Below are 54,615 nucleotides of genomic sequence, written 5' to 3'. Positions count from 1 at the left end.
TCTACACCAGCGGCACCACGGGCCGCAGCAAGGGCGCCATGCTCACGCACGGCAACCTGCTGTCCAACGCCCAGGTGCTCAAGGACTACTGGGGCTGGAAGAGCGGTGATGTCCTGATCCACGCGCTGCCCATCTTCCACGTGCACGGCCTGTTCGTGGCCATTCACGGCGCGCTGATCAACGGCAGCAAGATGATCTGGTTCAGCAAGTTCGACCCGAAGGCCGTGCTCGCCGCCATGCCGCGCGCATCCGTCTTCATGGGCGTTCCCACGCTGTATGTGCGCCTGCTGGCCGAAGCCGGGCTCAACAAGCAGACGGCGAAGAACATGCGCCTGTTCGTCGCGGGCTCTGCGCCGCTGCTGATCGAGACCTTCAACGAATGGCAGCAGCGCACGGGCCACACCATCCTGGAGCGCTACGGCATGAGCGAGACCATCATGCTCACCTCCAACCCCTACGCGGCCGATGCGCGCCATGCCGGCCAGACCGAGCGGCGCGGCGCCACCGTGGGCTTCCCCCTGCCAGGGGTGGGCCTGCGCGTGGTGGACGATGCGAACAAGCCGCTGCCCGTGGGCGAGATCGGCAGCATCCAGGTGCAGGGCCCCAACGTGTTCAAGGGCTACTGGCGCATGCCCGAGAAGACGGCCGAGGAGTTCACCCAGGACGGCTGGTTCAAGACCGGCGACGTGGGCAAGGTGGACGAGCGCGACTACGTGAGCATCGTCGGCCGCAGCAAGGACCTGATCATCAGCGGCGGCTACAACGTCTACCCCGCCGAGATCGAGGGCTACATCAACGACATGCCCGGCGTGGCCGAAAGTGCCCTGGTCGGCGTGCCGCACCCGGACTTCGGCGAAGTGGGCGTGGCCGTCGTGATCGCCAAGCCGGGCGCCAAGCTCGACGGCGAGGCCATCGTGGCGCAGCTCAAGTCGCAGCTGGCCAACTTCAAGATCCCCAAGCGCTGCTTCGTTGCCGACGAACTGCCCCGCAACACCATGGGCAAGGTGCAGAAGAACCTGCTGCGCGACCAGCACAAGGGGCTGTTCGCCTGAGCGGGGCCTGGGCGCGGCCACGCTGGGCCAACGCGTGCACGCGTGCCGTGCACGAGGTGCTGGTGGTGGGCGCCGGCAGGCTCTGAGGCTCAGCTCACTTGGCGGCCTGGAGCGCGCGCTTCAGGTACTCGGCCACATGCTTTGCCGCGATGTCCTGCACCGTGGCCAGCTTGATGTGGCGCCGGCCCTTGCCCTGGCCCTCCAGCACGCCATGCGGGTCGGGCAGGGCTGCGCCTTCGCTGAATTCCAGCGACACATGCTTGGTATACGAGAAGATGCCGCAAAACGGCCTGGCTGCACCGAACAGGATGCCGCCGTACTTCACCTCTTCGGTGATGGCGGCATTCTGGCCCAGCACGGTCTCGCGCAGGGTCTGGACAAGGGTGTAGCGGTCCGCATCGTGGGCGCGGACGTCCTCGAGCAGTTGGGCAACGCGGTCGGCGGCAGTGGCAGCAGGCATGGGGTGTCGCCAGGATGGAATGGGGTGGGATGGGTGCAGGCGCCTATCCTGCCACGGTTTGCAGCCGGCTGGCCAGCAGGATGCCGGCCCAGGCCACTCACTCAACAGGCACCACTGACCGAATCGCTGATCTTGGCCAGCAGCTGGATCCCAAGGTAGGTGATCGCCAGCAGGGCGATCCCTTCCAGATGGATCCGCAGCGCGAAGCCCGGCTTGTGCAGGCGCGTGGCCATGGTGTGCGCCATCTTGCACCATGGCAAGAGGGGGCTGAGTACCACCCCGATGTAGGCCTTCGCTTTCCAGCCCTTCAGCACGTAGCCCCATTCCTCTTTTTTGTTGCACTGGACGATGGCGCCGTGCACGGCCAGCTCCCTGTAATGCCAGAACGCCACGCCGACGATGACCACGGCCAGGGGCACCATGATGAACAGCCAGCACGCGACCCACTGGGCATCGTGCGGGTTCCAGGTGGTCTGGTCCCGGGCGGTCGGCTCGGTGGCACTCCCGTTCGCCGCCCGCGTGGGAGCGGGGGAGGGCGCGGTTCCGCGGGTGCGGATGACTTCATCGGCAGCGTCGGCCACCAGGTCCAGCCAGTACGGCCAGTCACGCACCCGGGGGCTTTCGCCCAGGGTCGCCAGGTAAACACATTCGCGGTCCACGCTCACCTGCCGGTGCGATGCGATGCGCTCTGCCGGCAGATGCCATTCGTCGGATGCCTCGGGCAGCCGGACCAGGAAGACCGTGGTGTTGTCGATGCCCTCGCTGAAAACGCCCACCGCGCTGTGCCGCAGCTCAATGGCCATCCATTCGTGGCCGCGGTGCGTGCTGCGCACGATCCACTCCGGCTTGGCGTTCACCAACTGCACCCGCTCCCACAGCGGGTTGTCAAACGATTCGAGCAGGCCCCAGGGCGGGGATTCCTTGACCGCCATGGTCAGAGCTTTTCCAGGTCGGCGTTGTCCTGGTCTTCGCGCTGCGCATGGACGAACACGGAAATTCCGATGAAGCCCGTGAACAACAGGTTCCATACCGTGGGCACGCCGAAAACGGCCAGCCCCAGCGCGACCAGGCCCAGCGCGATGGCCGCGCGCACGGGGCCCGGGGTGAACTTGAACACGGTGACGAGGACGACGCCTGCGATGGCCACCGCGAGTGGCCAGAAGAAGATGCTGTACAGCAGCAGGATGAAGAGCTCCTGGCCAGAGGACTTGCCCGCGATCCGGCTCCAGCCCCAGTTGACCCACTGCGTTCCGACGACGTAGGCAAGGGTGGTCCAGAGGTAGGGAAGGGGGGCGGAGCGGTCCGATGGGCGCATGCGGTGCAGTCGTGGGCGGCAGTGGTTGGCGGATGTCACCAGGGCTTGTAGGCCGCACTATGGCAGCAAGCGGGAGCATCGGTGGCTTTTTGCACGGCCCCGTGGTTTTCTTGCGCACGGCCGATCCACGGCTACCTGGGGTAGCGTGCCGTGATACGGCGGGGATTTCTGACCGGGAGCGCAGGCGCTGATGCACCGGGGCCCAGATCGGCAGATCCGGCCTGAAGGGGTTGGCCTGCTGAGGCGCCAAGGCCGCCCGCGGGCGCCGGGGGATGGGCCCTTGTCACAAGTTCTAGGGACATACAGAACCGCCGGCGCCCGATAGCATTCGTGGACTGCCATGAACACATTCCAGATCCTGCGGCGCCTGCTGCCCCGACTGCAACGACACCTCCTGGCGCTTTCGGGCGACGCGAGGCGCTTTTTGCTGCTCCTGTTGCTGTGGGCGCTGGCCATGGCGGCCTCCCTGGTGGCCGGGCCCGTGACCGCCTTGCAGGAGGGTGCGCTGCGCAGCCTCAGCCCGCCCGCGCATACCGCCCCGGCGCCAGCCCCACGTGGCGGCTGAAGGCGGTGCTGAAGGTGCTGGCCGAGCCGTAGCCCACGCGCTCGGCCACTTCGGCAATCGCCAGGTCCTGGTGGCGCAGCAGGTTCTTGGCCAGGGCCATGCGCCAGGCGAGCAGGTATTCCATGGGCGGCATGCCCACGGCGCGCGCAAAGCGTTCGTAGAAGGCCGAGCGCGACAGGGCCGCCGTCTGCGCCAGCTGGGCCATGGTCCAGGGGCGGGACGGGCTGGCATGCATGTGGCGCATGGCCTGGCCAATGCGCGCATCGGCCAGGCCGCGCAGCAGGCCCGGAGGCGCGTCATCGCCCGATGAGGTCGAGCGCAGGGACTCGATCAACAGCAGCTCCACCAGGCGTGAAAGCACCAGCTCGCGGCCCGGGCGCTCCGCGCCCGACTCCCGGTTCACCAGCTGTACCAGCACCTCGAGGTGCTCGACCCCACGCACATGCATCAGCGCCGGCAGCAGCGAGACCAGCAGCGCCGCGTCGGGCGAGCCGAAAACGAAGTAGCCGCCCAGCAGGCGCACGTCGGGCGGGCCGTCCTGCTCACCGTGGCGCAGCTCGGTGGTGGGCGCGGGCGCCGTCTTCGGGTCGATGTAGCGGGGTGCGGCTGGCTCTGCCCCCGCCATGGTGAAGCCCGGCGTGGCCGGCAGCAGCACGAAGTCGCCTGCGTCGAGGGTGATGGCGTCCTGCCCGTCCACCGCCAGCTGGCAACTGCCCTCCAGCACCACGCAAAAGCTCGGATGCCCGAAATCCGCATAGCGCACGGCCCAGCGGCCGGCGCCGCTGATGCCCTTGGAGAACACGGCACGGGGCTGCAAGAGGGCGATGACTTCGGCAAGGGGATCGTTCATGACCGGACGATTGCTAATGAAAACAGGACTTTTCATTGTGGATGGTCCGGCTATTGATCCCTATCGTTGAGGCCTTGTCAACCCACCCCTCTCCTCTTCTTCTTTTTTCTTCTTCTTCAAGGACATCACCATGACCCCAACCGTGCTCATCACCGGCTGCTCCTCGGGCTACGGCCTCGAAACCGCGCGCCATTTCCATGCCCAGGGCTGGAGCGTGATCGCCACCATGCGCAGCCCGCGGGCCGGCCTGCTGCCCGCTGGGGAGCGCATGCGCGTGCTGCCGCTCGACGTCACCCGCGCCGACGGCATTGCCGCCGTGCTGGCCGAGGCGGGGCCCGTCGACGTGCTGGTGAACAACGCCGGCATCGGCCTGTTCGGCGCGTTCGAGGCCACGCCCATGGCCACGACCCGCGAGGTGTTCGAGACCAACACCTTCGGCGCGATGGCCATGGCGCAGGCCGTGCTGCCGCAGATGCGTGCGCGCCGCGCGGGCACCATCGTCAACGTGACCTCCAGCGCCACCCTTGCGCCCATGCCCCTGGTGGCGGTGTACACCGCGAGCAAGACCGCCATCGAGGGCTTCACGGCGTCGCTGGCGTTCGAACTCGAAGCCTTCGACGTGCGCGTGAAGCTGGTGCAGCCGGGCTATGCGCCGTCCACCCGCTTCACCAGCAATGGCAGCGAGCGCATGCAGGGCCTGATCCCCGAGGCCTATGCGCCCTATGCGCAGAGCGTGTTCGCATCGTTCGCACAGATCGGTGCCGTGACCACCGAGGCCGATGTGGCCGAGGCCGTGTGGCGCGCCGCGACGGACGAGGGGGCGCAGTTGCGCTTTCCTGCAGGGGCCGACGCCGTGGCGCTGGCCCGCGCGCAGGCCCGGCAAGAGCGGTAGGCGATCCGCACGCAGCCCTCTGTGGCGTGGTTCCCTGGCCGTTTGTGGCACCATGCGCCGCGGGCCGGTAGGAGAGGATGGCGAGGCCGCCCGCGACCACAGACACAACGGGGGGGGTGAAGAAGATGGCAAAAATCAAACCAGCGCTGCAGGCCGCAATGTGCGCTGCGTCAGGTGCGGCGCACGCGTCGGACATGGGGGCCTTGGCCTACATGCTGGGCTTTCAGCTCATCTACCTGGCATGGCCGCTGCTGTTGCCGGCCTTCTTCATCCGCGGCTACCCGCCGGGTGCCTGGTCTTATGCCATTCTGGTGGGGCTGGTCTATGCCGTCATCGGTTTTGTGCGCCTGCCGTTTTCCATCGTGGGCATGGTGGCGCCCTGGCTGGAGGTTCCCTTCCTGGGCATGGTGCTGGTCTTTGGCGAGCAACTGGTGGCGCTGGTGCTGTCGGTGCTTGCCGTCCGCAAGTACGGCAAGGCGCTGGTCGGGGCCCTGTTGGCGCCCCGGGGAGTGGGCTGACACCTCGGCGGTTGCTGCTGTTTTTTGTGCTGCTCACCAGCCCCGGGCTTGTCGTCAGGGTGTAGCCAATCTACAGGCAAATGCCTGGGCCGCTACACCCTCGGGCGGACTCTGGATGCTATTCTTTGAGCCAGCATTTTCAGGAGCATTCCGTATGGCAGTAGAAAAAGTAGCCCTCGTCACCGCTGGTGGCAGCGGCATGGGCGCCGCTGCAGCGCGCAAGCTGGCGGCAGATGGTTACCGCGTGGGCATTCTGTCCTCGTCGGGCAAGGGCGAGGCGCTGGCGGCCGAACTGGGCGGCCTGGGCGTGACCGGCTCGAACCAGTCGGTGGAGGACCTGGGTCGATTGGTGGACCAGGCCGTGGCCCGCTGGGGCCGTGTGGACGTGCTGGTCAACAGCGCCGGCCATGGCCCGCGCGCGCCGGTGCTGGAGCTGACGGACGAGCAATGGCACACGGGCATGGACGTCTACCTGCTCAACGTGATCCGCCCGACGCGCCTGGTCGTGCCCCACATGCAAAAGCAGGGCGGGGGCAGCATCATCAACATCTCCACCGCCTGGGCCTTCGAGCCGAGCGCGATGTTCCCGACCTCGGCGGTGTTCCGCGCCGGGCTGGCCGCCTTTACCAAGCTGTTCACCGACAGCTACGCCAAGGACAACATCCGCATGAACAATGTGCTGCCCGGCTGGATCGACAGCCTGCCCGCCACGGAGGAGCGCCGCGAGACCGTGCCCCTGGGCCGCTATGGCAAGAGCGCGGAAATCGCCGCCACCATCGCCTTCCTGGCGTCGGAAGGCGGGGCGTACATCACGGGCCAGAACCTGCGCGTGGATGGCGGGCTGACGCGCTCGCTCTGATCGATCCCCGGCTCAGGCCGCTACGCCGCCACCTGCGGCGACCGCGCTCACCGCCGGTTGCTGCGCCTGTTGCTCCATGGGCGCATCCGGCAGCCAGCGGCACGCCAGCACGCCGAGCACGGCGACGGCTGCGGCTGCAGCCCACACGGCCTGCAGCGCATGCGGGCCGGCTTCGGCGATGGCCGCGGGGTGGCCGGCCACCAGCGCGTGCATCACCTCGGCGAACAGCGTGGTCAGCAAGGCCACGCCCACGGCGCCGCCCAGGCTGCGCAGCATGACCGGTACGGCGGTGGCGATGCCCATGAGCGGCAGGGGCGATGCACGCTGCGACACCATGGTGATGATGGGGAACAGCACGCCGATGCCCGCGCCCAGCGGCAGCAGGCACAGCGACAACACCAGCGGCTGGGCCGGGGCCCACTGCATGCCTGCGGCCAGCAGTGCAAAGCCCAGCACCACCAGCGCGCTGGCCAGCATGCCCATGCGGCGTGCCGGAATGCGGGCACGCAGCAGGCGACCGCTGGCAATGGCCGCGCCCGTGACCCCGGCCATCAGCGGCAGCAGGTGCCAGGCGGCCGCGGTGGGCGCCAGGTGCAGGGCCGTCTGCAGGTAGGCCGGCATGAAGACCACGGCGGCATACAGCGCCACCCCCGTCACCAGGCCGATGGCGGAGGCTGCTGCGTACACGGGCCGGCCGAACAGCGACAGCGGCACCAGCGGGTGCGCGGCGCGGCGCTGGCGCAGCAGGAAGGCGGCGGTGCAGACCGCGCACGCAGTGCCCAGCACGGCGGCTGACAGCCAGTCGGGCAGCTGCAGGCGCTGGTGCTGGGTCATGAGCAGGGCGCTGCACAGCGCGCCGGTGAGCAGCAGGGCCCCCAGGTGGTCGATGGGCGTGCGCGGCCCCGTCGGCTGGCGGCGCAGCGTGGCCGCGAGGATGCCGAAAGCCACCAGGGCCAGCGGCACGTTCAGGCCAAAGGCCCAGCGCCAGGACAGGTGCTCGGTGAGCCAGCCGCCCGTGAGCGGCCCGAACATGGTGGCCACGCCGTACACCGCACCCAGCAGCGACTGGTAGCGCCCGCGCGCTGCCTGCGGAAACATGGCGGCCACGGTCAGCATGGTCAGCGTCATCAGCCCGCCGCCGCCCGCACCCTGCAGGGCGCGCGCCAGCACCAGCTGCAGCATGCTCTGGCTGAGCGCGCAGGCCAGCGAGCCGCCCAGGAACAGCCCGATGGACACCAGCAGCATGGGCTTTTGGCCATGCACGTCGGCCAGGCGGCCGTACAGCGCGATCACCACGGTGGCCGCCAGCAGGTAGGCCGAGAAGGTCCAGGCCGGCGGCAGCGTGCCCGGCATGTCGCGCGCGATGGAGGGCAGGGCGGTGGAGAGGATGGTCTGGTCCAGCGCGGCCAGCACCAGCATGAGCATCAGGGCTGCCATCGTCAGCGCGATGCCGCGGCGGGTGGGGGAGGTGGTCGAAGTCGTGGTCGTCATGGCCAGCAGTGTCCTGGCTGGTGGCAGTTGTGTACAGTGCAATGATCTGAACATACAGTTGCACCGTATGAAAACCTATGACCTCAACCTGCTGGTCGCGCTCGACGCCCTGCTGGCTACCGGCAGCGTGACGGCGGCGGCAGAGCGCGTGCACCTCTCCACGCCGGCCATGAGCCATGCGCTGGCCCGCATCCGCGAGGCGTTCGGCGACGCCATCCTGGTGCGTGCGGGCCGCCAACTGGTGCCCACGCCGCGCGCCCTGGCGCTGGCCGAACCCGTGCGCCAGCTGCTGGCCCAGGCACGGGCGCTGCAGTCACCGGGCGAGGGGCCGGGCGGCCTGGCCCAGGTGCGCCGGCATTTCGTGGTGCGCGCGCCCGAGGGCATGGCGGTGGTCTACGGCGCTGCGCTGTCGCAGGCGCTCGCGCAGGAGATGCCGCTGGCCAGCCTGCAGTTCCTGGCCGAGAGCCACAGCGACCCCGCGGCCCTGCGCGAGGGCCGGGTGGACCTGGATGTGGGCGTGTTCCGCAGCCGCGACCCCGAGGTGGAGTGGCAGGAGCTGTCGCAGCAGCAACTGGTGGGCGCGGCGCGCGCGGGCCATCCCTTGCTCGCCAGGCCGCTGACCCCGGCGCGCCTGGCCGCTGTGCGCCATGTGGGCGTTACGCTGCGGCCCGGGGAGCCGAGTACGCTGGACGATGCGCTGGCTGTGCTGGGGCTCACGCGCCTGGTGGCGCTGCAGGTGCCCAGTGCCTTTGCGGCGCTGATTGCGGCTTCGCGGTCGGACCTGGTGGCGTGTGTGCCCGAGCGGGTGGCGCGGGGCATGTCGCCGTCGCTCAAGCTCGAGGTCTTTGCCTTGCCCCTGCCTTTGCCGAGTGACACCACGCGGATGGCGTGGCATCCGCGGTACAGCGCGGATGCGGCGCATCGGTGGTTGAGGGAGTGGTTGTTGAAGGTGTTGGACGATCCGTTGATCAAGGGGCCGGCGGTGAAGCCGGCGCGTCAGCGGAGGTAGCTTTGGTCGGGTTGTGGTTGCTTCTGTTGTTTGTGTTGAGGGCGGAGGCCGGGATGTGCGCCCGGCGGCGCAGTAACTTTCTCTTGCGTCGCCAAAAGAAAGTAGGCAAAGAAAAGGCGACCCCCAGTCTGCGTCCCCCGTTCACCCTGTCGGGCGAACGGGGGCAACCTGCGATGCTCGGAACTGGGGTGGTGCCGCAGAACTCGCTACGTTCTTCGAACTTCGCTCAAACAGCTGCGGCAAGTTAGATGACGAAGCGTGTGTGTCCTTCGGCACACACGCCCACCCCAGTTCCTGCGCTTCTCGGCGCAGCCAGCAGGGGTGGGGAGCGGGTACCACACGGCTGCTGCTTCGCAGCTACGCCGGGTGTCGGTTACGCGCTGCGCGCTGCCGACGAAACTGGCACGATCGCCCTGGCGAGCCGAGCGCAGCGACGGACCATCAGGCCGAGCGAAGCAATGGCCCGAGGGGAGCCCGCTCCCACCCCCTTCTGACCGTGCCGAGAAGCGCAGGGCCTGGGGTGAGCGCGTGCCGAAGGACACGCGCATCGTTGTCTGGCTTGCCGCAGCTGTCTGAGCGGAGTTCGAAGAACGCAGCGAGTTCTGCGGCACACCCCAGGACAGAGCATCGCAGGCTGCCCCCAGCGCCCGATAGGACGATGGGGGACATGGGCAGCGGGGTCGCCTTTTCTTTGCCTTCTTTCTTTTGGCGACGCAAAAGAAAGAAGGTGCGCCGCCGGGCGCACTCCCCGGCCTCCGCCCTCGGTAAAAGCAAACGGCAACCACCGACAGCAAGCTACCTCAACACCAAAACAGGAATGTGCGAATGGGTCAGCACATGCTGCGTCTCACTCCCCATCAACATTCGCTTCACTCCCTTGCGCCCATGCGACGCCATCACGATCAGATCCGCCTTGTGCTTCTTCGCCGCAGCGATGATGGCCTCGGCCACCAGGTCTGACTTGCTCACCACGGCCTTCACCGTGATGCCGCGCGCGCTGCCGCGTGCCTTGACGGCATCTACCAGGGCCTGGGCGGCGTCGTTCCATTGCTGTTCGATGCGTTTCACATCGGCCAGCTCCACGGGCATGCCGCCCTCGAAATAGCTGCGTGGGTAACGCGGCACCACCTTGAGGGCGACGGCGGTGGCGCCGGACAGCTCCGCCAGTGCCAGGCCATGGTCCACGGCCTTCTCGGACAGGGTGGAGCCGTCGGTGGCGATCAGGATGCGTTGGTAGTACATGGTGGTCTCCTTGTAGATACCGCAAGCGTACGGACCATGATGTTCCTTGCCTTGATCCAGGTCAACCCGCCAACCCTGCTGCGGCGATAGGCTTGAGCCATGTCAAATGCCGCCCCCATCTCCGCAGAGCCAGACGTGCCGGGGGCCCCCCGGCAGCAGCGGCAGGACCCCCATGCCGCGCTGCTCGACGACCCGCAGGAGTGGGCGTCGTTCGGCCGTCCTTGCGCCGCAGGTGGCGCACCGGTCGAATGGCCCCCGGGCGCAGTCCCGCAGGATGCGCCGGCCTGGGAGTCGCATGTGGTGCTCTCGGGCATGCACTGCGCGGCCTGCGCCCTCACCATCGAAGAGGCGCTGCGCAGCGTGCGCGGCGTGCTGCAGGCCGATGTGAGTGCCACCACCCACCGCGCGCGCATCGTGTGGCAGCCCACGCAGGTGCGGCCCTCGGGCTGGATGGCGGCTGTGGCCCGGGCCGGCTACCAGGCGCTGCCAGCGGTGGACGCGTTTGCGCGCACGGCGCGCCAGCAGGAGAGCCGGCGCGCGCTGTGGCGCTGGCTGGTGGCCGGCTTTTGCATGATGCAGGTGATGATGTACGCATGGCCCGCCTACGTGGCGCAGCCGGGCGACCTGTCGCAGGAGATGGAGACCCTGCTGCGCTGGGCCTCGTGGGTCATCACGCTGCCGGTGGTGTGCTTTGCCTGCGGCCCCTTCTTCGCCAGCGCGCTGCGCGACGTGCGCCGGCGCCGCGTGGGCATGGACCTGCCCGTGGCGCTGGGCATGGCGATCACCTTTGCCGTGAGCACGGCGGGCACCTTCGAGCCTGCGGGCATCTTCGGCAAGGAGGTGTACTTCGACTCGCTCACCATGTTCGTCTTCTTTTTGCTCACCGGCCGCTGGCTGGAACTGCGCCTGCGCGACAGCACGGCCGGCGCGCTGGAGGCGGTGATGAACCGCCTGCCCGACAGCGTGGAGCGGCGCGGTGCCGATGGCTGCACCTTCACCCGCGTGGCCACGCGCAGCCTGGCGGTGGGCGATGTGATCCGCGTCTTGCCCGGCGAGGCCTTTCCGGCCGATGGCTGCATCACCGAAGGCAGCACCCAGGCCGACGAGGCCCTGCTCACCGGCGAATCCACGCCCGTGGCGCGCCCGCTGGGCAGCACGGTGGTGGCCGGCAGCTACAACCTGCAGGCGGCGGTGCAGGTGCGTGTGGAAGGTACGGGCAGTGCCACGCGCTTTGCGCAGATCGTGGCGCTGATGGAAAGCGCTTCGCTGCAAAAGCCCCGCCTGGCGCAACTGGCCGACCGCGTGGCACGCCCCTTTCTCATGGCCGTGCTGCTGGCCGCCGTGGTGGCAGCAGCATACTGGTGGCCCAGCAGTCCGGGCCATGCGCTCATGGTGGCGGTGGCGGTGCTCATCGTCACCTGCCCGTGCGCGCTGTCGCTGGCCACACCGGTGGCCATGCTGACTGCCGCCGGCACCCTGGCGCGCCATGGCCTGCTGGTGCGCAACCTGCAGGGGCTCGAAGCCCTGGCCGCGGTGGACACTATCGTCTTCGACAAGACCGGTACGCTCACGCGCGATGGCATGGCGCTGCAGGGCGTGCACACAAGCATCGCCGGCCTGACGCAGGGCGACGCGTTGGCGCTGGCCGCGGCCATCGCGGGCCAGTCGGTGCACCCGGCATCGCGCGCGCTGTGCGCGGCGGCGGATGGCAGCGTGCAGCCGCGGTGGATCGCCTCGGACGTGGTGGAGCAAGCCGGCCAGGGGCTGACCGCGCGCTTGCTGGATGCCAGCGGCGCGCTTGCGCCGCGCCGTCTGCGCCTGGGCTCGGCGCGCCACGCCGGTGCGGATGCGGGGCAGGGCGCCGACGACAGCGCGGCCCTGCAGGTGGTGCTGTCCGAAGAGGCGGGCGAGAACGGCGCCAGCGTGGAGCTGGCCCGCTTCACCCTGGCCGAGGACCTGCGGCCCGAGGCCCGTAGCGTGGTACAGGCACTGCAGCGCGAAGGCATTGCCGTGCACGTGCTCTCGGGCGACCGCATGGCATCGGTGCGGCGGGTGTCCTTGCAGGCCGGCATCGAACAGGCCCGGGGCGACTGCACGCCGGGCGGCAAGCTGGCCGCGCTGCAGATGCTGCAGTCCGAAGGGCACCAGGTCGCCATGGTGGGTGACGGGCTCAACGATGGGCCCGTGCTCGCGGGTGCCAACGTGTCCTTCGCTTTCGGCAGCGCCGTGCCGCTGGCGCGCTCGCGCGCCGACTTCGTGGTGCTGGGCGGCAGCCTGCAGCTGGTGCTGCAGGCGCTGCTGCTGGCGCGCAAGACGCTGCGCGTAGTGCGTCAGAACCTGTGGTGGGCGGCCGCCTACAACGCACTGTGCGTGCCGCTGGCGGTACTGGGCCACATGCCGGCCTGGCTGGCGGGGCTGGGCATGGCCTTGAGCTCGCTGCTGGTGGTGCTCAACGCCTCGCGCCTGGCCCGCCTGGTCGGCGAACAGCGGGCCGCACCCGCTCAGCCACCAGCCCTTGCCCAGGCCACGCTGGAGACCGTGTGATGGACATCCTGTACCTGCTGATCCCCCTGTCTGTGGTGCTGGTCCTGCTGATCCTGGCAGGCCTGTGGTGGGCCGTGTACCGCGGCCAGTTCGAGAGCGTGGAGCAGGAAGGCGAGCGCATTCTCCGCAACGATTGACATGCGTCAATACGGCCTTGCCCCTGCAGCGGGAAACTCATCGGAACACAAAGAGGTGCCCGATGGATTCAACTCACAACACAGCTGCAGCGCACTACAACGACACCGTCGTGCGGCAGTTTTCTATCATGGCAGTGGTATGGGGGGTAGTGGGCATGCTGGTGGGCGTCATCATCGCCGCCCAGCTGGCCTGGCCTGAACTCAACCTCGGCATTCCCTGGCTCAGCTACGGCCGCCTGCGGCCGCTGCACACCAATGCCGTCATCTTCGCCTTTGGCGGCTGCGCGCTGTTCGCCACCAGCTACTACGTGGTGCAGCGCACCTGCCAGGTGCGGCTGTTCGCGGGGCCGCTGGCCTCGCTGACCTTCTGGGGTTGGCAACTGGTGATCCTGTCGGCGGTGGTGAGCCTGCCGCTGGGCTACACCTCGGGCAAGGAATACGCCGAGCTCGAATGGCCCATCGACATCCTGATCACGCTGGTCTGGGTGTCCTACGCCATCGTGTTCTTCGGCACCGTGGGCATGCGCAAGGTGCGCCACATCTACGTGGCCAACTGGTTCTTCGGGGCCTTCATCCTGGCCGTGGCCATCCTGCACCTGGTCAACAGTGCAGCGGTGCCCGCCGGCTGGATGAAGAGCTACTCGGCCTACGCCGGCGTGCAGGACGCGATGGTGCAGTGGTGGTACGGCCACAACGCGGTGGGCTTCTTCCTGACCGCCGGTTTCCTGGGGATGATGTACTACTTCATCCCCAAGCAGGCCGGCCGCCCGGTGTACAGCTACCGCCTGTCCATCGTGCATTTCTGGGCGCTGATCTTCACCTACATGTGGGCCGGCCCGCACCACCTGCACTACACCGCGCTGCCCGACTGGACGCAATCGGTGGGCATGGTGTTCTCGCTGATCCTCTTGGCCCCCAGCTGGGGCGGCATGATCAACGGCGTGATGACGCTGTCGGGCGCCTGGCACAAGCTGCGTGACGACCCCATCCTGCGCTTTCTGATCGTGTCGTTGTCGTTCTACGGCATGTCCACCTTCGAGGGCCCGATGATGTCCATCAAGACGGTCAACGCCCTGAGCCATTACACCGACTGGACCGTGGGCCACGTGCACTCGGGTGCCCTGGGCTGGGTGGGCCTGATCTCCATGGGCTCGCTGTACTACCTGATCCCCCGCCTGTTCGGCCGCGAGAAGATGCATTCCGTGCCGGCCATCGAGCTGCACTTCTGGATGGCCACCGTGGGCATCGTCCTGTACATCGCCGCGATGTGGATCGCCGGCGTCATGCAGGGCCTGATGTGGCGCGCCATCAACCCCGACGGCACGCTCACCTACACCTTCGTCGAGAGCGTCAAGGCCACTTACCCCTTCTACGTGGTGCGCCTGCTGGGCGGCCTGCTGTACCTGGGCGGCATGCTGGTCATGGCCTGGAACGTGTGGGCCACCGCCATCGCCGGCCGCTCGGCCAAGGTCGCCATCCCCGCAGTGCACGCTGCCCACGCCTGAGCAGCACGTACGGAGAGCTTTTTCAATCATGTCTGACAACAAGACCCCCGCGACCACCACCACCGGTTTCAGCCACGAGAAGGTGGAGACCAACAACTTCCTGATGATCGTGCTGATCCTGCTGGTGATCGCCATTGGCGGCCTGGTGGAGATCGTGCCGCTGTTCTTCCAGAAGTCCACCACCGAGGCCGTCAAGGGCGTGGAGCCCTATACCGCCACGCAGCTGATCGGCCGCGACGTGTACATCCGCGAGGGCTGCTACAACTGCCACTCGCAGATGATCCGCCCCTTCCGCGCCGAGACGCTGCGCTACGGCCACTACTCGGTGGCCGGCGAGTTCGTCTACGACCACCCCTTCCAGTGGGGCAGCAAGCGCACCGGCCCCGACCTGCACCGCGTGGGCGGCAAGTACAGCGACGAGTGGCACCGCATCCACCTGACCAACCCGCGCGACGTGGTGCCCGAGTCGAACATGCCCGCCTACCCCTGGCTGGAGAAGACGGCCGTCGACCCCGCCGTGGCCGCACCCCGCATGAAGGCGCTGCGCACCGTGGGCGTGCCCTACACCGACGCGCAGATCGCCGACGCGGCTGCCGAGCTCAAGGGCAAGACCGAGATGGATGCCCTGGTGGCCTACCTGCAGGTCATGGGCCGCGCGCTCAAGTAAGGAGTTTGAAATGGACATCACCACCATGCGTATCGTTGCGACGCTCGCTTCACTTGCCTGCTTCATCGGCATCTGGGTCTGGGCCTACCTGGGCAGCAACAAGGATCGCTTCGACGAAGCGGGCCGCGTGCCCTTCGAGCACGAGTGACCGTGCCCGCCTCAAGAACAACGACAACCATATGAACAAGAGAGCACCCCATGAGTGACTTCACCAGCAATTTCTGGTCGGTCTTCGTGACCGCCGTGACCCTGGGCGGCATCGTCGCCTGCGGCCTGTTGCTGTGGATGGCCGGCCGCAAGAAGGTCATGGCCACCAGCGACAACACCACGGGCCACGTCTGGGACGAAGACCTGGTCGAGATGAACAACCCCCTGCCGCGCTGGTGGGTGTGGATGTTCGTGATCACCATCGTCTTCGGCCTGGCCTACCTGGCTGCCTACCCGGGCCTGGGCACCTTCGCCGGCAAGCTCGGCTGGACCCAGCTGGGCGAGTACCAGGCCGAGATGGACAAGGCCAAGGCAGAGCTGGCGCCCCTGTACGCCCGCTTTGCCGACATGAAGCCCGAGGACATGGCGCGCGACCCGCAGGCCCATGCCATCGGCGAACGCCTGTTCATGAACAACTGCGCGCAGTGCCACGGCTCGGATGCACGCGGCAGCAAGGGCTTTCCCAACCTGGCCGACGGCGACTGGCTGCACGGCGGCACACCCGACAAGATCCGCGAGACCATCGCGCAGGGCCGCACCGGCGTGATGCCGCCGATGGCGGCGGCCGTGGGCTCGCCGGAAGACGTGCGCAATCTCTCGCACTACGTGCTGAGTCTTTCGAAGAGCCCGCACGACTCGCTGCGCGCATCGCTGGGCAAGTCCAAGTTCAGTGCCTGCGCCGCCTGCCATGGCATGGACGGCAAGGGCAACCAGGCCCTGGGCGCCCCCAACCTCACCGACGACGTGTGGCTGCATGGCTGGGGCGAGGCCGCCATCACCGCCATGATAAACAACGGCAAGACCAACCAGATGCCGGCCCAGGCCGAGAAGCTGACCGAGGCTCAGATCAATGTGCTGGCCTCGTACGTGTGGAGCCTTTCCAGCAACGGCGCTGCAGCCGCCGCGCGATGAGCTGAACCCGGCGCTCCTGGCCCCGCCTCCACGGCAGGGGCAGGGGCGCACCAGGCCCACCGCAATGCCCCGAACCGGCATTGCCGAAGGCCAGAACTTTCGAGAACTGCCATGAAGCCACCCAGCGGGCCTGCCCGCAAGGTCATTCCCATCACCCCGGTAGCCGCAGCCCCCGGCGGTGGCACCACCGATGCAGCGGCCGAAGTGGTGTCGCTGTACGAAGCGCAAAAGAAGATCTACCCGCGCTCCATCAGCGGCACCTTCGCGCGCTGGCGCTGGGCCATGGTGGCCCTCACCCAACTGGTGTTCTATGCCGTGCCCTGGCTGCAGTGGGGCGAGCGGCAGATGGTGCTGTTCGACCTGGGAGCGCGGCGCTTTTATCTGTTCGGGTTCGTGCTGTACCCGCAGGATTTCATTTACCTCACCGGCCTGCTCATCGTCAGCGCGATGTCGCTGTTCCTGTTCACTGCAGTGGCGGGGCGCCTGTGGTGCGGCTTTGCCTGCCCGCAGACGGTGTACACCGAGATGTTCATGTGGATCGAGCACAAGGTGGAGGGCGAGCGCAGCGCACGCCTGCGGCTGGACGCCGGAGCCTGGACCTGGGAGAAGATCCGCAAGAAGGCGCTCAAGCAGTTCCTGTGGATCAGCGTCGCGCTGTGGACGGGCTTCACCTTCGTGGGCTACTTCGTGCCCATCCGCGCGCTGGGCGGCGAGCTGCTGGCGCTGCAAGGCAGCTGGCAGATCTTCTGGGTGCTGTTCTACGGCTTTGCCACCTATGGCAACGCGGGCTACATGCGCGAGCAGGTGTGCAAGTACATGTGCCCGTATGCACGGTTCCAGAGCGCCATGTTCGACAAGGACACCCTGATCGTCAGCTACGACCTGGGGCGTGGCGAACCCAGGGGCCCGCGCAACAAGACCGTGGACTACAAGGCCAAGGGCCTGGGCGACTGCATCGACTGCACCCTGTGCGTGCAGGTCTGCCCGGTGGGCATCGACATCCGCAACGGCCTGCAGTACGAATGCATCGGCTGCGGCCTGTGCGTGGACGCCTGCAACACCGTGATGGACAAGATGCACTACCCGCGCGGCCTCATCCGCTATGCCACCGAGAACGCCGTGGCGGCCCGCTGGAGCGGCGCGCAGATGCTGCGGCGCGTGCTGCGGCCCCGCGTGCTCATCTACAGCGCGATTTTGCTCGCGCTGTGCGTGGGTCTCACGGCCAGCCTGGCCCTGCGCACCGCCTTCAAGGTCGATGTGGTGCGCGACCGCGCCGCGCTCTCGCGCATCGTGGCCGGCGGCCAGCTCGAGAACATCTACCGCCTGCAGATCATGAACGCCACCGAGGCCGGCCAGCGCTACCGCATCGGCGCGCACGGGATCGATGGGCTCACAGTGGCATCGGAAGCCGAAGTCGATATCGGCGCCGCCGAGTCGCGCTGGGTGGCTGTGCGCCTGCAGATCCCCTACGGCTCGGCTGCGCCCGGCTCGCACGCCGTGCAGTTCGAGATCGAGGCCCTGGGCGGCGGGGGCCATGTCACCGAGAAGTCGGTGTTCCTGGTGCCACGCTGACCGGGCCTTCCAGCCCGACGACCCCATTTTTTTCAGGAGCAATCACATGCCATCCCCCTCCGTCGCCGCAGCGCCCATCGCTGCCCCTGCCGTCTCGTCCGCCCCCTGGTGGAAGTTCGGCCATGTCTGGCTGGTCATCTCCGGCCCGGCCATCGTCGTCGTCGCGGGCTTTGCCACCTTGTGGCTGGCCATCGCCCGCCCCGACCCCGTGGTGGCCGAGGACTACTACCGCCAGGGCATCGAGATCAACAAGACACTGGAAGACAAGGCCGGCAGCCTGGCCCCCGCCATGAAGGCCCGCAACCATGCGGCCACGCCCGAGCAGGACAAACCGCGCTGACGGCGCCAAAGCATCCAAGTGAAGGAGACACACCCATGAGACTGCAGCGTTTGATGTGGATCGCCTGGCCCGCCTTTCTGATGGCCGGTGTGCTGGAGATGCTGGTCTTCGCCTTCGTGGACCCGCAGGACATGCACTGGTTTGGCCACCAACCGCTGGCACTGTCGCGCGAGGGGGTCTATACCGTGGCCTTCTTCGTGTTCTGGCTGGTCACCATGGCATCGAGCGCGCTCACCACGCTGCTGGCCATGTCGCCCTTCGAGCTCAACCGCTGCCCGGTGCCGGTGACCGAGCGGCCAGCGGACTGTGCCCGACATCAACAGCCCTGAACACCCAGTAGTCGGGCAGGGCAGGGAAAACCGGGAGGGCACGGGCTGGCACGGCTCTTGAATGCGGGCGGTGATGTCCCTACAGTAGCGTGCAGGCCGGCACCATTGCTGTGCCCGCGCCTTGCACCTCTTTCGCCTGCCATGTACCTGAGCCACGCCCGTGTCGAGAAACTGTCCCGCCTGATGGGCAGGCTGGAGGCTGCCGACTTGCCCGCCAGTGCCCCGCTGCGGCTGGCCGTGGGCCAGGACCTGCTGGACCTGCTGCAGGCCGACCATTTCGCCTCCTACGCCTGGGACGGTGCCGCCCAGCGCTTTGGCGACCGCGCCTCCATCCACATGGACGACGCCAACCTGCAGGCCTACGAAACCTACTACCAGTACCGCGACCCCATTACCCACCAGCTGCGCCAGCGCCGCGAGCCGACCCTGGTCACGCAGATCCTGCCCCAGCAGGAACTCATGAAGACCGAGTTCTTCAACGACTTCCTGGCCCGCGACGGACTGCACCACGGCGTGAACCTGTTTGCCTGGGACGGCGAGCGCAACCTCGGTGACCTGCGCATCTGGCGCAGCCGCCAGCGCGGGCCGTTCGACCGCGACACGCTGGATTTGCTTCGCCTGGTGCAGCCGGCGTTTACCGGCGCGCTGCGGCGGCTGCGCGAGCGGCCTGTGGAAATGGTAACCGCCGTGCCTGCGCCAATCCCGGCATCACCCGACCCGTGGCAAGGCCTCAACGGCCGCGCCCGCGAGATCGCCCAGGCCCTGTGCGCCGGCTGGCCCGACAAGAAGATCGCGGCCCAGCTGGGGATTGGGTATTCGACCGTGCGCACGCATGTGGATGCGTTGTTCGAGCGGTTCGGGGTGCATAACCGCACGGAGCTGGTGCGCAGGCTGCTGGGGGCGGGCACGAGGCATTGAGCGTCGCGGCCTTTTCCCTGCGTCCCGATGGCGGAGCGCGCACCTTGGCGATAATCAGTTGATTCGTCGCGCAGGGACATGTCTTGAAAAAACTGATGGTATTGGGGATCGCCGCACTGGTGGCAATGGCGGCGACCGCGCAGTCATCCCTCCTGCTGGAGGCATGCAACAACATTGCCGACAGCAGCAAGCGACTGGCATGCCTGCAGGAACTGATGAACACCCGCCCTGCAGCTGCCCCGCAGACGGATCCTGGCCTGGAGAGGGTGAAGAACGCGTTCCTGGGCCTGCAGGGGACCGTGTCATCCGGTCTCTCCTACAACGCCTACGTCCAGCAGATATTGGAGCCTGCAAGTGCGCTTGGGATCTACCGGGCCAGTGCCAAAGCGGACCCGGTGGCCGTGGGGATGTTTGAGACGTCCTTGCAGGCCTACAAAGACGCCCAGGAAATCTGGCGGGCGTCCATCCATGACAGCAGGGACGCCGGGATCTACGGCCAGGTTCTGGACTACCGGCGTACGGGTCTGGTGCAGATCATTGAGCGGTATCGATTGCCGGTGACCCGGGTCGTGGGGATTCCCCATCTGCCCGCCCATTCGGCATTGCCGGTCGTGTGGCGCCAGGCCAGTGAGCAGACGGACATGGCGATACGCAGGATCGAGACCGGCTATGCCCCAGCCCCCGCGCCCGACCCGGCGGCAGTGGCAAGATCAGCAGCAACGGTACGACTTCGTACGGGGCTGGTGCTGAATGCAGACCTCATCATCCAGAGCGTGGACAGGAATTCTGCAAACTCAGGGTTTGCGGTGGCGGCTGTTCTGGAATCCGTGGGCAAGCAGCCTGTGGCCAATTTTGAACAGCTGATTGCTGCGCTGAACAGCCTGCCCAATGACCAGGAGAGCCACGAGGCTACCGTGAGATACCACGGTGTCACATTGACTCTGCCTTTGAAGCTTCGATAGCCGCTCATGGCACCTGATCGCTTCCCCTGCGGGGCTGTGATCAGGCGCTTCGCTCACTCCCCCGCCCGATACCGGTAATCCACCGGCACAAACGCGTACTTCCCCTTGCCCTCATCGCGCAGATGGCCAACGCCTGGGTAGGGAAGGTGCGCTGCGGCCACCATGCGTCGCTCCCTGGCCAGCCGCGCGAACTGCTGCAGCCGCTGTGCCCTGGCATCGCTCGGCACCACGTCGTAGACGATGGTCACATCCGGCCGGGGCATCTGCACCGATTGCACATGCAGGATGTCGCCGATGAACTCCAGTGCTTCGCCGCCCTTGCCCTGCAGCACGAAGAAGGCGTGGCCGGGCGTGTGGCCCGGGGTGGGGCGCGAGCGGATGCCGGGCACGATCTCCACCGCGCCGGTAAAGGGGCGCACCTGGCCTGACTTCACATACGGCCCGAGGGCGGTGGTGCCTTGCTGGAAGTAGGCCTTGTCGTAGCCGCGCACGCCTTGCTGGTTGCCGGGCGCGAGAAAGAAGTCCAGATCGGCCTTGCCCACGTGGATGGTGGCGTTGGGGAACACGCGCTCACCCCGTGCATCGACCAGGCCGCCGCTGTGGTCGGTGTGGATATGCGTGATGAGCACGTCGTTGATCTGCGTGGGCTCAACGCCCGCGGACTTGAGGCTGGCCACCAGTTGGCCGCCTGCGCCGGGGCCGAAGAAGGCGCCGGCACCGGTATCGACCAGCGCCAGCCGGTCGCCGGCGTAGACCAGGTAGGCGTTGATCGACGCCTCCACCGGGTTGGCGGCAAAGCCGCGTTGGAGCAACTGGTCGGTCTGTGCGGGCTTCAGGTGCAGCAGCGCATGCAGGTCCTGCGGCACCGTGCCATCGGACAGGGCCACCACCTGCACGCCGCCCACGCTGAAGCGGTAGAAGCCGGCTTGCTGGGTGGCGGGGGGCGAGCTGGCGGGTACCGCAGGCGTGGAGGCCTGGGCGATGGCGAGAACGGGGCCCAGCAGGCAGGCAGCAACGGCCATGGAAAGGAGGGAGCGGCGAAGCGTCATGGTCTGGAAAGGAATGGGTTGGAAATAGCGACAGGGGTCAGGCCACACGGCCATGCGGAAACAGCTGTGCCTTGGCATCGGCATCGAGCTCGGCCTTGAAGGCGTGCTTGCTGGCCAGCGCGCTGGCTGCGATGGCCGCGGGGCGGGCGCTCAGTTCGTCGAAGTGGCGCTTGACGTTCGGGAACTTCGCCCACGCCGCATCACCCATCAGGTAGGTCAGGCCGCCACACCAGCCCCAGAGCGACATGTCGACGATGCTGTAGTGCTCATCGCCCAGTACGTAGCGGCGTGTGGCCAGCCGTGCGTCGAACAGGGCCCAGTGGCGCTCGGCCTCGAAGAGGTAGCGGTGCAGCGCATACTCCTTGGGCTCGGGTGCGTAGTGGGTGAAGTGCACGGCCTGGCCGGTGAAGGGGCCCAGGCCCGTGGCGGCCAGCATCAGCCACGAGAGCATGTCGGCGCGGCCCGCTGCGCCGGGTGCGCCCAGAAATTGCCCGGCCTTCTCGGCCAGGTGCAGCAGGATGGCGGCGCTGTCGAAGACCACGGCATCGCCATCGACCAGGGCTGGCACCTTGCCGTTGGGGTTGATGGCGCGGTAGGCGGCGGTGTGCTGCTCGCCCTTCGATGTATCGATGGGCACCATCTGGTAGGGCAGGCACAGTTCCTCCAGCAGCAGCGCGACCTTGCGCGGGTTGGGGGTGGGGTGGTAATAAAATTGGATCATCTGAAAACTCACAGTCAGTGCAGTGGAAAGGTGCGCAACGATAGGGCGCGCAGGCACCGCAGCGTGAGTCGGAATTGCCGATAGGAGGTATAGGCACCATGGATATCCGGCGTTCCGATCTGCCGCTGTTGATCTCGCTCGATGCGCTGCTCGATGAGCTCAACGTCACGCGCGCAGCGCGGCGCCTGAACATCAGCCAGCCCAGCCTGTCGGGCCAGTTGGCCAAGCTGCGCGACCTGTTCGAAGACCCGCTGCTCGTGCCCGCCGAGAACGGCCGCGGCATGGTGCCCACGCACCGCGCGCTGGAGTTGAAACCCCGGCTCAGCGAGGCGCTCAACCAGCTGCGCGGGGCGGTGGAGCTGGGCGAAAGCTTCGACCCCGCCAGCGCGCGCCGCGCGTTCGTGATCGCCGCCAACGACAGCGTGTTCAGCATCCTCGGCCTGGCGGCGCTGGGCCGCATCGTGGGCATCGGCAACCCCGATCTGCGCGTGAGCTTCGTGCCCGCGGCCGACTCCGGGCTGGTGGAGCGCATGGAGCGTGGCGAGGTCGACCTGTACCTGGGCGATGTGGGCAAGGTGCCCGGCCCGCTCAAGTCGCGCTACCTGATGGGCGACCGTTTCGAGATGGCGCAGCGCATCGGCCACCCGCGCGGCAAGGTGGCCGCCACGCTCGACGAGTACTGCGGCCTGTCGCACGTGCTGGTCTCGCAGGTGGGCCACCCGCACAGCCAGATCGACGAGTTGCTGGCGGCCTTGTCACGCAGCCGGCGCGTGGTCGTCACCGTGCCCAGCTACAACCAGGTGGCCCTGGTGCTCACGCACACCGACTGCGTGGCCACCTTGCCCAGCCATCTGCTGCGCCGCTATGCGCAGATCCTCGAAATCTTGCCCGCACCGTTCGAGATACCGCCCTTCAACCTGGCCATGGCCTGGCATGCCCGCGCGCAGGAGGATGCGGGCCACCGCTGGCTGCGCGCGCTGTTCGTCACGGCGGTGGCGGAGCAGGCGGGTGAAGCAGCGGTGCTCTCGCCAGCGCAGGACTAGATCCTGGGCGCCGGCACGCTGCCCAGCACTTTCTCGATCTCCAGGCCAATGGCCAGCAACCGGCGGTCGCTGCCCACCGGGCCGTCAATCTCCAGCCCCACGGGCAGGCCCGCGCTGGTGAGGCCTGCGGGCACCGAGAGGCCCGGTATGCCGGCATTGCTGCCCGGGTCGGTGTTGCGGATGAAGGTCGCAAACGTGTCCGCATCCGCGCCGCCGTTGACCTTGACGGTGGACGAGCCCTTGGCCTTGTCCATGGGCACGGCGGGCAACGGCGTGGTGGGGAACAGCAGGGCATCGAGGCGGCCCTGCGCAAAGGTGCTGGCATACAGCGCCTGCAACTGCGGCCGGTGCACGGCCATGGCCTCGGGGTAGGCCGCGCCGAAGGCATCGGCCTTGATCGCACCGAAGGCGCCCTGCACATCGGGACTGGCGACCTGGCCCGCGACCTCGGCCACCGTTTTCACAGGCGCATTGTTGGCCGCCAGGTAGGCGGGCAGATCGGCCACGGGCTCGTGCAGCGCGATCTGGAACGACATCTTCTCGTTGAGCGGCAGCAGCTGCGCCATGTCCACCTCCACCAGCGTGGCGCCGGCCGCGCGCAGCTTGTCCAGCGCAGCGTTCACCACCGTGGCCAGCGATGCATCGAGCCCCGCCCACAGCGGCCGCGGCAGGCCCAGGCGCACGCGCGCCAGCGGCAGGGCCGGCAGGCTGGCATCGCCGGTGATCACCGCGTCGAGCAAGGCCACGTCGGCCACGGTGCGGCCCATGGGGCCCACGGTGTCGCGCGTGTGGCTGATGGGCACCACGGCCAGTGGGTCGTGGTAGCGGCGCTCGGCCCCGCCATTGCCCACCGAGGGGCGCAGCCCCACGATGCCGCACAGGGCGGCCGGCACGCGGGTGGAGCCGCCCGTGTCCGTGCCCAGGCCGGCCGCCACCATGCGCGCGGCAATGGCCGCCGCCGTGCCGCCCGACGAGCCGCCGGGGATGCGCGTGGGGTCATAGGGGTTGCCCACCGGCCCCGCAAACGGCGCGAAGTTGGTGCTGGTGATGCCGAAGGCCAGCTCGTGCAGGTTGGCCTTGCCCAGCACGATCACACCCGCGTCGATGAGCTTTTGCAGCGAGGGCGCCGTGCGCGGTGGCTTGAAGCCCTGCAGCGCAGGCGTGCCACCGGTGGTGGGCAGGTCGGCCGTGTTGATGTTGTCCTTGACCACGATCACCAGGCCCGCCAGCGGGCCGAGCGCGGCGCCCGAGGCGCGTGCCGCGTCGATGCGCCGCGCGGCGGCCAGGGCGCCGGCTTCGTCGAGCGTGATGAGGGCGTTGAGCGACTGAAGCGCCCTGGCACGCGCCACCAGCGCGGCCACATAGTCCACGGCCTTGATCTGGCCGCCCTTGATCTGCGCAATGGCCTGGGCAGAGGTCAGCTGGGTGGGGTCCGACGGCGTGGAGGCCGTGCTTGCGCACGCGGCCAGCCAAGCCGGGGCGCTGAGGGTGCCGGCCAGCGCGCCAGCGTGTTGCAGAAATTGGCGGCGGGGCTCGGGCGAGGGGTGGCTCATGAAGGCGCTCCTGAAGGTCGATGACATGGAGCCTTCAGGTTATCGGCGGTGCCCCGCGTGCGGTATCCCCAGGATTGAGGAGGCGGACTCCCAACGTGGTCGCGCCTCCCCTCAAAGGAACAGGATGACCCGCTCCCCCGCTGCCCGCGAGCAGCAGGCCATCATGCGCTGGTTGGCCTGGCGCTCGGTCTTGGTGAGCACCTTGTCGCGGTGGTCGATGTCGCCGCCGGCCACCTGCACCTCGCAGGCGCCGCACAGGCCCTCGCCGCAGTCGCAGGGCACATCCACGCCCGCAGCCTGCAGCGCCTGCAGCAGGGTCTGGTGGCGCGGCACTTCGATGGTGAGGCCCGAGTCCTTGAGCTCGGCGGTGAACGCGTGCTCCTTGCTCGGGTCCAGCGCCGCGTTGTCGGTGCTGAAGTGCTCGAAGCGCAGCACGCCCTCGGGCCAGTGCTCGGCCAGGGTTTCGAGTTCGGCGATCAGCCGGTCCGGCCCGCAGGCGTAGACGCGGGTGGCGCCGTCCACGTGCCGCAGCAGCGCGGGGAGGTCCATGCGCCGGCCCTCGGCCTTGATGTGCAGGGTGGCATGGCCGGCGTGGTCCTTGAGCACGCGGCTCAGCAAGGCCATGTTCTGGCGCGAGCGGCCCGCGTAGTGCAGCTCGTACGACAGGCCCAAGGCCTTGAGCCGGTCCGCCATGGCCAGGATGGGCGTGATGCCGATGCCCGCGGCCAGCAGCACGTGGTGAGCACCTGCTTCGTCGATGCGGAACAGATTCTTGGGCCCGGCCAGCTGGATTTCGTCGCCCGGCTGCAGGGTGTCGCAGAAGTGCCGCGAGCCGCCGCGCCCGCCTTCCTCGCGCTGCACCACGATCTCGTAGCAGCCCGGGTGCGCGCCCGCGCCGCACAGCGAGTACTTGCGCCGGTGGCCCCCGGCGATCAGGTCGATGTGCGAGCCTGCAGTCCAGGTGGGCAGGGGCGTGCTGCCTGCGGCGGCGATGATGAAGCGGTAGAGGCCATCGCCCTCGGCCAGCTTGTCCTTGACGACCACGGCGCGGGCGATGCCGTCCTTGGGCGGTGGGCCGATCTGGAACTTGGCGAGGACGGCAGGTGCCTTGTCGGCTTGGCGCTCGGGGTTCTGCAGCGGATCCCACTGCACCCACAGCGCCGACGGGCCGCGGAACGAGGTGTTCGACAGGAACTCGAATTGCTGCCCGTCGACGAGTGCGATGTGCGGCAGGCGGCGCACGAATTCCTCGAGGAAGATGCGCATCTGCATGCGCCCGATGTTCTTGCCCATGCACTGGTGCGCGCCGTAGCCGAAGGTCAGGTGCTCCACCGCATTCTCGCGGTGCAGGTCCACCCGGTCCGGGTCCTCGAAGTGGCTGGCGTCCGCATTGGCCGAGGCCTGGAACAGCAGCAGCTTGCCGCCCTTGGGGATCTTCACGCCGCCGACCACGGTGTCGCGCGTGGCCATGCGCCGCCAGGCGATGATGGAGCCCGCGACGCGCAGGCATTCCTCCACCGCGTTGGGGATCAGCGCGGGCTGTGCGCAGATCTCCTCCCAGGCATGGCGGTGCGAGAGCAGGGTCATGAAGGCGTTGGCCGTGGCGTTCGACGTGGTCTCGTGCGCGGCGGCCAGGATGGCCATCATCATCGAGCGCAGGTAGGACTCGGTCACGATGTCCGGGTGCGCGTGGTGCTGGCGGATGGAGTCGTACATCCAGCCCTCGCCGTCGGGGCTGGCCATCATGGTGTCCAGGATGCCCTGGGCCGTCTGCCAGAAGCGGCCCACGTTGTGGGCAATCTCCAGTTGCTCCTGCGCTGTGGGCCGGCCCCAGGTATTGAGGGTGTGCGCCACAGCGAAGTTGCGCAGCTGCTCGGCCCCTTCGTCCGGCACGCCGAGGAAGTGCAGCGCAATGGTCAGCGGGATCTCGTAGAACATCTCCGCCACGAGGTCCGCGCGGCCCTTGTCCACGAAGCGGTCCATGTACTTGCGCGCCAGATCGCGGATGGGCTGCTCGTAGTCCATCAGGCGCTCGGGCATGAAGGCGTCCATCAGCAGGCGCCGGCGCGCCATGTGGTCGGGCTCGTCCTCGTTGACCATGGTGCGGTTCATCGCGAAGCCATAGCTTTTCAGGATGGCCAGCACCTCTTCCGTCGCGGGCGTGATCTTCTCCAGCGCGACCGAGGGCGAGAACAGGAGGTTATCGCGGAACACCGCCTTCACGTCCTCGTAGCGCGTCACCACCCAGTAGCCCAGCTCGGGGCTGTAGAAGACCGGCTCCTCCTCGCGTGCCCAGCGCACCACCTCGGCCGGGTTCTGCTGGTAGCTGGGGGCGAACGGGTCGAACGCCGCGGCGCGCGCGCTCACGGGGCAGCCCGTGGGGCTTTGGAGGGCGGCGGCCATCGCCGCATGGTCGACCGGGCAACGGGAGGCGTTGGCGGGGGCAGTCATCGTGAATCTCCTTTTGCGTAAATGTATTACGCAATATGATTGCAAAGATTCGGGTTTACCCTGGATTGCCTTGGTAGCCCATGGCCCGGCTGATGAGACGCGCCTCCTGCAGCAAGGCGGGGCAGATGGCGCCATCGGGCCGCAGGTCGAAGCCGCCCGTGGCGCCCAGGGTGGTCAGGCAGGCGCACACATTGCCAGTGGCGTCGAAGACCGGCGCGGCGAGTGCGCTGATGCCCTTGAGCAGCGAGTCATTGGCCATGGCCCAGCCCCGCGCGCGCACCTGCTGGCGCAACTGCTCCACCGGCCGGGTGCCGTCGAGCTGCGAGCGCCGCTCGGCAGAGGCCTCGGCCAGCTCCTGCTCGGCCATGTCGATCACCAGCCGGTCGTTGGAGAAACCCAGGAACACCCGGCCCGTGGCCGACCACAGCGTGGAGAGCACCGAGCCCGCGCGGATGTTCACCGTGACGGGCAGGGTGGGCTCTTCCATGCGCAGCACGGTGGCCCCCTTGTTGCCCATCACGGCCAGGAAGGCGGTGACTTCCAGTGCCTGGCGCAGCCTTTGCAGGGAGGCCTCGCCCAGGCGGATGGGATCGCACTGGCGCAGGGCCGCCAGGCCGATGGCAATCGACTCCTGGGCCAGGTAGTAGTGCTGGTTGACGGGCGATTGTTCGACAAAGCCCTGCTGGCACAGGCTGGCCAGGTAGCGGTGCACCTTGGCGGGGCTTTCATCGACTTCGGCGGCCGTGGCGGTGAGGCTGGCCGCGCCGCCCAGGCGGGTCAGCGCCTTGAGGACGCTGAGCCCCATTTCGGCGGACTGGACCCGTTGCCGGCGGTCGGCCACCCGGGCCGTGGAAGGGGATGTGCTCATGGTGTTTTGGTGGTGGACCTAGGGTAAACGCTGCCCCGGCTTATTACGCATAGCGGAGTAACATCACGCAGATATTAATCCCCTGAGGTGCAGACATGTTGAAGAATCGACGCTTGTTGGCTGGAATGCTCGCCCTGCCGGCATTGCTGGCATGGGCCGCCCCGGCCAGCGCGCAAACCTACCCGGCCAAGGCCATCCGCTGGCTGGTGCCGTACCCGGCGGGCGGCGGTTCCGATTTTCTCGCGCGCACGGTGGGCCAGCAGCTCTCGACCCAGATCGGCCAACCGGTGTTGATCGACAACAAGCCCGGGGGCAACACGGCGATTGCCGCCGCCGAGACCGGCCGCGCCGCGCCCGATGGCTACACCATCCTGTCGGCCGACAACGGCACCATGGTGTTCAACCCCGCGCTGTACAGCAAGCTCAGCTACAACCCCAGCAAGGACCTGCTGCCTGTGACGCTGATGGGCAAGTTCCCGATGATCCTGGTGGTCAACCCAGGCGCCGACTTCAAGGACGCCAAGGACTTCGTCGCCAAGGCCAAGGCCAAGCCCGGCGCCATGAGCTTCGGCTCGGCCGGCGCGGGCAGCCCGCACCACCTGGCGATGGAGTTGCTCAAGGTCGATGCCGGCCTGTTCATGACCCACATCCCCTACCGCGGCGCTGCGCCCGCGCTGACCGACCTGGCCGGCGGCCAGATCCCCGCGATGATGGTCGACCTGGCCGCCGGCGGAGCCTTCATCAAGGCCGGCAAGGTGCGCCCCCTTGCTGTGGCCAGTGCCAAGCGCCTGCCGCAGCTGCCCGATGTGCCGACCTTCGCCGAGTTGGGCTTCAAGAACGTCGAGGCCTCGGCCCAGGTGGGCATCGTCGCGCCCGCAGGCACACCGGCGGACGTGGTGGCCTCGCTGCAAAAACAGGTGGCTGCGGCCATCAACCAGCCTGCGGTCAAGCAAAAGCTCATCGACTTCGGCATCGAGCCGGTAGCCAGCACCCCGGCCCAGTATGCGGACCTGATCCGCACCGAGACGGACCGGTGGCACAAGCTGATCAAGGCGCAGCGCATTTCGCTCGATTGAGGAGGGAGCACGCACGCTCCCGCCAAGACCCCTGGGCCGCTGCAGGTTTGCGCCGGGCAGGGGCCATCGGGCCACTCCCCGCTACAGTGGAGCCCAGCGGTTCCGTCCGCCACGGGGAGTTTCATGCTGTCCTGCCATTCCCATCATCGTCTGGACGCGGCCATGGGCCGGCGCGCCGTGCTGGGTGCCGGCCTGGCCTTTGCCACGCTGCGCGCCTGGGCGTCCCAGGATTCGCAAGCCGAGGCCCTGCTGCGCGAGGGTGGGGTGGTGGCGGCATTCCGCCATGCCCTGGCGCCGGGTACCTTCGATCCACCGGGGTTTCGCCTGGGCGATTGCAGCACGCAACGCAACCTGAACGACCAGGGCCGTGCGCAGGCTAGGCGCACGGGTGCATGGTTCAAGGAACGCCAACTGCAGCCGGCCAGGGTGCTTTCAAGCCCCTGGTGCCGCTGCATCGACAGCGCCACGCTGGCATTCGCCGCGCCCCAGGTGTGGCCCGCGCTGGGCTCCCCGCGCGGCACGCCCGAGACCACGGGCGCCGAGCATCTGCGCGAACTGCGCCAGGCGCTGGTATCTGTATCCGAGCGCCCCGGCCGTTTCGAGGCCTGGTTCACCCACATGTTCGTGCTGTCCGACCTGGCGGGCGGCAACACCAGTTCCGGCGAGGCGCTGATCCTGCGGGTCGACCGCAGCGGCAAAGTCGAAGTGCTGGCCCGCCTGCAGGTTCCCGGCTGAAGGTTCAGCTACAGGTCTGCGAATTGACGATGCGCTTGAGCGCATCGGTATCGAGGATGCGCACGTGGCGCTGCTTGACCTCGACGATGCCGTCCTCGACGAACTTCGAGAAGGTGCGGCTCACGGTTTCGAGCTTGAGGCCCAGGTAGCTGCCGATCTCCTCGCGCGTCATGCGCAGCACCAGCTCGGACTGCGAGAAACCGCGTGCATGCAGGCGTTGCACCAGGTTCAGCAGGAAGGCCGCCAGGCGCTCCTCGGCGCGCATGCTGCCCAGCAGCAGCATGACGCCGTGCTCGCGCACGATCTCGCGGCTCATGATCTTGTGCACGTGGTGCTGCAGGGCCGTGACCTCGCGCGAGAGTTCCTCGATGCGGTCGAAGGGCATCACGCAGACCTCGGCATCCTCCAGCGCCACGGCGTCGCAGGTGTGGTGGTCGTTGACGATGCCGTCCAGCCCGATGATCTCTCCCGCCATCTGAAAGCCCGTCACTTGGTCGCGCCCATCCTCGGTGGCCACGCAGGTCTTGAAGAAGCCGGTGCGGATGGCGTACAGCGAGGTGAAGGTCTCGCCGTTGCGAAACAGCGTGCCGCCGCGCTTGACCTTGCGCCGCGTGGCCACGATCTCGTCGATGCGCTCCAACTGGGCGTCGTTCAGGCCCACGGGCATGCACAGCTCGCGCAGGTTGCAGTTGGAGCAGGCGACTTTGATGGTGAGCGGGTTCATGGGGGCAGCAGCTGTTGGGGGTTGCGAGCGGATCGCATCCGGCGAGAGGAGCGTGGTGGTGGCTGACATGAATCAAATTGTGGGCCCTGTGGGCCTCGCAACACTTGATCCAGGTCAAGGACGGGGGCGCAGGCCTGCGGCAAAGTGCATATCCAACAAGGAAACGCTCCCCATGACCGCTGTGACGCCCGAACTCCTGACCCGTTTCGACGTGCCGGGCCCCCGCTATACCTCCTACCCCACGGCCGACCGTTTCGTCGAGGCTTTTGGCGAAAGCGACTATGTGCTGGCCCTGGCCCAGCGCAAGGCGGGCACGCCGGGCAAGGCGCTGCCGCTGTCGCTGTATGTGCACATTCCGTTCTGCGAGTCGCTGTGCTACTACTGCGCCTGCAACAAGATCATCACCAAACACCACGACCGGGGCGACGTGTACCTGCGCTACCTGGCGCGCGAGGTGGAGCTGCACACGGCCCACTGCGGCACGGGCCAGGTGGTGAGCCAGCTGCACCTGGGCGGGGGCACGCCCACCTTTCTGTCGGACGACAAGCTGCGCGAGCTGATGGCGGTGCTCAAGCGCAGCTTCACGTTTGCGCCGGGCGGCGAATACTCGATCGAGGTGGACCCGCGCACCGTGACGGCCGAGCGTCTGGCGGTGCTGGCCGAGCTGGGCTTCAACCGCCTGAGCTTTGGCGTGCAGGACTTCGATGCCGACGTGCAGAAGGCCGTGCACCGCGTGCAGCCGGCCGGGCAGGTGTTCGTGCTGGTGGAGGCGGCGCGCAGCCTGGGCTTCGAGTCGGTCAACGTGGACCTGATCTACGGCCTGCCGCGGCAGACGCCCGAGTCCTTCGACCGCACGCTGGAGCAGGTCAAGGCCCTGCGGCCCGACCGCATCGCCCTGTATGCCTACGCCCACCTGCCTGAGCGCTTCAAGCCGCAGCGGCGCATCGTGCCGGCGGAGCTGCCGGCGGCGCCTTCCAAGGTGGCCATGCTCTCGCGCTCGCTGCAGCAGTTCATGGACGCCGGCTATGTGTACGTGGGCATGGACCACTTCGCGCTGCCCAGCGACGCGCTGGCCGTGGCCAAGCGCCAGGGGCGGCTGCACCGCAACTTCCAGGGCTACAGCACGCAGCCCGACTGCGACCTGATCGCCCTGGGCGTGTCGGCCATCGGCCGGGTGGGCGCCACCTACAGCCAGAACGCCAAGACCCTGGACGAGTACTACGACCTGCTGGACCAGGGCCGCCTGCCCGTGGTGCGCGGCCTGGCACTGAACCGCGACGACCTGGTGCGCCGCGCCGTCATCATGGCGCTGATGTGCCAGGGCGAGCTGCTGTTCGAGTCCATCGAGGCGGGCTGGCTGATCGATTTCAGGCGCACCTTCGCGGCCGAGCTGGAGCAACTGGCGGGCCTGCAGGAGCAGGGCCTGGTCAGCGTGACCGACGAGGGCATCTTCGTCTCGGCCATGGGCTGGTTCTTCGTGCGCGGCATCGCCATGGTGTTCGACCGCTATCTTCAAGCGGACCGCAACCGCGCCCGCTTCTCCCGGATCATCTGACCATGCTGGCCACCCTGGGCTGGACAGCGCTGCTCATGGGCCTGGCCGGCGGCCCGCACTGCCTGGCCATGTGCGCCGCGCCCTGCGCGGCGCTCGTCGGGCGGGGGGGGGACCAAGCGGTGCGCTGGGCCGGGCCGACGGGTGCCGGGCTGGAACCGCCATCGCTGGCCCTGGGCCGGCTGCTGGCCTTCCATGGCGGGCGGGTGGCGGGCTATGCGGGCATGGGTGCGGTGGCTGCCCAGGCCATGGAAAGCCTGGCCTGGCTCACGCAGCGCACGGCCGCGCTGCAGCCTGCCTGGACCTTTGCGCACCTGGGCATGGTGGCCTGGGGCCTGCTGCTCATGGTGCAGGCACGCCAGCCGGCCTGGGTTGAAGGCCTGGGCCGCTCGGTCTGGCGGCGCGTACAGCCCCTCACGGCGGGGGCGGGTGGCGTGGGCGTGGCCGGGCTGCTGTGGGCGCTGATGCCCTGCGGCCTGCTGTACTCGGCCCTGCTGGTGGCCGCGCTCAGTGGCGGGCCGGTGCAGGGCGGTGCCACCATGGCGCTGTTTGCCCTGGGCAGCGGCCTGTGGCTGGTGGGCGGGCCCTGGCTCTGGTCGCGCCTGCGCAGCCGTATCAACCAGGCCCGGGCCGACTGGGGCACCCGCGTGGCCGGGGGGCTGCTGTGCGCGGCGGCCGGCTGGGCGCTGTGGATGGACCTGGTCTACAAGCCTTCGCTGTGGTGTCGGTGATACACCGGCCACGGGGCGGGTGGGGCCTGCCGGACTGTTGTTTTGCGTGTCCTACGTGCTTGCACGGATGCGAGGGGCTCCCCGGGGCGGCAGGGTGTGCCGTTCGCTGCACGGCCTGCCCCAGGGTTTTTACCAAGAGGTAAATTGCCCCACAGCCCCCGCCGGCCTTGGGATGGGGGGTATGTCCTATGACATTGCGGGGCAAGACAAGCGTTCAGAAGTGGAGATAATGGGTGTAACCAATGGTGGCAGAAGTGCCGCCGTGTTTCCTCACGTACGTTTGAAGTGAATTCGTCCATCCTCATCGATATCCGCCAGTTGCGCATCGGCATGTACATCCAGCTCGACCTGGGCTGGATGCACCATCCGTTTCCGGTGAGCAGCTTCCGGGTGGCGTCGGCCGAACAGATCGCCACCTTGCGCGAACTGGGGCTGACCGAGGTGCGCTACGTCCCCAAGAAGAGCGACCCCGACCTGCGCGAGCTGGCATTGCCCCCGGTGGGCAGCCCCGAGGAAACACTGCCCGCCGATGCCCCTGGCGCTGCGCGGGAGGCGACGGCTCCCGCTCCGCTGGCCGCGCCATCGGACCCCGCTGCGGACGAGGCCGCTGCCCGCCGCCGCCAGCTGCTGGAGGCGCAGAACCGCGCCCTGGCCCTGTGCAACCAGCGCTTTGGCGAGGCCACGCGCCGCTATGTGGAGCTGGAGAGGGTGGTGGTGGAGCTCCCCGAGCGCGCCCGCACCGATGGCGAACTGCTGGTGGCCGGCTGCGTGACCGACCTGCTCAACAATGGCGATTCGGTGATCCGCCTGCTCTCCGAAGGCGTGGGCGAGCCCGGCGCGCTGCACCCCGTGAACGTGCTGGTCGTGAGCCTGCTGCTGGGCAAGGCACTGGGCATGAAGGCCGAGGACCTGCAGGACCTGGGCGTGGCGGCCCTGATCCACGACCTGGGCAAGATGCGCCTGCCCGATGCGTTCAAGAACGCCCAGCCCCACATGCCGCCACCCGACCGTGCCCGCTACGAAGGCCATGTGCGCGAGTCCGTGGCGCTGGCAGGCCGCATGGGCCTGGGCAAGCCGGTGCTGCTGGCCATTGCCCAGCACCATGAAATGGTGGATGGCAGCGGTTTTCCCATGCGGCTCACGGCGCACGACCTCTCGCGTCCCGGCCAGGTGTTGGCGCTGGTCAACCACTACGACCGCCTGTGCAGCCCCGGAAGCGGCATGGGCGGGCTGACGCCGCACGAGGCGCTGTCGGTCATCTTCGCCCAGCACAAGGCGCGTTTCGACGCGGTCGTGCTGGGGGCCTTCATCCGCATGATGGGGGTGTACCCGCCGGGCTCCATCGTGCAGCTGGTCAACGACCGCTATGCCATCGTGGCCTCGGTCAACTCCTCGCGGCCGCTTCGGCCCAAGGTGATCGTGCACGACCCGCGCGTGCCCAAGGACGAGGCACCCATCCTCGACCTGGAGACGGTGCCCGAGCTCGGTATCCGCCGCAGCCTCAAGCCCGCCCAGCTGCCGCGCGAAGCGCTCGACTACCTGTCGCCGCGCAAGCGCATCTGCTACTTCTTCGAGCGCGCCGTGGCCCCCGTCCCCGAAGAGGGCGGAGCGTGATCCGGCCGCTGCCGCAGGCATGGATCGATGGTTTGCTGGAGGCAGTTTGGCTCGTCGATGAAAAGACGCTGCACATCCTGGCCGCCAACCAGGCGGCCGAGCACCTGACGGGCCTGTCCATCGCCGACATGCAGGGCACGCCCGTGACCCTGCTGGCAGCCACGCCGCAGGACCAGGTCTTCTGGAGCCAGCCCGCAGCCGTGGTGGCCGACGGCATCCACTCCCACACCAGCGTGCTGCACTCCACCGGCAGCCTGGTGGCGGTGGAGCGGCGCGTGACGCGCGTGCCCCGGCTCGAAGGGGGCACGGCCTTCCTGGTCACCATGGTGGACCGCAGCCACCAGCAGGCCACCGAGCGCGAGCTCGAAACCCTGCTGGCCGAACTGCGCGCCACACTCGATTCGGCTGCCGACGGCATGCTGGTGTGCAGCCTGGACGGGCGCGTGCGCGCCTTCAACCAGCGGCTGGCCCAGCTGTGGAACGTGCCGGCCCCGCTGCTGGTGCGGCGCGACGATGAAGCCCTGTTCGCCCACATGGCCGACCAGGTGGCCGATGTGCCCACCTATGTCGAGCGTCTGGCCGCCATCGTGGCCGAGCCCATGCAGGAGAGCATCGACATCCTCGGCTTGCGCAACGGCATGAGCCTGGAGCGCCGCTCGGTGCCCCAGTTCAGCCAGGGGCGCGCCGTGGGCAGGGTGTACTCGTTTCGCGACATCACGCGCCAGCACGAGGTACAGGCCAGCCTGCGCCTGGCGGCACGGGTGTTCGAGTCGAGCATGGACGCGATCTTCATCGCCGACAGCCACCACCGCCTGATGCGCATGAACCCCGGCTGCGAGCGCCTGGTGGGCAAGACCGCGCGCGCCTTCGAAGGCGCTGCGGCCGCCTCGCTGTTCGGCGGCGGGCCCGATGCCGACTTCATGGCCCAGGTGGAGGCCGGCTGGGCGCGCGAGGGCTTCTGGGAGGGCGAGCTGTGGCTGCCGCGCGAGAACGATGCCTACTGCGCCGTGCAGCTGTCGTGGGTGGCACTGCGCGACGACGAGGACCGGCTGGTGCAGAGCATCGGCTTCATGCGCGACCTCACCTTGCAGCATGCCGCGCAAAAGCGCATCGAAGAGCTGGCCTACAGCGACGTGCTCACCGGCCTGCCCAACCGGCTGCTGCTGTCGCAGCGCGTGGACACGGCGATCCAGGGCGCGCGCCAGAGCGACACCGGTTTTGCCATCCTGTTCCTGGACCTGGACCGCTTCAAGATCATCAATGACTCGCTTGGCCACCCCTTCGGTGACCGCGTGCTGCAGCTGGTGGCCGAGCGCCTGCAGACCTGCCTGCGCCAGACCGACATGCTGTGCCGGCTGGGCGGCGACGAGTTCGTGATCTACCTGCACGGCGGCGACTCCGTGGTGGCCGAGAGCGTGGCGCGCCGCATCCTCGACGAGATGCTGCGCCCCTTCACGCTCGACAGCATGGGCTTCTCCATCCAGTGCAGCATCGGCATGGCGCTGTACCCGCAAGACGGCAGCTCGCTGGACGAGCTCATCAAGCAGGCCGACACCGCCATGTACCAGGTCAAGGAGCGCGGCCGCGGCAGCTACGGTTTCTACCAGCCGCAGATGAATGCCAACCTGCTCTCGCGCATGAAGCTGGAGCACGCCATGCGCCAGGCGCTGGGCGAGCAGCGCATGGCCGTGCACTACCAGCCCCAGGTGAGCATGGAGACCGGCGCCATCACCGGTGCCGAGGCCCTGATCCGCTGGACCGACCCGGAGTTCGGCCCGGTCTCGCCCGGCATGTTCATCCCGCTGGCCGAAGAGTCGGGCTACATCGTCACGCTGGGCGCCTGGGTGATGGAGCAGGCCGTGCGCGAGGCCGCGGCCTGGATCCATGGTGGCCACCCCATCGTGGTGTCGGTCAACGTCTCGGCGCTCGAGTTCCGCCAGCCCGACTTCGTGGAGCGGCTCACGCGCCTGTTGGCCGTGCACCAGCTGCCGCCCACGCTGCTGGAGCTGGAGCTGACCGAGACCATTTTGCTGCAGGACGCCACCGAGATGGAGCAGCGCCTGCATGAACTGGCGCGGCTGGGCGTGAGCCTGGCCATCGACGACTTCGGCACCGGCTATTCGAGCCTGGCCTACCTGAAGAAGCTGCCCATCCACAAGCTCAAGATCGACCAGTCCTTCGTGCGCGGCCTGCCCGACGACGATGGCGACCGGGCCATCGTCAGCGCCATCATCAGCATGGGCCATGCGATGCGCATCGAGGTGGTGGCCGAGGGGGTGGAGACCGAGGTGCAGCGCGCCGTGCTCGCGCAGATGCAGTGCGACCACTACCAGGGCTTTCTGCGCGCCCCCGGCCTGCCGGCCGAAGACTTCCGCCGCCTGCTGGGCCGCCCGGTCGCGGCACCGCCCGGCGTGCCGGCGCCGCAGCCGCTGGCTGCCAAGCGCGCGTCGGATCCCGAAGACTGAGCGATCTGCCGCGCGGTGCGGCCAGATCAGATGCTGGTGATGCCCTTGTAGAGCATGTAGGCGGCGAGGCAGAACAGCAGGCTGGCGAATACGCGCTTGAGCTGCTTGACCGGCAGCTTGTGCGCTGCCTTGGCGCCCAGCGGCGCGGTGAGCACGCTGCACACGGCGATCACCGCCAGGCCGGGCAGCCAGATGTAGCCCAGCGAGGCCGGCGGCAGGTTCTGCACCGACTGTCCGCCGATGGCATAGCCCACCACATTCGCCAGCGCGATCGGGAATCCGAGCGCCGCGCTGGTGGCCACCGCGTTGTGGATGGCCACGTTGCACCAGGTCATGAAGGGCACGCTGACAAAGCCGCCGCCCGCGCCGACCAGGCCCGAGAGAAAGCCGATCACGCCGCCCGCGGCCAATTGGCCTGCCGTGCCCGGCATCTGGCGCGTGGGCGCAGGCTTCTTGTCCAGCAGCATCTGGCTGGCCGAGAAGCTCACGAACAGCGCGAAGAAGATTGCCAGCGACGAACCCTTGAGCAGGGCGAAGATGCCCAGGCTGGCCGCGAAGCCGCCGATCACGATGCCGGGCGCCAGGCGCTGCACGATGTCCCAGCGCACCGCGCCACGTTGGTGGTGGGCGCGCACGCTGGAGATGGAGGTGAAGACGATGGTCGCCATCGAGGTGGCGATGGCCATCTTCACCGCCAGGTCGGGGGCGATGTTGCGCGCACCCAGGATGTAGGTCAGGAAGGGCACCATCAGCATGCCGCCGCCAATGCCCAGAAGCCCCGCGAGAAAGCCCGTGCACAGGCCAAGAACACCGAGTTCAACGATCAGGAGGGGGTCGAGCATGGAAGAGGACGTGGGTGTTGGAATGGGGGCAGGGCGCACCGCAAGGTGGCGCAACGATTGTAGTGCGCGGGGTCTTGCAGCGCTGGTGCGGCACACCTGGTGGTGCGTGGCCGGAGCGGATGGCTATGGCGGGCTGCCGCGGCGCGCGCCGTAGCGCTTGAGCAGGGCCACTTTTCCGGGCTCGTCGCGTGCCATGGCCATGTCCAGCGGGGTCTTGCCCGCCTGGTTGCGGGCATTGGCATCGGCCTTCATGCGGAGCAACTGCGCCATCACGTCCTGCATCTCGGGGTGCTCAGTCGCTGCGTGCAGCGGGGTGTTGCCGCCATGGTCGCGGGCCTCGATGGCTGCGCCGGCCTCGACGAGCAGCTTTGCCATCTGTGGGTACGCCGCCAGGTGCAGGGGCGTGGTGCCCTGGTCATTGGCGGCATTCACGTTGGCGCCGCGTGCGATCAGCAGGCGGGCCATGGCCATGTGCTCTTCGCCGGCCACGCCATGCAATGCTGTGAAGCCCTGGCGGTCTGCCTGGTTCACGCTGGCCGGCGCGCGCGCCAGGAAGCCTTCGACGGCTGCGCGGTCGTTGAACACGGCGGCGTCGTACAGGGTGGCGTGCTGGCGCGGCCCGGCGGGTGCCGGCTGGGCCAGCACCGCAGGCACGACCAGGCCGCAGCACAGGGCAAGGCAGAGGGTGAAGTGGGCTCGCATGGAGGTGTTCGTGGGCGACGGCTGCAGCATACCGAACGCCCTGGCAGACCCGAAAAAAATGGCCACCGGATTGCTCCGGCGGCCATTTTGGGAATAGGTGTCTGCGGTATTTGCTACCGGACCCTCATCCTGAACCGGGGGTTCAGGTGGGCGAGGGCAGCCAGGCGTTGGGTTCATCTGACGCGAGATGATCACGCTCCCCTGGCGATGTACCAAGCCCGTGCTCGTTGAGCATTGGTTCAAGGAAATATAAGACCCGGCGGCACCGCAGACACCTTCATTGTAGGGGCTCCAAATGCCCCTGGCAGGTGTCGGTGATGTAAAGAAATCTCTGAGGTGTACGCCATTGATAGCGCACGGGCCTCCACGCCGTCTACAGCAGGCGCCCGTCCTCGCCGAGGGCCTGGTCCAGCCGCTGCACCAGGCTTTGCAGGCGCAGGGTCTCGTCCGCATCGGGAGGCAGCAGCGACTCCTGCACGCCGCTGGCGCTGCGCCGCGGTGGCGGGAGCGGGATGTCGTCGCCCACCGCCACGGGGGTGGCCATGGGCACGGGGTGGGGGTGGTCGGCGGCGGCAGCCATGTCGGCGGCCTCGCGGTCGGCGATCTCGAAGGCGAGGTTCAGCGCGGCCAGCACCGCAATGCGCTCGCGGGCACGCACCTTGCCGGCATCGCGGATGCGCGTCATGGCGGTGTCCACGCGCTCCACGGCATCGAGCAGCCGGCTCTCGTGCCCCTCGGGGCAACTGAGCAGGTAGCTTTGCTGCAGGATCTGCACCTCGATTTGCTTCATGCGGCGTCTTTCGCGGGAGGGGCCTGGGGCAGGCGCTCAAGCAGGGCGTCCACGCGCGAGCGCGCAGCGCTCAGGCGGGATTTCAGGGAGTCGCGTTCCTGGGTGAGTGCGGCCACCTGCTCGGACAGCAGCGCGTTGGTGCGCTGCAGTTCGGCGTGGCGCACCAGGAGCCGCTCCACGCGCTCGGCGATCTGGTCGGTAGTCGATGGTGTTGTTGCCATACAGCCACCGATTGTAGGACGGCGGGTTGTAAACGGTCGTAAAATCACCGGGTTGGTGCTCGCGGTGTGGTTCACATGCTGCAGTTCAACGGGAAGCAGGGAGGTGGCGCCAAACATGGCGCGCCGAGCCTGCGCTGCCCCCGCAACGGTCAGCGGACGAATCGGTTTCGATTCCCTTTTCAACCACGTGCCACTGGATGCCTTGAACAAGCACCTGGGAAGGCGTTGAAGAGCGTTCCGCCAGCCCGGATACCGGCCAACACGGTGGCTGCGTGCGCCCTTGCAAGGGGGTGTCTGCAGCCGTATCACCCATTTCGCTGGCGGGAGGCCGGCACGGGTTTTTGCTTGCCGATGATTCGCCCCATGAAGATCCGTACCCCCCGTGCGCGCATTGCTGCGTCCCTGTGCCTGCGCCCCGCGCTCGTGTCCCTGGCCGTGCTCGGCGCCTGCGCCGTCCAGGCACAGCAGAACGGCAGCGCTGGCGCCCCCGTGCTGCTGGCGCAGAACCTGCGCGCACCCTCGCTGGCCGAGACCGTGGTGACCGCCACGCGCACGCCGCAGCCCCTGTCCGACCTGGTGGCCGACGTGACCGTGGTCGACCGCGAGACCATCGAGACCAGCGGCGCCACGGGCCTGGCCGACGTGCTGGCGCGCGTGCCCGGCATCGAGATCTCGCGCAACGGCGGTCCCGGCACCACCACCGGCGTGTTCCTGCGCGGTGCGGAGTCGCGCTTCACGGCCGTCTACATCGACGGCGTGCGCATGGATTCGCAGTCCACCGGCGGCGCCGCGTGGGAATCGATCCCGCTGGCGCAGATCGACCGCGTCGAAGTGCTGCGCGGCCCGGCCGGTGCGGTCTACGGCTCCGACGCCATGGGCGGCGTGGTGCAGATCTTCACCAAGCGCGGCGAGCAGGGCGTGGCACCCTACGTGGGCATCGGCTTTGGCAACCAGGGCACGCGCAAGGCCGAGGCCGGCGTGAGCGGCGCCAATGACACGCTCGACTACGCCTTCGGCATCGCGCGCGAAGAGAGCAAGGGCTTCAACGCGCGCACCGTGGCCACGCAGAACCCCGACCGCGACGGCTACGAAAGCACCTCGGCCAGCGCCCGCGTGGGCCTGCAGATCAATGCCACGCACCGGCTCGAAGGCACGCTGCTCGTGAACGACCTGGACAGCGGCTACGACAGCGGCCTGGGCCGGGACGACCGCAACCAGCACAAGCTGCACGCGCTGGGCCTGAACTGGCAGGCGCAGTGGACGCCGCAGTACAAGACGCGCGTGCAGATCACCGATTCGCGCGACGAGTACCAGACCACGCCTTCCTTCTACCTGACCGAGACGCGCCTGCGCGGCTACCTGTTCCAGAACGAGTGGCGCCAGGGCCCGCACCTGGTGACGGCCGCGCTGGAGCGCCGCGAAGACCGGCTGGAAAACGCCCCCATCGATCGCAAGCGCTCGCAGGATGCACTGGCCCTGGGCTACGGCTACACCGCCGGCGCCCACACGCTGCAGGCCAATGTGCGCCACGACTCGGACAGCGAGTTCGGCGGCAAGGGCACGGGCAGCCTGGCCTATGGCTACCGCTTTGCGCCGCAGTGGCGCGCCACGGCATCGGTGGGTACGGCCTTTCGCGCCCCCACGCTGTACCACCGCTTCAGCGAGTACGGTACGGGCCGCCTGAACCCCGAGAGCAGCCGCAATGCCGAACTGGGCCTGCGCTGGGCGCAGGGTTCGAGCAGCTTCTCGGCCACGGCCTACCGCAACCGCGTGGAGGACCTGATCGTCTTCGGGGCGGCGGGCCCTTGCCCATCCACCTTCGGTTGCTACGCCAACGTCGCACGCGCCGAGTACAAGGGCGTGACCTTCGCGGGCTCGTACCGCCTGGGCGGTGTGCAACTGCGCGGCTCGCTGGACCTGCAGAACCCGCGCGACCTGGCCACCGGCAAGCTGCTGGCGCGCCGCTCCAAGCACCACGGCACCCTGGGTGCCGACACGCAACTGGCGGGCTGGACGGTGGGCGCCGAAGTGCAGGCCTCGGGCCGCCGCTTCGACAACGCCACCAACACGCTCAACCTGGGCGGCTATGCCCTGGTCAACCTGTACGCCAGCACGCGCATCGCGCGCGACTTCACGCTGGTCGCGCGCCTCGACAACGCGGCCGACAAGCAGTACGAGCTGGCCCGCACCTACGCCACGCCAGGCCGTGTGGCCTATGTCGGCGTGAAGTGGGCACCGCATTGAGCCGAGATCAACGAGAGAGGGTAGGGGAGTAGCAAGAAGAATGGTCACCCCGGCACGCTGTCCGGCGATATTGATCGCCGCCCCGGCATCGGGCCAGGGCAAGACCACCGTCACCGCAGCCCTGGCGCGCCTGCACGCGCGCCAGGGCCGGCGGGTGCGGGTGTTCAAGTGCGGGCCGGACTTCCTCGACCCGCACTGGCACCAGCTTGCCAGCGGCGCACCTGTGCACCAGCTCGACCTGTGGATGAACGGCGAGGCCGACTGCGCGCAACGCCTGCACGAGGCTGCGCGTGAGAGCGACCTGCTTCTGATCGAAGGCGTCATGGGCCTGTTCGACGGCACGCCGAGCGCGGCCGACCTGGCCCAGCGCTTTGGCGTACCCGTGCTCGCCGTGGTCGATGCCTCGGCCATGGCCGGCACCTTCGGTGCGCTGGCCTTCGGCCTGCGCCACTACCGCGCGGGCCTGCCCTGGGCCGGTGTGCTGGCCAACCGCGTGGGATCGGAGCGCCATGCGCAGATGCTGCGCGATGGCCTGCAGGACGCGGACGATTGGCTGGGCGCGCTGGTGCGTGTGGCGCCCGGCGATGTCGCCAGCAAGGCATCGGCGCCGCTGTTGCCGGAGCGCCACCTGGGCCTGGTGGTGGCGCACGAACTGCACGATGCCATGCAGCGCCTGGACGCCGCGGCCGATGCGCTGGCCGCCACGCCGCTCGGGCAGATGGGCCTGGACGGCCTGCAGCGCTGGGCGGTGGATTTCCCGGTGCCCGCGCCGGCCGCCCCCGTGGCGCCGCTGCTCGCCGGCCGTACCGTGGCCGTGGGCCGCGACGAGGCCTTCTGCTTCCTCTACAGCGCCAACCTGCAGTGCCTCGCGCAGATGGGCGCCCAGGTGGTGTTCTTCTCGCCCTTGCACGATGCAGCGCTGCCCGCCTGCGATGCCGTGTGGCTGCCGGGCGGCTACCCCGAACTGCATGCCGCACGCATAGCGGCCAACACCGCCATGCAGGCCAGCCTGCGCGCGCATGTGGCGGCCGGCAAGCCGCTGTGGGCAGAATGCGGCGGCATGATGGCCCTGTTCGAGTCCATCACCCTGGCCGATGGCACCGAGCAAGCGCTGTGGGGCCTGCTGCCGGGCCGCGTGGCCATGCACAAGCGCCTGGCGGCGCTGGGTCCGCAGCACCTCACTGTGGCGGGCCACACGCTGCGCGGCCATACCTTCCACTACTCCACCGCGCAGAGCACGGCGCCCGTGGTGGGGCGCACCGCGCGTCCAGAGGCGCAGCCCGCACCCGATGCCGGCGAGGCCCTGTACCGCCACGGCAGCATCCACGCGAGCTATTTCCACGCCTGGTTCGCGTCCGCACCCCTGGCCGCCGCGCACCTGCTGGGCGGGGAGGGGGTGGCGCCATGAACAGCAAGGCCATCACCACCGAACTCATCCTGGGCGGGCAAAAGAGCGGCAAGTCGCGCCGCGCAGAGCTGCTTGCGCGCGACTGGCTGGCGCAATCGCCCGCGCACGCTGCCGTGCTCGTCGCCACCGGCCAGCCCTGGGACGACGAGATGCGCCAGCGCATCGCCCGCCACCAGCGCGACCGCGCCGAGCGCGTTCCTGGCCTGGCCACGCTGGAGGAGCCGCGCGACCTGGCTGCCGCACTGCGCGACCACAGCAGCGCCAGCACCCTGGTGGTGGTCGACTGCCTGACCCTGTGGCTCACCAACTGGACCCTGCCGGTCGGTGCCGAGGACATGGGTGCGCCCGAGCGCGAAGCCCTGGCACGCGGCTGGGCCGCGCAGTGCCAGGCTTTCCTCACCGCATTGCAGCAGGCCCGCGGCCCCATTGTTCTGGTGGGCAACGAAATCGGCCTGGGGGTCATCCCCCTGGGGCGCGAGGTGCGCGCATTCGTCGATGCACTGGGCGCCCTCAACCAGCAGGTGGCGCAGGTGTGCCCGCGCGTGACCCTGATGGCGGCCGGGCTGCCCCTGACCCTGAAAGATTCGCCTCCATGACCCCCACCCCCGTGCGCCGCATCCTCTGGGTGATCGCCATCATCGTGGTGCTGGGCCTGCTCATGGCCGGGCTGGCGCAGGCACAGCCGGTGCAGGTCAAGGACGACCGGGGCCGCCTGGTCACGCTGCCCCAGCCGCCACAGCGCATCGTCTCGCTGCTGCCCTCGCTGACCGAGAGCGTCTGCGAGCTCGACCAGTGCCACCGCCTGGTGGGCGTGGACCGCTATTCCAACTGGCCCGAGTCGGTCGCCAGACTGCCCAAGCTGGGCGGTGGCATCGATCCGAGCATCGAGGCCATCGTGGCCGTGAAACCCGACGTGGTGCTGCTGGCCATGAGCTCTCGCGCCAGCGAGCGGCTCGAGGCCCTGGGCCTCAAGGTTGTGGTGCTGGAGCCCAAGACCCATGCCGACGTGCGCCGTGTGCTCGGCGTGGTGGGCCAGGTGCTGGGCGTGCCCCAGGCCGAGGGCGCCGACCGCCTGTGGCGCGTGATCGACGCGGCCGTGCAGGCGGCGGCCCAGTCGCTGCCGCCCAAGGCGCGCAATGTGCGCGTGTACTTCGAGGTGAGCCGCGGGCCGTATGCGGCCAGCGAGGCCTCGTTCATCGGCGAATCGCTGGCGCGCCTGGGTGTGCGCAACGTGGTGCCGGCCTCGCTCGGCCCTTTCCCGCGCCTGAACCCCGAGTACGTGGTGCGCGCCAACCCCGACGTGCTGATGATCGGCAACAGCAGCATGCAGAGCATGGTGCCGTATCCCGGCTGGTCCACGATCCGCGCCGTGCGTGAGAACCGTGTCTGCGTGTTCGGCCCCGGCGATGCCGAAGTGGTGGTGCGCCCCGGCCCGCGCATGGCCGAGGCAGCGCGCCTCATGGCGCGCTGCCTGACCGAGAAAGCCCGATGACTGCAGGTCCGGCACCGATCCCCACTGCCACCGGCCGGCGCCGAGCCGCCTGGTGCGCGCTGTGGCTGGGCCTGGCCAGCGTGCTGCTGCTGGTGCTGGGCACCGCCGTGGGCAGCACCGGGCTGGAGAGCCTGGTGCACATGGGCGACGACTCCGTGGCGCGCCAGATCGTGTGGGACATCCGCCTGCCGCGCACGCTGGGCGCGTGGCTGGCCGGCGCGCTGCTGGGCCTGGCCGGCGCCGTGGCGCAGGGCCTGTTCCGCAACCCGCTGGCCGACCCCTACCTGCTGGGCAGCGCCTCGGGCGCGGCGCTGGGCGGCGCGGTGGCCATGGCCATGTTCGGCGTGTCGCCCGTGGCCGCGCAGTGGATCGCGCGCATCGGCATCACCGGCATGGCCTTCCTCGGCGCCGCCGGGGCCGTGGTGCTCACGCTGCTGCTGGCCAAGGGCGTGCAGCACACGCTGCGCCTGCTGCTGGCCGGTGTCATCGTGGGCGTGGTGCTGGGTGCCCTGCGCGACCTGGTGGAGCTGGCCTCGCCCGACATCCTGCAGGCCATGCAGGCCTTCATCCTGGGCAGCACGGCCTTCGTCGGCTGGATCGCCTGCACCCTGATGGGCGCCGCCTGGGCCCTGTGCGCACTGCTGGCCTGGGTGCTGGCGCGCGCGCTCGACGGCCTGACGCTGGGCGAATCCACCGCTGCCAGCCTGGGCCTGCCGCTCGGCCCCATGCGCGCCGGCCTGGTGGCGGCCATGGCGCTGGCCACCGGCACCGCCGTGGCGCAGACCGGGCTGATCGCCTTTGTCGGTCTGGCAGCGCCGCACCTGGTGCGATCGATGGTGCGCGTGACGCACGAGCGGCACATCCTCTTGTCCAGCCTGATGGGCGCGGTGCTGCTGCTGGCGGCCGACATCCTGGCGCGCTGGATGCTGGCACCGCAGGAGCTGCCCGTGGGCGTGCTCACCGCGGCGCTGGGCGGCACCTACCTGCTGTGGCTGATGCACCGGCGCACCGCGCATGGGGGTGGCCTGTGAAGGGGATTGCGCTCAGCGCCCACCACATCACCGCGCGTGTCGGCGGTGCCGAGGTGCTGCACGGCATCGATCTGCACCTGCCCGCCGGCCGCTGGACCAGCATCGTCGGGCCGAATGGCGCGGGCAAGTCCACCTTGCTCAAGGTGCTGGCCGGCCTGCTGCCGCGCCACCAGGTCGATGGCCAGGTGGCCCTGCTCGGCCGCATGCTCACCCAGGTGCCGGCGCGCGAGCGCGCGCGCCAGCTGTCCTGGCTGGGGCAGAACGAGGGCTCGGCCGACGACCTGACCAGTTACGACGTGGCCATGCTAGGCCGCCTGCCGCACCAGCCCTGGCTGGCCCCGCCATCCGCTGCCGACCATGCCGCCGTGGAGCAGGCCCTGCGCACCACGCAGGCCTGGGACTGGCGCGACCGCCCCTTGTCGCAGCTGTCGGGCGGCGAGCGCCAGCGTGTGCTGCTGGCCCGCGCCCTGGCCGTGCAGGCAACGGTGCTGCTGATGGACGAACCCCTGGCCAACCTCGATCCCCCGCACCAGACCGACTGGCTGCACACCGTGCGCGCCTTGGTGGCCGGCGGTGCCACGGTGGTCAGCGTGCTGCACGAGGTATCGCTGGCCCTGCATGCCGACGATCTGGTGGTGATGGCCAAGGGCCGTGTCACGCACCAGGGCGGCTGCAATGAGGCGGTCACGCACCGCGCGCTGGAGGCGGTGTTCGACCACCGCATCGCGGTGCACGAACTGCTCGGGCAGTGGGTGGCCTTGCCGCGCTGATTTTTTCTTTCTGTTTTCAGTTTTTGTTTTTTCAACCAAGGAGCCGTGCCATGCACATCGAACCCGGACTGGTGGACACCACCAAGATCTTCCTGAGCTACGCCACGGGCGCCACGGCGCTGCTGTATGCCAGCAAGCTTGCGCTGGACATGGTGAAGAAGGAGGGCCCCGTGGCCCTGCTGCTGCGCTCCATTTTCACCACGGCGCTGGTGTTTGCGTTCTTCGAGCTGCTGCCGCACCACCCGGTGGGTGTGTCCGAGGTGCATCTGATCCTGGGCACGACCTTGTTGCTGCTGTTCGGCGCCGCGCCAGCGTGCATCGGCTTGGCGGCAGGCCTGTTGATCCAGAGCGTGTTCTTTGCGCAGCAGGATCTGCCGCAGTACGGGATGAATGTCACGACCTTGCTGGTGCCGCTGTTCGCCACGGCGGCAATTGCCAAGCGCATCGTGCCGGAGAGCATGGCGTATGTGGACATGACGTATGCGCAGACGTTCAAGCTGTCGGTGGCGTACCAGGGCGGGATCGTGATGTGGGTGGCTTTCTGGGCTATCTACGGTGCGGGTGTGGGCTCTGCGAATCTGGAGAGCATTGCCACGTTTGGCGCTGCGTACATGACGGTGGTGTTGTTGGAGCCGCTGGTGGATCTGGGTGTGTTGGCGGCTGCCAAGGCTCTGCGTCGTCTTGAAGGCTCTTCGTTCGTTGAGCGTCGTTTGCATCAGGCTGTTTGAGTTTGTTGGTTGTGGTCGCCTCTGTTTCTTTGCTCGGCGGGCTGGTTGCTCTGTTGGCTGCGTGCCCATGCCATGGGCGGGAGCCGGGATGTGCGCCCGGCGGCGCAGTAACTTTCTTTTGCTTCGCCAAAAGAAAGTCACCAAAGAAAAGGCGACCCCGCTGCCCGTGTCCCCACTCGCCCTTTGGGCGAGTGGGGCAGCCTGCGATGCTCGGTCCTGGGGTGGTGCCGCAGAACTCGCTGCGTTTGGCCTCTGGCCAAACTCCGCTCAAACAGCTGCGGCAAGCCAGATCACGAAGTGCGTGTGTCCTTCGGCACACGCACCCACCCCAGGCCCTGCGCTTCTCGGCACGGTCAGAAGGGGTGGGGAGCGGGCTCCACACGGGCCATTGCTTCGCTCGGCCCGGTGTGCCGTCGCTGCGCTCGGCCTGGGCAGGGCGGCTACGCCGCCCCATCGGCAGCGCGCAGCGCGTAACCGACACCCGGCGCAGCTGCGCAAGCAGCAGCCGAGTGGTACCCGCTCCCCACCCCTTCTGGCTGCGCCGAGAAGCGCCCACCCCAGATCCGAGCATCGCAGGCTGCCCCCATCGCCCGCCAGGGCGATGGGGGACGCAGACTGGGGGTCGCCTTTTCTTTGCCTTCTTTCTTTTGGCGACGCAAAAGAAAGAAGGTGCGCCGCCGGGCGCACATCCCGGCCACCGCCCTCAAGACAACAACAGAAGCAAGCACCGCCTCAGGTCTTGAAGAAAAAATGCAAATCGAATCCCCCCCCATCCTCCGCGACACCCCCAAACCCCAAGGCGAACGCCGAGGATTGGTCCTGGTCCACACCGGCACCGGCAAGGGCAAGAGCACCGCCGCCTTCGGCCTCGCCATCCGAGCGCATGGAAGAGGCAAAACCGTCAAGATCTACCAGTTCATGAAGGTCCCCACCGCGAGGTTCGGCGAACACCGCCTGTTCGAACAACTGGGCATCCCCATCGAAGGCCTGGGCGACGGCTTCAGCTGGAAGAGCCGCGACCTGGACCACTCCGCCCAACTGGCCCTGGACGGCTGGGCCAAGGCCGAGGCCACCATCCGCGCGGGCGAGCACTTCCTCGTGGTGCTCGACGAGATCATGTACCCCATGCGCTACGGCTGGATTCCGCTCGAGACCATCCTCACCTGCCTGCGCGAGCGCCCGCCGCATGTGCACGTGGTGCTCACCGGCCGCAACGCGCCGGCCGAGCTGATCGAACTGGCCGACACCGTGACCGAGATGACGCTCGTCAAGCACCACTTCAAGGCCGGTGTGCCCGCGCAGCGGGGCATCGAGGACTGATTGATGGTGCTGAACGCCGTCTCCCTGCCGCTGGCCCGCGCCCGCCTGCACCCCACGGTGCCGGCGCTGGCCGTGCTCGGTCTGCTGGGCGGCTTGGCTGCGCCGATCGCGCAGGCACAGCCACAACCACAGCACCGCATCGTCACGCTGTCGCCGTCGCTCACCGAGGCCGTCTGCGCCCTGGGCCACTGCGCCGAGCTGGTGGGCACCGACCGCTATTCGAGCTGGCCCGGCACCGTGGCCAGGCTGCCCAAGGTGGGCGGGTTGCAGGATGCACAGATCGAGCGCATCGTAGCCCTGCGTCCTGACATGGTGCTGCTGGGGCCGCGCAGCCGGGCAGGGGAGCGCCTCTCGGCCCTGGGCGTGCCGGTACAGGTGTTCGATGCGCGCACGCATGCCGACCTCAGGCGCATGCTGCTCAGCGTGGGCCAGTCGCTCGGCGAATCGGCCCGCGCGGCCGAGCTGGTGGCGCGCATCGAGCGCGAGCTGGACGCCGCGGCGCGGCGCGTGCCGGCCCACCTGCGCGGGCGCAGCGTGTATGTCGAGGTGGGCGTGGGCCCCACGGCGGCCAGCGCGGCCAGCTTCATCGGCGAGACCATCGCGCGCCTGGGCCTGGTGAACATCGTGCCGGGCGACATGGGGCTGTTCCCGCGCGTCAATTCCGAGATGGTGGTGCGCCGCGCGCCGGACCTGGTCATCGGCCCGCAGACCACCCTGTTCAACGTGGCCGACCGCCCCGGCTGGGCCGGCATGCAGGCGCTGCGCCAGCACCAGGTCTGCCAGCTCGATGCCGACCGCATGGACCTGCTCTCGCGCCCCGGCCCGCGCCTGGGCGAGGCGGCGCACATGCTGGTCGATTGCCTCATCGGTTTGCCCCAGGTGCTGCGCTGAGCCGCAGCACTTTTCCTGATTCCCGATTTTTCTGACTGGAGATTCCTTCCATGCAAGTGAACAAGATTCCCGCCACCATCGTCACCGGCTTCCTGGGCAGTGGCAAGACCACGCTGCTGCGCCACCTGCTGACCAACGCGCAGGGCAAACGCATTGCGGTCATCGTCAATGAGTTCGGCGAGCTCGGTATCGACGGCGAGTTGCTGCGCAGCTGCGGCATCGGCTGCGACGAGAACGGCGTGGAGAACGGCCAGCTGTTCGAGCTGGCCAACGGCTGCCTGTGCTGCACCGTGCAGGAAGAGTTCGCGCCGGTGATGGAGCAACTGGCCGCGCGCCGCGACCAGATCGACCACCTGGTCATCGAGACCTCGGGCCTGGCGCTGCCCAAGCCGCTGGTGCAGGCCTTCCAGTGGCCCGCGCTGCGCAACGTGTTCACGGTCGATTCGGTGATCACCGTGGTCGATGCGCCTGCCGTGGCCGCCGGCCAGTTCGCCGACGACCCCGTTGCGGTGGACGCCCAGCGCCGCGCCGACGAGAACCTGGACCACGAATCGCCCCTGCACGAGCTGTTCGAGGACCAGTTGGCCACCGCCGACCTGGTGGTGCTGCACAAGACCGACGGCCTGGATGCCGAGGCCCTGGCCCGCGTGGAAGCCATCGTGCGCGGCGAGACCCTGCCGGGCGTGAAGTTCGTGCACGCCCAGCACGGCCACATCGACCCCAGCGTGCTGCTGGGCCTGGGCCATGCGGTGGAGGACGTGATCGACGCGCGCAAGACCCACCACGACGAGGAAGAGGACCACGACCACGACGAGTTCGAGTCGGTCCACGTCACGCTCGACGTGACCGACCGCGGCCGCCTGCTGGAGGCCCTGGTCGCCCTGGTGCAGCGCCACGAGATCTACCGCATCAAGGGCTTCGTGGCCCTGCCGGGCGCGGCCATGCGCCTGGTGGTGCAAGGCGTGGGCCAGCGCTTCGACAGCCATTTCGACCGCGCGTGGCGCGAGGCCGACCTGCGCGCCACGCGCCTGGTGGTGATCGGCGACCACCTGGATGCCGCGGCCCTGCAGGCCGAGCTGCAATCGGCCCTGGCCGAATCCGCCACCACCGCCTGAGGCCGTCGGCATGCATCTGCTTTCCACACGCCCGGGTGGCTACGTCGAGGACGGGGGCCAGGGCCTGGTGCGCGTGGAGCAGACGCCCGGCGACATCGTCATCCTGAGCGCGGCCGACACCACGCTGTCGCTGCTGTCCGATGCCGCAGCCAGCCTGGGCGAAGGCTTCCCCAGTGTGCGCCTGGCCAACCTGATGTGGCTGCGCCAGCCCGCGTCCACCGACATGTATGTGGACGACGTGCTGCGCCATGCGCGCGTGGTCGTCATCGACCACTTGGGCAGCCCCAGCGACTGGGCCTACGTGGTCGAGCAGGCGCAGTCGCTGGCCGGCAAGCGCGGCCAGTGGCTGGCGCTGTTCTCGGGCGACAACGTCGAAGACCCGCAACTGCTGATGCGCAGCACCGCCAGCCCCGAGGACTGCCACCAGCTGTGGCGCTGCCTGCGCGAGGGCGGGCGCGACAACGCGCTGGCCTTTTTCGCGCTGATCGGCCACGCGGCCTTTGGCATCGGGCCACGCCCACCCGCACCGCGGCCGCTGCCGCCGGTGATGGCCTACACGCCGGCCGCTGCCGCGCCCTGGGTGTCCGGTGCGCCGGTGGCCATGCTGGTGTTCTACCGCGCCCACCTGCAGTCGGGCAACACGGCGGTGTTCGATGCCATGCAGGCGGCGCTGGCGCAAGCCGGGCTCAACACCCTGGCCGTGGCCGTCGATTCGCTCAAGAACCCCGAGAGCCTGGCCGTGCTGCAGGCCATGGCCGCGGAGCAGGGCGTGGCCGTGGTGCTCAACGCCACGAGCTTTGCCGTGGCCTCCATCGATGGCAGCGACGACGGGGATGCGCAGGCGATCACCCTGGCCGGCGATGCGCCGGTGCTGCAGCTCATCACCGCCGGCTGCTCGCAAGAGCAGTGGCAGGCCGACCCGCATGGCCTGGCGCCGCGCGATCTGGCCATGCAGGTGGTGCTGCCCGAGGTGGACGGGCGCATCGGCGCGCGCGCCATCAGCTTCAAGGGTCTGGCCTGGCGCTGCGAGCGCACCGAGGTCGACGTGGTGCGCTACCAGCCCGAGCCCGAGCGCATCGCCTTCGTGGCCAAGCTGGCGCGCCGCTGGTGCGTGCTGCGCAGCAAGCCGCACGTGGGCAAGCGCGTGGCGCTCATCCTGGCCAATTACCCCAACGACGACGCGCGCCTGGCCAACGGCGTGGGCCTGGACACGCCGGCCTCCACCGTGCTGATCCTGCAGGCGCTGCGCGATGCGGGCTACACCACGGGCGAGCTGCCCGAGGGCGGCGACGCGCTGATCGCGCAGCTGGTGGAGGGTGTGACCAACAACCTCGGTGCCAATGCCGACCGCCCCGCGGGCCAGAGCCTGGCGATGGCCGACTACCTGGCCGACTTCGGCGCGCTGCCGCAGGCCAGCCAGGACGCGGTGAACGCCCTGTGGGGCCCGCCCGGCGCCGATCCCATCGTGCGCAGCGGCCGCTTCATGGTGCCGGGCGTGCGCCTGGGCAATGTCTTCGTGGGCATACAGCCCGCGCGTGGCCGCGACCTGGACCTGGTGGCCAGCTACCACGATGCCGACCTGGTGCCCACGCACGGCTACCTGGCCTTCTACTTCTGGCTGCGCCGTGTGTTCGCCGTGGACGCCGTGGTCCACGTGGGCAAGCACGGCAATCTCGAATGGCTGCCGGGCAAGAGCGTGGCGCTGGGCGCCGCCTGCTGGCCCGACGCCATCCTGGGCCCGCTGCCGCACCTGTACCCCTTCATCGTCAACGACCCGGGCGAGGGCAGCCAGGCCAAGCGGCGCACGCAGGCCGTCATCATCGACCACCTGATGCCCGCGCTCACGCGCGCCGAGACCTACGGCCCGCTGCAGCAGCTCGAGCGCGCCATGGACGAGTACTACGAGGCGCTGTCGCTCGACCCGCGCCGCGCCAAATTGCTGCGCCAGAGCATCCTCGACCAGGTGCTGCAGCACCGCCTGCACCAGGAGCTGGGCTTTGCGCCCCCGGCCGACGACGCGCAGCGCGAAGCCCTGCTCGGCCGGCTCGATGCCTACCTGTGCGAGATCAAGGAGTCGCAGATCCGCGACGGCCTGCACACCCTGGGCTGCTCCCCCGCGGGTCGCCAGCGCACCGACACCCTGGTGGCGCTGGCGCGCTTTCCGGGTGGCTCTGCTACAGGGCAGGGCAGCCTGCTGGTGGCGCTGGCGCAGGACCTGGGCCTCGCCGATTTCGATCCCTTGAACCCCGAGTGGGCCGCGCCCTGGACCGGCCCACGCCCCGCAGCGCTGCAGGCCCTGGGCGACGAGCCCTGGCGCCACGTGGGCCACACGCGCGAGCGGCTGGAAAAGCTCGCTGTGCAGTGCGTCGAGCGCTACCTGGGCGCCGAGGAGGTGCCCCTCGACGCCGCGCTGTGGCCCGGTGCCGCGGCGGTGCTGGCGCGCATGCGTGCCGTGCTGGCGCCCCGGCTCGATGCCTGCGGTGCGAACGAGATGGGCCAGCTGCTGCGCGGCCTGGCGGGCCGCTTCGTGCCGCCCGGGCCCAGTGGCGCGCCATCGCGCGGCCGGCCCGACGTGCTGCCCACGGGCCGCAACTTTTATTCGGTGGACACGCGCGCCGTGCCCACGCCCACGGCCTACGGCATGGGCGCGCTGGCGGCCGACCGCGTGGTGGAGCGCCACCTGCAGGACCATGGCAGCTTTCCCACGGCGGTTGGCCTGTCGGTCTGGGGCACCAGCACCATGCGCACGGGCGGCGAGGACATCGGCCAGGCCTTTGCTCTGCTGGGCGTGCGCCCCCAATGGGCGCCCGGCAGCCACCGCGTGGTGGACATCGAGGTGCTGCCCATGGCGATACGCAACCGCCCGCGCATCGACGTGACGCTGCGCGTGTCGGGCTTCTTCCGCGATGCCTTCCCGGGCGTGATCGACCTGTTCGACACGGCCGTGCGCGCAGTGGCCGCCATCCCCGAGGACGATGAGCCCGACGACGTGAACCCCATCCGCGTGCGCGTGCGGCGCGAGGCCGCGCAAGCCCAGGCGCAGGGCATGGCCGCTGACGATGCCGAGCGCCGCGCCACCTGGCGCGTGTTCGGCCCGCGCCCCGGCGGCTACGGGGCCGGCCTGCAGGAAGTGATGGCCAGCGGCCGCTGGAGCACCGCCGACGACCTGGCCCAGGCCTACCTGCGCGCCGGCGCCTTCGCCTACGGCCAGGGGGGGCATGGCGAGGCGGCGCGCGCGGCCTTCGAGCAGCGCCTGGCCGCAGTGGACGCCGTTCTGCACAACCAGGACAACCGCGAGCACGACATCCTCGACTCGGACGACTACTACCAGTTCCAGGGCGGCATGGCCGCCGCCGTGCAGCACCTGGCCGGCGCGCCGGCCGCGCTGTACCACGGCGATTTCAGCGTGCCGGGTGCGCCGCGCATACGCACCCTCGGCGAAGAGCTGGCGCGCGTGGTGCGTTCGCGCGCAGTCAACCCCAAGTGGATAGCCGGCGTCAAGCGCCACGGCTACAAGGGGGCGTTCGAGATCGCGGCAACGGTGGACTATTTGTTCGCCTTCGACGCGACCACGGGCGTGGTGGGCGACCACCAGTACGCGCTGGTGGCCGACGCCTACCTGCACGACGACGCCACGCGCGAGTTTCTGCAGCAGCACAACCCGCTGGCCCTGCGCAGTGTGGGCGAGCGCCTGCTCGAAGCCATGCAGCGCGGCCTGTGGGCCGAGCCCGGCGAGCACCGCGAGCGCATCGAACAGCACCTGCTCGCACTGGAGCACCGCCTTGAAACCCAGGGCGAAGGACCTTTGACATGACAATTTTCGCACCTCCCGCCACTGCGTTCCCCTTCACCGCCCTGGTCGGGCACGAGGCCCTGCAGCGCGCCCTGCTGCTGGCCGCCATCGACCCCGGCATGGGCGGGGTGCTCATCAGCGGCCCGCGCGGCACGGCCAAGTCGACCTCGGCACGCGCGCTGGCTGCGCTGCTGCCCGAGGCACCCTTCGTCACGTTGCCCCTGGCCGCCAGCCTGGAGCAACTGGTGGGCACGCTGAACATCGAAGACGTGCTGCGCGACGGCCAGGTGCGCCTGGCGCCCGGCCTGGTGGCGCGTGCGCATGGCGGCGTGCTCTATGT

The 54,615-nt window shown here is 68.9% G+C and carries 52 protein-coding genes and 1 riboswitch (2 of these 53 running past the window's edge); of the genes, 36 read left to right on the top strand and 16 right to left on the bottom strand.

Annotation, left to right across the window (positions count from 1 at the left end):
* Positions 1 to 1,052, top strand: partial view of a malonate--CoA ligase gene (locus AC07PF_RS15125; RefSeq protein WP_007861103.1) — the 3' portion only. It extends 514 nt beyond the left edge of the window; the window shows 1,052 of its 1,566 coding nt (coding positions 515-1,566); its start codon lies beyond the left edge, outside the window; the stop codon is at positions 1,050 to 1,052.
* A 94-nt stretch (positions 1,053 to 1,146) separates the two neighbouring features.
* On the opposite strand, the gene AC07PF_RS15120 is transcribed toward AC07PF_RS15125, so the two are convergent.
* The 3 genes from AC07PF_RS15120 to AC07PF_RS15110 form a co-directional block, all read right to left on the bottom strand.
* Positions 1,147 to 1,512 carry a DUF1801 domain-containing protein gene (locus AC07PF_RS15120; RefSeq protein WP_494612429.1) on the bottom strand — a complete coding sequence of 122 codons (366 nt, stop codon included), beginning with the start codon at positions 1,510 to 1,512 and terminating at the stop codon, positions 1,147 to 1,149.
* A 101-nt stretch (positions 1,513 to 1,613) separates the two neighbouring features.
* Entirely contained in the window at positions 1,614 to 2,444 is an 831-nt protein-coding gene (locus AC07PF_RS15115) for a hypothetical protein (protein WP_494612428.1), read from the bottom strand.
* Positions 2,445 to 2,446: 2 nt separating this feature from the next.
* On the bottom strand, positions 2,447 to 2,827 hold the full coding sequence (locus AC07PF_RS15110; RefSeq protein WP_494612427.1) for a hypothetical protein: 381 nt from the start codon (positions 2,825 to 2,827) through the stop codon (positions 2,447 to 2,449).
* 340 nt (positions 2,828 to 3,167) lie between these two features.
* On the opposite strand from AC07PF_RS15110, the gene AC07PF_RS15105 reads away from it, so the two are divergent.
* Complete coding sequence (locus AC07PF_RS15105; protein ID WP_145696169.1) at positions 3,168 to 3,392, top strand: hypothetical protein; 225 nt, start codon at positions 3,168 to 3,170, stop codon at positions 3,390 to 3,392.
* On the opposite strand, the gene AC07PF_RS15100 is transcribed toward AC07PF_RS15105, so the two are convergent.
* Positions 3,343 to 4,242 carry an AraC family transcriptional regulator gene (locus AC07PF_RS15100; protein WP_494612426.1) on the bottom strand — a complete coding sequence of 300 codons (900 nt, stop codon included), beginning with the start codon at positions 4,240 to 4,242 and terminating at the stop codon, positions 3,343 to 3,345. The two genes, AC07PF_RS15105 and AC07PF_RS15100, sit on opposite strands and share 50 nt — an antisense overlap.
* A gap of 130 nt (positions 4,243 to 4,372) precedes the next feature.
* Here AC07PF_RS15100 and AC07PF_RS15095 point away from each other — a divergent pair, with 130 nt between their 5' ends.
* The 3 genes from AC07PF_RS15095 (at position 4,373) to AC07PF_RS15085 (ending at position 6,511) form a co-directional block, all read left to right on the top strand.
* Entirely contained in the window at positions 4,373 to 5,134 is a 762-nt protein-coding gene (locus AC07PF_RS15095; protein WP_494612425.1) for an SDR family oxidoreductase, read from the top strand.
* A gap of 203 nt (positions 5,135 to 5,337) precedes the next feature.
* The gene (locus tag AC07PF_RS15090; RefSeq protein ID WP_494612424.1) at positions 5,338 to 5,652 is read left to right on the top strand and encodes a hypothetical protein; all 315 of its coding nucleotides are present in this window, start codon (positions 5,338 to 5,340) and stop codon (positions 5,650 to 5,652) included.
* A 154-nt stretch (positions 5,653 to 5,806) separates the two neighbouring features.
* Positions 5,807 to 6,511, top strand: a complete 705-nt coding sequence (locus AC07PF_RS15085; RefSeq protein ID WP_145696173.1) for an SDR family oxidoreductase — start codon at positions 5,807 to 5,809, stop codon at positions 6,509 to 6,511.
* Positions 6,512 to 6,523: 12 nt separating this feature from the next.
* Here the strand turns inward: AC07PF_RS15085 and AC07PF_RS15080 are convergent, their stop codons facing one another.
* On the bottom strand, positions 6,524 to 8,002 hold the full coding sequence (locus AC07PF_RS15080; protein WP_494612423.1) for an MFS transporter: 1,479 nt from the start codon (positions 8,000 to 8,002) through the stop codon (positions 6,524 to 6,526).
* Between the two features lie 67 nt (positions 8,003 to 8,069).
* Between AC07PF_RS15080 and AC07PF_RS15075 the strand changes: the two genes are divergently transcribed.
* The gene (locus AC07PF_RS15075) at positions 8,070 to 9,011 is read left to right on the top strand and encodes a LysR family transcriptional regulator (protein WP_494612422.1); all 942 of its coding nucleotides are present in this window, start codon (positions 8,070 to 8,072) and stop codon (positions 9,009 to 9,011) included.
* Positions 9,012 to 9,806: 795 nt separating this feature from the next.
* Here the strand turns inward: AC07PF_RS15075 and AC07PF_RS15070 are convergent.
* Complete coding sequence (locus tag AC07PF_RS15070; RefSeq protein ID WP_007860018.1) at positions 9,807 to 10,253, bottom strand: universal stress protein; 447 nt, start codon at positions 10,251 to 10,253, stop codon at positions 9,807 to 9,809.
* Between the two features lie 99 nt (positions 10,254 to 10,352).
* Here AC07PF_RS15070 and AC07PF_RS15065 point away from each other — a divergent pair, with 99 nt between their 5' ends.
* From AC07PF_RS15065 to AC07PF_RS15015, 11 genes are all read left to right on the top strand, one after another.
* Entirely contained in the window at positions 10,353 to 12,797 is a 2,445-nt protein-coding gene (locus AC07PF_RS15065) for a heavy metal translocating P-type ATPase (protein ID WP_494612421.1), read from the top strand.
* Positions 12,797 to 12,934: a cbb3-type cytochrome oxidase assembly protein CcoS gene (gene ccoS / locus AC07PF_RS15060; RefSeq protein ID WP_007860012.1), complete on the top strand. Its 138-nt coding sequence runs from the start codon at positions 12,797 to 12,799 to the stop codon at positions 12,932 to 12,934. Before AC07PF_RS15065 ends, ccoS begins: the two co-directional genes overlap by 1 nt.
* 62 nt (positions 12,935 to 12,996) lie before the next feature.
* Complete coding sequence (gene ccoN, locus AC07PF_RS15055; protein WP_494612420.1) at positions 12,997 to 14,439, top strand: cytochrome-c oxidase, cbb3-type subunit I; 1,443 nt, start codon at positions 12,997 to 12,999, stop codon at positions 14,437 to 14,439.
* Between the two features lie 28 nt (positions 14,440 to 14,467).
* Positions 14,468 to 15,106, top strand: a complete 639-nt coding sequence (gene ccoO / locus AC07PF_RS15050; protein WP_494612419.1) for a cytochrome-c oxidase, cbb3-type subunit II — start codon at positions 14,468 to 14,470, stop codon at positions 15,104 to 15,106.
* Positions 15,107 to 15,116: 10 nt separating this feature from the next.
* Positions 15,117 to 15,254: a cbb3-type cytochrome oxidase subunit 3 gene (locus AC07PF_RS15045; RefSeq protein ID WP_007860005.1), complete on the top strand. Its 138-nt coding sequence runs from the start codon at positions 15,117 to 15,119 to the stop codon at positions 15,252 to 15,254.
* Positions 15,255 to 15,304: 50 nt separating this feature from the next.
* Positions 15,305 to 16,225, top strand: a complete 921-nt coding sequence (gene ccoP, locus AC07PF_RS15040) for a cytochrome-c oxidase, cbb3-type subunit III (RefSeq protein WP_108016516.1) — start codon at positions 15,305 to 15,307, stop codon at positions 16,223 to 16,225.
* Between the two features lie 111 nt (positions 16,226 to 16,336).
* Entirely contained in the window at positions 16,337 to 17,797 is a 1,461-nt protein-coding gene (gene ccoG, locus AC07PF_RS15035) for a cytochrome c oxidase accessory protein CcoG (protein ID WP_494612418.1), read from the top strand.
* A gap of 46 nt (positions 17,798 to 17,843) precedes the next feature.
* Positions 17,844 to 18,137, top strand: a complete 294-nt coding sequence (locus tag AC07PF_RS15030; protein WP_494612417.1) for a FixH family protein — start codon at positions 17,844 to 17,846, stop codon at positions 18,135 to 18,137.
* A 35-nt stretch (positions 18,138 to 18,172) separates the two neighbouring features.
* Entirely contained in the window at positions 18,173 to 18,466 is a 294-nt protein-coding gene (locus AC07PF_RS15025; protein WP_494612416.1) for a hypothetical protein, read from the top strand.
* 141 nt (positions 18,467 to 18,607) lie between these two features.
* On the top strand, positions 18,608 to 19,384 hold the full coding sequence (locus AC07PF_RS15020) for a helix-turn-helix transcriptional regulator (RefSeq protein WP_494612415.1): 777 nt from the start codon (positions 18,608 to 18,610) through the stop codon (positions 19,382 to 19,384).
* 83 nt (positions 19,385 to 19,467) lie between these two features.
* Positions 19,468 to 20,346, top strand: a complete 879-nt coding sequence (locus tag AC07PF_RS15015) for a hypothetical protein (RefSeq protein ID WP_494612414.1) — start codon at positions 19,468 to 19,470, stop codon at positions 20,344 to 20,346.
* A 53-nt stretch (positions 20,347 to 20,399) separates the two neighbouring features.
* Here the strand turns inward: AC07PF_RS15015 and AC07PF_RS15010 are convergent, their stop codons facing one another.
* On the bottom strand, positions 20,400 to 21,395 hold the full coding sequence (locus AC07PF_RS15010; RefSeq protein ID WP_494612413.1) for an MBL fold metallo-hydrolase: 996 nt from the start codon (positions 21,393 to 21,395) through the stop codon (positions 20,400 to 20,402).
* Between the two features lie 37 nt (positions 21,396 to 21,432).
* Positions 21,433 to 22,116, bottom strand: a complete 684-nt coding sequence (locus tag AC07PF_RS15005; RefSeq protein WP_494612412.1) for a glutathione S-transferase family protein — start codon at positions 22,114 to 22,116, stop codon at positions 21,433 to 21,435.
* Between the two features lie 98 nt (positions 22,117 to 22,214).
* Between AC07PF_RS15005 and AC07PF_RS15000 the strand changes: the two genes are divergently transcribed.
* Positions 22,215 to 23,159 (top strand): LysR family transcriptional regulator, encoded by a 945-nt coding sequence (locus tag AC07PF_RS15000; protein ID WP_145696186.1) that lies wholly within the window; start codon positions 22,215 to 22,217, stop codon positions 23,157 to 23,159.
* Here AC07PF_RS15000 and iaaH read toward each other — a convergent pair.
* From iaaH to AC07PF_RS14985, 3 genes are all read right to left on the bottom strand, one after another.
* Positions 23,156 to 24,712 (bottom strand): indoleacetamide hydrolase, encoded by a 1,557-nt coding sequence (gene iaaH, locus AC07PF_RS14995; protein WP_494612411.1) that lies wholly within the window; start codon positions 24,710 to 24,712, stop codon positions 23,156 to 23,158. The genes AC07PF_RS15000 and iaaH overlap by 4 nt on opposite strands.
* Before the next feature lie 111 nt (positions 24,713 to 24,823).
* Positions 24,824 to 27,163: a cytochrome P450/oxidoreductase gene (locus AC07PF_RS14990; protein WP_494612410.1), complete on the bottom strand. Its 2,340-nt coding sequence runs from the start codon at positions 27,161 to 27,163 to the stop codon at positions 24,824 to 24,826.
* 55 nt (positions 27,164 to 27,218) lie between these two features.
* Positions 27,219 to 28,031, bottom strand: a complete 813-nt coding sequence (locus tag AC07PF_RS14985; RefSeq protein ID WP_007858542.1) for an IclR family transcriptional regulator — start codon at positions 28,029 to 28,031, stop codon at positions 27,219 to 27,221.
* Positions 28,032 to 28,126: 95 nt separating this feature from the next.
* On the opposite strand from AC07PF_RS14985, the gene AC07PF_RS14980 reads away from it, so the two are divergent.
* Positions 28,127 to 29,107 (top strand): Bug family tripartite tricarboxylate transporter substrate binding protein, encoded by a 981-nt coding sequence (locus tag AC07PF_RS14980; protein ID WP_494612409.1) that lies wholly within the window; start codon positions 28,127 to 28,129, stop codon positions 29,105 to 29,107.
* Between the two features lie 162 nt (positions 29,108 to 29,269).
* Complete coding sequence (locus AC07PF_RS14975; RefSeq protein WP_494612408.1) at positions 29,270 to 29,842, top strand: histidine phosphatase family protein; 573 nt, start codon at positions 29,270 to 29,272, stop codon at positions 29,840 to 29,842.
* A 4-nt stretch (positions 29,843 to 29,846) separates the two neighbouring features.
* Here AC07PF_RS14975 and fnr read toward each other — a convergent pair whose 3' ends face one another.
* Entirely contained in the window at positions 29,847 to 30,566 is a 720-nt protein-coding gene (gene fnr, locus AC07PF_RS14970) for a fumarate/nitrate reduction transcriptional regulator Fnr (protein ID WP_494612407.1), read from the bottom strand.
* Positions 30,567 to 30,738: 172 nt separating this feature from the next.
* Between fnr and hemN the strand changes: the two genes are divergently transcribed.
* The 4 genes from hemN (at position 30,739) to AC07PF_RS14950 (ending at position 36,928) form a co-directional block, all read left to right on the top strand.
* On the top strand, positions 30,739 to 32,121 hold the full coding sequence (gene hemN / locus AC07PF_RS14965; RefSeq protein ID WP_494612406.1) for an oxygen-independent coproporphyrinogen III oxidase: 1,383 nt from the start codon (positions 30,739 to 30,741) through the stop codon (positions 32,119 to 32,121).
* A 2-nt stretch (positions 32,122 to 32,123) separates the two neighbouring features.
* Positions 32,124 to 32,849, top strand: coding sequence for a sulfite exporter TauE/SafE family protein (locus tag AC07PF_RS14960; protein ID WP_494612405.1), 726 nt, complete (start codon positions 32,124 to 32,126; stop codon positions 32,847 to 32,849).
* Positions 32,850 to 33,134: 285 nt separating this feature from the next.
* Complete coding sequence (locus AC07PF_RS14955) at positions 33,135 to 34,463, top strand: cyclic di-GMP phosphodiesterase (protein ID WP_494612404.1); 1,329 nt, start codon at positions 33,135 to 33,137, stop codon at positions 34,461 to 34,463.
* Entirely contained in the window at positions 34,460 to 36,928 is a 2,469-nt protein-coding gene (locus tag AC07PF_RS14950; protein WP_007858554.1) for a sensor domain-containing protein, read from the top strand. Before AC07PF_RS14955 ends, AC07PF_RS14950 begins: the two co-directional genes overlap by 4 nt.
* 26 nt (positions 36,929 to 36,954) lie before the next feature.
* Here AC07PF_RS14950 and AC07PF_RS14945 read toward each other — a convergent pair whose 3' ends face one another.
* The 4 genes from AC07PF_RS14945 to AC07PF_RS14930 form a co-directional block, all read right to left on the bottom strand.
* Positions 36,955 to 37,770, bottom strand: coding sequence for a sulfite exporter TauE/SafE family protein (locus AC07PF_RS14945; RefSeq protein ID WP_494610188.1), 816 nt, complete (start codon positions 37,768 to 37,770; stop codon positions 36,955 to 36,957).
* Between the two features lie 123 nt (positions 37,771 to 37,893).
* The gene (locus tag AC07PF_RS14940; RefSeq protein ID WP_157405911.1) at positions 37,894 to 38,472 is read right to left on the bottom strand and encodes an ankyrin repeat domain-containing protein; all 579 of its coding nucleotides are present in this window, start codon (positions 38,470 to 38,472) and stop codon (positions 37,894 to 37,896) included.
* A 373-nt stretch (positions 38,473 to 38,845) separates the two neighbouring features.
* Complete coding sequence (locus AC07PF_RS14935; protein ID WP_494612403.1) at positions 38,846 to 39,262, bottom strand: cell division protein ZapA; 417 nt, start codon at positions 39,260 to 39,262, stop codon at positions 38,846 to 38,848.
* Positions 39,259 to 39,483, bottom strand: a complete 225-nt coding sequence (locus AC07PF_RS14930) for a hypothetical protein (protein WP_007858570.1) — start codon at positions 39,481 to 39,483, stop codon at positions 39,259 to 39,261. The genes AC07PF_RS14935 and AC07PF_RS14930 overlap by 4 nt, the downstream gene beginning before the upstream one ends.
* 36 nt (positions 39,484 to 39,519) lie before the next feature.
* Positions 39,520 to 39,758: riboswitch (cobalamin riboswitch) on the top strand.
* Between the two features lie 88 nt (positions 39,759 to 39,846).
* Here AC07PF_RS14930 and AC07PF_RS14925 point away from each other — a divergent pair.
* From AC07PF_RS14925 to AC07PF_RS14870, 12 genes are all read left to right on the top strand, one after another.
* A complete protein-coding gene (locus AC07PF_RS14925) occupies positions 39,847 to 41,727 on the top strand; it encodes a TonB-dependent receptor domain-containing protein (RefSeq protein ID WP_494612402.1) in 1,881 nt (626 codons plus the stop codon).
* A 40-nt stretch (positions 41,728 to 41,767) separates the two neighbouring features.
* Positions 41,768 to 43,135, top strand: a complete 1,368-nt coding sequence (locus AC07PF_RS14920; protein ID WP_007858575.1) for a cobyrinic acid a,c-diamide synthase CobB — start codon at positions 41,768 to 41,770, stop codon at positions 43,133 to 43,135.
* Positions 43,132 to 43,731: a bifunctional adenosylcobinamide kinase/adenosylcobinamide-phosphate guanylyltransferase gene (locus AC07PF_RS14915; RefSeq protein ID WP_007858578.1), complete on the top strand. Its 600-nt coding sequence runs from the start codon at positions 43,132 to 43,134 to the stop codon at positions 43,729 to 43,731. The genes AC07PF_RS14920 and AC07PF_RS14915 overlap by 4 nt, the downstream gene beginning before the upstream one ends.
* The gene (locus tag AC07PF_RS14910; RefSeq protein WP_494612401.1) at positions 43,728 to 44,627 is read left to right on the top strand and encodes an ABC transporter substrate-binding protein; all 900 of its coding nucleotides are present in this window, start codon (positions 43,728 to 43,730) and stop codon (positions 44,625 to 44,627) included. The genes AC07PF_RS14915 and AC07PF_RS14910 overlap by 4 nt, the downstream gene beginning before the upstream one ends.
* The gene (locus AC07PF_RS14905; protein ID WP_494612400.1) at positions 44,624 to 45,658 is read left to right on the top strand and encodes a FecCD family ABC transporter permease; all 1,035 of its coding nucleotides are present in this window, start codon (positions 44,624 to 44,626) and stop codon (positions 45,656 to 45,658) included. The genes AC07PF_RS14910 and AC07PF_RS14905 overlap by 4 nt, the downstream gene beginning before the upstream one ends.
* The gene (locus AC07PF_RS14900) at positions 45,655 to 46,428 is read left to right on the top strand and encodes an ABC transporter ATP-binding protein (RefSeq protein WP_007858583.1); all 774 of its coding nucleotides are present in this window, start codon (positions 45,655 to 45,657) and stop codon (positions 46,426 to 46,428) included. The genes AC07PF_RS14905 and AC07PF_RS14900 overlap by 4 nt, the downstream gene beginning before the upstream one ends.
* 50 nt (positions 46,429 to 46,478) lie before the next feature.
* The gene (locus AC07PF_RS14895; protein ID WP_494610194.1) at positions 46,479 to 47,156 is read left to right on the top strand and encodes an energy-coupling factor ABC transporter permease; all 678 of its coding nucleotides are present in this window, start codon (positions 46,479 to 46,481) and stop codon (positions 47,154 to 47,156) included.
* Positions 47,157 to 47,906: 750 nt separating this feature from the next.
* Positions 47,907 to 48,476, top strand: coding sequence for a cob(I)yrinic acid a,c-diamide adenosyltransferase (cobO, locus tag AC07PF_RS14890; protein ID WP_494609855.1), 570 nt, complete (start codon positions 47,907 to 47,909; stop codon positions 48,474 to 48,476).
* Positions 48,477 to 48,479: 3 nt separating this feature from the next.
* Entirely contained in the window at positions 48,480 to 49,367 is an 888-nt protein-coding gene (locus tag AC07PF_RS14885) for an ABC transporter substrate-binding protein (protein WP_494612399.1), read from the top strand.
* 50 nt (positions 49,368 to 49,417) lie between these two features.
* Positions 49,418 to 50,482, top strand: coding sequence for a cobalamin biosynthesis protein CobW (cobW, locus tag AC07PF_RS14880; protein ID WP_494612398.1), 1,065 nt, complete (start codon positions 49,418 to 49,420; stop codon positions 50,480 to 50,482).
* Positions 50,483 to 50,492: 10 nt separating this feature from the next.
* Complete coding sequence (gene cobN, locus AC07PF_RS14875) at positions 50,493 to 54,296, top strand: cobaltochelatase subunit CobN (protein ID WP_494612397.1); 3,804 nt, start codon at positions 50,493 to 50,495, stop codon at positions 54,294 to 54,296.
* Positions 54,293 to 54,615, top strand: the 5' portion of a protein-coding gene (locus tag AC07PF_RS14870) for a magnesium chelatase ATPase subunit I (RefSeq protein WP_494612396.1). Its footprint extends 736 nt past the window's final position; only the first 323 of its 1,059 coding nucleotides appear in the window; it begins with the start codon at positions 54,293 to 54,295; its stop codon lies off the right edge, out of view. The genes cobN and AC07PF_RS14870 overlap by 4 nt, the downstream gene beginning before the upstream one ends.

The sequence above is a fragment of the Acidovorax sp. GW821-FHT10A04 genome (assembly GCF_059415825.1).
The sequence above is the reverse complement of the archived record's forward strand: the minus strand, read 5'-3'. Positions and strand labels throughout refer to the sequence as shown.

What these genes read in the sequence shown, in the direction of transcription:
- AC07PF_RS15120 (WP_494612429.1), bottom strand. Translation starts at nt 1,512, where the DNA reads ATGCCTGCTGCCACTGCCGCCGACCGCGTTGCCCAACTGCTCGAGGAC.
- AC07PF_RS15115 (WP_494612428.1), bottom strand. Translation starts at nt 2,444, where the DNA reads ATGGCGGTCAAGGAATCCCCGCCCTGGGGCCTGCTCGAATCGTTTGAC.
- AC07PF_RS15110 (WP_494612427.1), bottom strand. Translation starts at nt 2,827, where the DNA reads ATGCGCCCATCGGACCGCTCCGCCCCCCTTCCCTACCTCTGGACCACC.
- AC07PF_RS15105 (WP_145696169.1), top strand. Translation starts at nt 3,168, where the DNA reads ATGAACACATTCCAGATCCTGCGGCGCCTGCTGCCCCGACTGCAACGA.
- AC07PF_RS15100 (WP_494612426.1), bottom strand. Translation starts at nt 4,242, where the DNA reads ATGAACGATCCCCTTGCCGAAGTCATCGCCCTCTTGCAGCCCCGTGCC.
- AC07PF_RS15095 (WP_494612425.1), top strand. Translation starts at nt 4,373, where the DNA reads ATGACCCCAACCGTGCTCATCACCGGCTGCTCCTCGGGCTACGGCCTC.
- AC07PF_RS15085 (WP_145696173.1), top strand. Translation starts at nt 5,807, where the DNA reads ATGGCAGTAGAAAAAGTAGCCCTCGTCACCGCTGGTGGCAGCGGCATG.
- AC07PF_RS15080 (WP_494612423.1), bottom strand. Translation starts at nt 8,002, where the DNA reads ATGACGACCACGACTTCGACCACCTCCCCCACCCGCCGCGGCATCGCG.
- AC07PF_RS15075 (WP_494612422.1), top strand. Translation starts at nt 8,070, where the DNA reads ATGAAAACCTATGACCTCAACCTGCTGGTCGCGCTCGACGCCCTGCTG.
- AC07PF_RS15070 (WP_007860018.1), bottom strand. Translation starts at nt 10,253, where the DNA reads ATGTACTACCAACGCATCCTGATCGCCACCGACGGCTCCACCCTGTCC.
- AC07PF_RS15065 (WP_494612421.1), top strand. Translation starts at nt 10,353, where the DNA reads ATGTCAAATGCCGCCCCCATCTCCGCAGAGCCAGACGTGCCGGGGGCC.
- ccoS (WP_007860012.1), top strand. Translation starts at nt 12,797, where the DNA reads ATGGACATCCTGTACCTGCTGATCCCCCTGTCTGTGGTGCTGGTCCTG.
- ccoN (WP_494612420.1), top strand. Translation starts at nt 12,997, where the DNA reads ATGGATTCAACTCACAACACAGCTGCAGCGCACTACAACGACACCGTC.
- ccoO (WP_494612419.1), top strand. Translation starts at nt 14,468, where the DNA reads ATGTCTGACAACAAGACCCCCGCGACCACCACCACCGGTTTCAGCCAC.
- AC07PF_RS15045 (WP_007860005.1), top strand. Translation starts at nt 15,117, where the DNA reads ATGGACATCACCACCATGCGTATCGTTGCGACGCTCGCTTCACTTGCC.
- ccoP (WP_108016516.1), top strand. Translation starts at nt 15,305, where the DNA reads ATGAGTGACTTCACCAGCAATTTCTGGTCGGTCTTCGTGACCGCCGTG.
- ccoG (WP_494612418.1), top strand. Translation starts at nt 16,337, where the DNA reads ATGAAGCCACCCAGCGGGCCTGCCCGCAAGGTCATTCCCATCACCCCG.
- AC07PF_RS15030 (WP_494612417.1), top strand. Translation starts at nt 17,844, where the DNA reads ATGCCATCCCCCTCCGTCGCCGCAGCGCCCATCGCTGCCCCTGCCGTC.
- AC07PF_RS15025 (WP_494612416.1), top strand. Translation starts at nt 18,173, where the DNA reads ATGAGACTGCAGCGTTTGATGTGGATCGCCTGGCCCGCCTTTCTGATG.
- AC07PF_RS15020 (WP_494612415.1), top strand. Translation starts at nt 18,608, where the DNA reads ATGTACCTGAGCCACGCCCGTGTCGAGAAACTGTCCCGCCTGATGGGC.
- AC07PF_RS15010 (WP_494612413.1), bottom strand. Translation starts at nt 21,395, where the DNA reads ATGACGCTTCGCCGCTCCCTCCTTTCCATGGCCGTTGCTGCCTGCCTG.
- AC07PF_RS15005 (WP_494612412.1), bottom strand. Translation starts at nt 22,116, where the DNA reads ATGATCCAATTTTATTACCACCCCACCCCCAACCCGCGCAAGGTCGCG.
- AC07PF_RS15000 (WP_145696186.1), top strand. Translation starts at nt 22,215, where the DNA reads ATGGATATCCGGCGTTCCGATCTGCCGCTGTTGATCTCGCTCGATGCG.
- iaaH (WP_494612411.1), bottom strand. Translation starts at nt 24,712, where the DNA reads ATGAGCCACCCCTCGCCCGAGCCCCGCCGCCAATTTCTGCAACACGCT.
- AC07PF_RS14990 (WP_494612410.1), bottom strand. Translation starts at nt 27,163, where the DNA reads ATGACTGCCCCCGCCAACGCCTCCCGTTGCCCGGTCGACCATGCGGCG.
- AC07PF_RS14985 (WP_007858542.1), bottom strand. Translation starts at nt 28,031, where the DNA reads ATGAGCACATCCCCTTCCACGGCCCGGGTGGCCGACCGCCGGCAACGG.
- AC07PF_RS14980 (WP_494612409.1), top strand. Translation starts at nt 28,127, where the DNA reads ATGTTGAAGAATCGACGCTTGTTGGCTGGAATGCTCGCCCTGCCGGCA.
- AC07PF_RS14975 (WP_494612408.1), top strand. Translation starts at nt 29,270, where the DNA reads ATGGGCCGGCGCGCCGTGCTGGGTGCCGGCCTGGCCTTTGCCACGCTG.
- fnr (WP_494612407.1), bottom strand. Translation starts at nt 30,566, where the DNA reads ATGAACCCGCTCACCATCAAAGTCGCCTGCTCCAACTGCAACCTGCGC.
- hemN (WP_494612406.1), top strand. Translation starts at nt 30,739, where the DNA reads ATGACCGCTGTGACGCCCGAACTCCTGACCCGTTTCGACGTGCCGGGC.
- AC07PF_RS14960 (WP_494612405.1), top strand. Translation starts at nt 32,124, where the DNA reads ATGCTGGCCACCCTGGGCTGGACAGCGCTGCTCATGGGCCTGGCCGGC.
- AC07PF_RS14945 (WP_494610188.1), bottom strand. Translation starts at nt 37,770, where the DNA reads ATGCTCGACCCCCTCCTGATCGTTGAACTCGGTGTTCTTGGCCTGTGC.
- AC07PF_RS14940 (WP_157405911.1), bottom strand. Translation starts at nt 38,472, where the DNA reads ATGCGAGCCCACTTCACCCTCTGCCTTGCCCTGTGCTGCGGCCTGGTC.
- AC07PF_RS14935 (WP_494612403.1), bottom strand. Translation starts at nt 39,262, where the DNA reads ATGAAGCAAATCGAGGTGCAGATCCTGCAGCAAAGCTACCTGCTCAGT.
- AC07PF_RS14930 (WP_007858570.1), bottom strand. Translation starts at nt 39,483, where the DNA reads ATGGCAACAACACCATCGACTACCGACCAGATCGCCGAGCGCGTGGAG.
- AC07PF_RS14925 (WP_494612402.1), top strand. Translation starts at nt 39,847, where the DNA reads ATGAAGATCCGTACCCCCCGTGCGCGCATTGCTGCGTCCCTGTGCCTG.
- AC07PF_RS14920 (WP_007858575.1), top strand. Translation starts at nt 41,768, where the DNA reads ATGGTCACCCCGGCACGCTGTCCGGCGATATTGATCGCCGCCCCGGCA.
- AC07PF_RS14915 (WP_007858578.1), top strand. Translation starts at nt 43,132, where the DNA reads ATGAACAGCAAGGCCATCACCACCGAACTCATCCTGGGCGGGCAAAAG.
- AC07PF_RS14910 (WP_494612401.1), top strand. Translation starts at nt 43,728, where the DNA reads ATGACCCCCACCCCCGTGCGCCGCATCCTCTGGGTGATCGCCATCATC.
- AC07PF_RS14905 (WP_494612400.1), top strand. Translation starts at nt 44,624, where the DNA reads ATGACTGCAGGTCCGGCACCGATCCCCACTGCCACCGGCCGGCGCCGA.
- AC07PF_RS14895 (WP_494610194.1), top strand. Translation starts at nt 46,479, where the DNA reads ATGCACATCGAACCCGGACTGGTGGACACCACCAAGATCTTCCTGAGC.
- cobO (WP_494609855.1), top strand. Translation starts at nt 47,907, where the DNA reads ATGCAAATCGAATCCCCCCCCATCCTCCGCGACACCCCCAAACCCCAA.
- AC07PF_RS14885 (WP_494612399.1), top strand. Translation starts at nt 48,480, where the DNA reads ATGGTGCTGAACGCCGTCTCCCTGCCGCTGGCCCGCGCCCGCCTGCAC.
- cobW (WP_494612398.1), top strand. Translation starts at nt 49,418, where the DNA reads ATGCAAGTGAACAAGATTCCCGCCACCATCGTCACCGGCTTCCTGGGC.
- cobN (WP_494612397.1), top strand. Translation starts at nt 50,493, where the DNA reads ATGCATCTGCTTTCCACACGCCCGGGTGGCTACGTCGAGGACGGGGGC.